The organism is Streptomyces sp. NPDC048258, assembly GCF_043201995.1.
In the GTDB taxonomy this organism is placed as follows: domain Bacteria; phylum Actinomycetota; class Actinomycetes; order Streptomycetales; family Streptomycetaceae; genus Streptomyces.
Genome location: NZ_JBICZH010000007.1, coordinates 224,574 through 282,244, shown reverse-complemented (window position 1 = coordinate 282,244; position 57,671 = coordinate 224,574). Strand labels below are relative to the sequence as shown.

Annotated in this window: 43 protein-coding genes, 1 tRNA gene and 2 pseudogenes (1 of these 46 only partly in view); 14 read left to right on the top strand and 32 right to left on the bottom strand. The window is 71.6% G+C overall.

The window, feature by feature from the left end:
- The 5 genes from ftsH to dacB form a co-directional block, all read right to left on the bottom strand.
- Positions 1–822, bottom strand: the 5' end (the start) of a protein-coding gene (gene ftsH / locus ACGFYQ_RS18940; RefSeq protein WP_393745193.1) for an ATP-dependent zinc metalloprotease FtsH. 1,215 nt of this gene lie to the left of the window's left edge; only the first 822 of its 2,037 coding nucleotides appear in the window; the start codon lies at positions 820–822; the stop codon falls past the left edge of the window.
- 209 nt (positions 823–1,031) lie between these two features.
- On the bottom strand, positions 1,032–1,592 hold the full coding sequence (gene hpt / locus ACGFYQ_RS18935; protein ID WP_362394741.1) for a hypoxanthine phosphoribosyltransferase: 561 nt from the start codon (positions 1,590–1,592) through the stop codon (positions 1,032–1,034).
- Between the two features lie 64 nt (positions 1,593–1,656).
- Positions 1,657–2,715: a tRNA lysidine(34) synthetase TilS gene (gene tilS, locus ACGFYQ_RS18930; protein ID WP_393745191.1), complete on the bottom strand. Its 1,059-nt coding sequence runs from the start codon at positions 2,713–2,715 to the stop codon at positions 1,657–1,659.
- Between the two features lie 211 nt (positions 2,716–2,926).
- Positions 2,927–4,066 (bottom strand): zinc-dependent metalloprotease, encoded by a 1,140-nt coding sequence (locus tag ACGFYQ_RS18925; protein WP_393745189.1) that lies wholly within the window; start codon positions 4,064–4,066, stop codon positions 2,927–2,929.
- A gap of 38 nt (positions 4,067–4,104) precedes the next feature.
- Positions 4,105–5,529 (bottom strand): D-alanyl-D-alanine carboxypeptidase/D-alanyl-D-alanine-endopeptidase, encoded by a 1,425-nt coding sequence (gene dacB / locus ACGFYQ_RS18920; protein ID WP_393745187.1) that lies wholly within the window; start codon positions 5,527–5,529, stop codon positions 4,105–4,107.
- Positions 5,530–5,693: 164 nt separating this feature from the next.
- Between dacB and ACGFYQ_RS18915 the strand changes: the two genes are divergently transcribed.
- Together ACGFYQ_RS18915 and ACGFYQ_RS18910 are read left to right on the top strand one after the other, a co-directional pair.
- Positions 5,694–6,188 (top strand): inorganic diphosphatase, encoded by a 495-nt coding sequence (locus ACGFYQ_RS18915; RefSeq protein ID WP_008742522.1) that lies wholly within the window; start codon positions 5,694–5,696, stop codon positions 6,186–6,188.
- A gap of 354 nt (positions 6,189–6,542) precedes the next feature.
- Positions 6,543–8,183 (top strand): threonine/serine exporter ThrE family protein, encoded by a 1,641-nt coding sequence (locus tag ACGFYQ_RS18910; protein ID WP_393745185.1) that lies wholly within the window; start codon positions 6,543–6,545, stop codon positions 8,181–8,183.
- Positions 8,184–8,289: 106 nt separating this feature from the next.
- On the opposite strand, the pseudogene ACGFYQ_RS18905 reads toward ACGFYQ_RS18910, so the two are convergent.
- The 6 genes and pseudogenes from ACGFYQ_RS18905 to ACGFYQ_RS18880 all read right to left on the bottom strand — a co-directional run.
- Positions 8,290–8,955, bottom strand: a pseudogene (locus ACGFYQ_RS18905) (DedA family protein); the annotation flags it as partial.
- 119 nt (positions 8,956–9,074) lie between these two features.
- Entirely contained in the window at positions 9,075–9,833 is a 759-nt protein-coding gene (locus ACGFYQ_RS18900; RefSeq protein WP_393745183.1) for a MerR family transcriptional regulator, read from the bottom strand.
- A 74-nt stretch (positions 9,834–9,907) separates the two neighbouring features.
- Positions 9,908–10,420, bottom strand: coding sequence for a DinB family protein (locus ACGFYQ_RS18895; protein ID WP_393745181.1), 513 nt, complete (start codon positions 10,418–10,420; stop codon positions 9,908–9,910).
- Positions 10,421–10,508: 88 nt separating this feature from the next.
- Entirely contained in the window at positions 10,509–12,596 is a 2,088-nt protein-coding gene (gene mrdA / locus ACGFYQ_RS18890) for a penicillin-binding protein 2 (RefSeq protein WP_393745179.1), read from the bottom strand.
- Positions 12,597–12,653: 57 nt separating this feature from the next.
- Entirely contained in the window at positions 12,654–14,111 is a 1,458-nt protein-coding gene (locus tag ACGFYQ_RS18885) for an aldehyde dehydrogenase family protein (RefSeq protein WP_393745177.1), read from the bottom strand.
- Positions 14,112–14,200: 89 nt separating this feature from the next.
- Positions 14,201–15,079 (bottom strand): helix-turn-helix transcriptional regulator, encoded by an 879-nt coding sequence (locus tag ACGFYQ_RS18880; protein ID WP_362394718.1) that lies wholly within the window; start codon positions 15,077–15,079, stop codon positions 14,201–14,203.
- 340 nt (positions 15,080–15,419) lie between these two features.
- Here ACGFYQ_RS18880 and ACGFYQ_RS18875 point away from each other — a divergent pair, with 340 nt between their 5' ends.
- Entirely contained in the window at positions 15,420–15,929 is a 510-nt protein-coding gene (locus ACGFYQ_RS18875) for an ATP-binding protein (RefSeq protein WP_393745174.1), read from the top strand.
- Positions 15,930–16,043: 114 nt separating this feature from the next.
- Here the strand turns inward: ACGFYQ_RS18875 and ACGFYQ_RS18870 are convergent, their stop codons facing one another.
- The 4 genes from ACGFYQ_RS18870 to ACGFYQ_RS18855 all read right to left on the bottom strand — a co-directional run bounded on the left by ACGFYQ_RS18870 (position 16,044) and on the right by ACGFYQ_RS18855 (position 20,452).
- Positions 16,044–16,289 carry a DUF397 domain-containing protein gene (locus tag ACGFYQ_RS18870; RefSeq protein ID WP_030656519.1) on the bottom strand — a complete coding sequence of 82 codons (246 nt, stop codon included), beginning with the start codon at positions 16,287–16,289 and terminating at the stop codon, positions 16,044–16,046.
- 120 nt (positions 16,290–16,409) lie between these two features.
- Positions 16,410–18,455, bottom strand: coding sequence for an FUSC family protein (locus tag ACGFYQ_RS18865; protein ID WP_393745172.1), 2,046 nt, complete (start codon positions 18,453–18,455; stop codon positions 16,410–16,412).
- Positions 18,456–18,836: 381 nt separating this feature from the next.
- Complete coding sequence (locus ACGFYQ_RS18860) at positions 18,837–20,051, bottom strand: DUF2786 domain-containing protein (protein ID WP_393745170.1); 1,215 nt, start codon at positions 20,049–20,051, stop codon at positions 18,837–18,839.
- Positions 20,021–20,452, bottom strand: coding sequence for a winged helix-turn-helix transcriptional regulator (locus tag ACGFYQ_RS18855; protein WP_393745168.1), 432 nt, complete (start codon positions 20,450–20,452; stop codon positions 20,021–20,023). Before ACGFYQ_RS18855 ends, ACGFYQ_RS18860 begins: the two co-directional genes overlap by 31 nt.
- A gap of 82 nt (positions 20,453–20,534) precedes the next feature.
- On the opposite strand from ACGFYQ_RS18855, the gene ACGFYQ_RS18850 reads away from it, so the two are divergent.
- Complete coding sequence (locus ACGFYQ_RS18850; protein WP_393745166.1) at positions 20,535–21,347, top strand: NAD(P)H-binding protein; 813 nt, start codon at positions 20,535–20,537, stop codon at positions 21,345–21,347.
- A 320-nt stretch (positions 21,348–21,667) separates the two neighbouring features.
- On the top strand, positions 21,668–23,365 hold the full coding sequence (locus ACGFYQ_RS18845) for a bifunctional 3'-5' exonuclease/DNA polymerase (protein ID WP_393745164.1): 1,698 nt from the start codon (positions 21,668–21,670) through the stop codon (positions 23,363–23,365).
- A 24-nt stretch (positions 23,366–23,389) separates the two neighbouring features.
- Here ACGFYQ_RS18845 and ACGFYQ_RS18840 read toward each other — a convergent pair whose 3' ends face one another.
- The 4 genes from ACGFYQ_RS18840 to ACGFYQ_RS18825 all read right to left on the bottom strand — a co-directional run bounded on the left by ACGFYQ_RS18840 (position 23,390) and on the right by ACGFYQ_RS18825 (position 27,066).
- Positions 23,390–24,655 carry a hypothetical protein gene (locus ACGFYQ_RS18840; protein ID WP_393745162.1) on the bottom strand — a complete coding sequence of 422 codons (1,266 nt, stop codon included), beginning with the start codon at positions 24,653–24,655 and terminating at the stop codon, positions 23,390–23,392.
- 57 nt (positions 24,656–24,712) lie between these two features.
- Entirely contained in the window at positions 24,713–25,225 is a 513-nt protein-coding gene (locus ACGFYQ_RS18835) for a SigE family RNA polymerase sigma factor (protein WP_393745160.1), read from the bottom strand.
- A gap of 56 nt (positions 25,226–25,281) precedes the next feature.
- Positions 25,282–25,785: a GNAT family N-acetyltransferase gene (locus tag ACGFYQ_RS18830; RefSeq protein ID WP_393745158.1), complete on the bottom strand. Its 504-nt coding sequence runs from the start codon at positions 25,783–25,785 to the stop codon at positions 25,282–25,284.
- A 69-nt stretch (positions 25,786–25,854) separates the two neighbouring features.
- A complete protein-coding gene (locus tag ACGFYQ_RS18825; RefSeq protein ID WP_393745156.1) occupies positions 25,855–27,066 on the bottom strand; it encodes a serine hydrolase domain-containing protein in 1,212 nt (403 codons plus the stop codon).
- 763 nt (positions 27,067–27,829) lie between these two features.
- Here ACGFYQ_RS18825 and ACGFYQ_RS18820 point away from each other — a divergent pair.
- The 8 genes from ACGFYQ_RS18820 to ACGFYQ_RS18785 all read left to right on the top strand — a co-directional run bounded on the left by ACGFYQ_RS18820 (position 27,830) and on the right by ACGFYQ_RS18785 (position 34,796).
- Positions 27,830–29,176: a phenylacetate--CoA ligase family protein gene (locus ACGFYQ_RS18820; RefSeq protein WP_393745154.1), complete on the top strand. Its 1,347-nt coding sequence runs from the start codon at positions 27,830–27,832 to the stop codon at positions 29,174–29,176.
- A 7-nt stretch (positions 29,177–29,183) separates the two neighbouring features.
- Complete coding sequence (locus ACGFYQ_RS18815) at positions 29,184–30,263, top strand: Gfo/Idh/MocA family oxidoreductase (protein WP_393745152.1); 1,080 nt, start codon at positions 29,184–29,186, stop codon at positions 30,261–30,263.
- Positions 30,260–31,492, top strand: coding sequence for a hypothetical protein (locus tag ACGFYQ_RS18810; protein ID WP_393745150.1), 1,233 nt, complete (start codon positions 30,260–30,262; stop codon positions 31,490–31,492). Before ACGFYQ_RS18815 ends, ACGFYQ_RS18810 begins: the two co-directional genes overlap by 4 nt.
- A 15-nt stretch (positions 31,493–31,507) precedes the next feature.
- Positions 31,508–32,377 (top strand): phytanoyl-CoA dioxygenase family protein, encoded by an 870-nt coding sequence (locus ACGFYQ_RS18805; RefSeq protein ID WP_393745148.1) that lies wholly within the window; start codon positions 31,508–31,510, stop codon positions 32,375–32,377.
- Complete coding sequence (locus ACGFYQ_RS18800) at positions 32,374–33,024, top strand: ATP-binding cassette domain-containing protein (protein WP_393745146.1); 651 nt, start codon at positions 32,374–32,376, stop codon at positions 33,022–33,024. Before ACGFYQ_RS18805 ends, ACGFYQ_RS18800 begins: the two co-directional genes overlap by 4 nt.
- Positions 33,021–33,749 carry a hypothetical protein gene (locus ACGFYQ_RS18795; RefSeq protein WP_393745144.1) on the top strand — a complete coding sequence of 243 codons (729 nt, stop codon included), beginning with the start codon at positions 33,021–33,023 and terminating at the stop codon, positions 33,747–33,749. Before ACGFYQ_RS18800 ends, ACGFYQ_RS18795 begins: the two co-directional genes overlap by 4 nt.
- On the top strand, positions 33,746–34,438 hold the full coding sequence (locus tag ACGFYQ_RS18790; protein WP_393745142.1) for a hypothetical protein: 693 nt from the start codon (positions 33,746–33,748) through the stop codon (positions 34,436–34,438). The genes ACGFYQ_RS18795 and ACGFYQ_RS18790 overlap by 4 nt, the downstream gene beginning before the upstream one ends.
- A 97-nt stretch (positions 34,439–34,535) precedes the next feature.
- Entirely contained in the window at positions 34,536–34,796 is a 261-nt protein-coding gene (locus ACGFYQ_RS18785; protein WP_393745140.1) for a hypothetical protein, read from the top strand.
- Positions 34,797–34,856: 60 nt separating this feature from the next.
- On the opposite strand, the gene ACGFYQ_RS18780 is transcribed toward ACGFYQ_RS18785, so the two are convergent.
- The 13 genes and pseudogenes from ACGFYQ_RS18780 to bldG all read right to left on the bottom strand — a co-directional run bounded on the left by ACGFYQ_RS18780 (position 34,857) and on the right by bldG (position 54,952).
- On the bottom strand, positions 34,857–37,853 hold the full coding sequence (locus ACGFYQ_RS18780; RefSeq protein WP_393745138.1) for a BTAD domain-containing putative transcriptional regulator: 2,997 nt from the start codon (positions 37,851–37,853) through the stop codon (positions 34,857–34,859).
- 174 nt (positions 37,854–38,027) lie between these two features.
- Positions 38,028–38,284: pseudogene (locus tag ACGFYQ_RS18775) on the bottom strand (copper homeostasis protein CutC); the annotation flags it as partial.
- A gap of 368 nt (positions 38,285–38,652) precedes the next feature.
- A tRNA-Thr gene (locus ACGFYQ_RS18770) sits at positions 38,653–38,726 on the bottom strand.
- Between the two features lie 212 nt (positions 38,727–38,938).
- Positions 38,939–40,507, bottom strand: coding sequence for an alpha/beta hydrolase (locus ACGFYQ_RS18765; RefSeq protein ID WP_393745137.1), 1,569 nt, complete (start codon positions 40,505–40,507; stop codon positions 38,939–38,941).
- Positions 40,508–40,794: 287 nt separating this feature from the next.
- A complete protein-coding gene (locus tag ACGFYQ_RS18760; RefSeq protein WP_393745135.1) occupies positions 40,795–42,006 on the bottom strand; it encodes a DNA polymerase III subunit delta' in 1,212 nt (403 codons plus the stop codon).
- A gap of 96 nt (positions 42,007–42,102) precedes the next feature.
- Complete coding sequence (tmk, locus tag ACGFYQ_RS18755; RefSeq protein ID WP_393745133.1) at positions 42,103–45,282, bottom strand: dTMP kinase; 3,180 nt, start codon at positions 45,280–45,282, stop codon at positions 42,103–42,105.
- Positions 45,283–45,471: 189 nt separating this feature from the next.
- Entirely contained in the window at positions 45,472–48,315 is a 2,844-nt protein-coding gene (gene topA, locus ACGFYQ_RS18750; RefSeq protein WP_393745131.1) for a type I DNA topoisomerase, read from the bottom strand.
- A 301-nt stretch (positions 48,316–48,616) separates the two neighbouring features.
- Positions 48,617–48,814, bottom strand: a complete 198-nt coding sequence (locus ACGFYQ_RS18745) for a hypothetical protein (protein WP_393745129.1) — start codon at positions 48,812–48,814, stop codon at positions 48,617–48,619.
- 113 nt (positions 48,815–48,927) lie between these two features.
- Positions 48,928–50,469 carry a methyltransferase gene (locus ACGFYQ_RS18740; protein WP_393745127.1) on the bottom strand — a complete coding sequence of 514 codons (1,542 nt, stop codon included), beginning with the start codon at positions 50,467–50,469 and terminating at the stop codon, positions 48,928–48,930.
- A gap of 209 nt (positions 50,470–50,678) precedes the next feature.
- Positions 50,679–51,245 carry a small secreted protein gene (locus ACGFYQ_RS18735; RefSeq protein ID WP_393745125.1) on the bottom strand — a complete coding sequence of 189 codons (567 nt, stop codon included), beginning with the start codon at positions 51,243–51,245 and terminating at the stop codon, positions 50,679–50,681.
- A gap of 162 nt (positions 51,246–51,407) precedes the next feature.
- A complete protein-coding gene (locus ACGFYQ_RS18730; RefSeq protein WP_393745123.1) occupies positions 51,408–53,810 on the bottom strand; it encodes a sodium-translocating pyrophosphatase in 2,403 nt (800 codons plus the stop codon).
- A gap of 257 nt (positions 53,811–54,067) precedes the next feature.
- Positions 54,068–54,508 carry an ATP-binding protein gene (locus ACGFYQ_RS18725; RefSeq protein WP_393745121.1) on the bottom strand — a complete coding sequence of 147 codons (441 nt, stop codon included), beginning with the start codon at positions 54,506–54,508 and terminating at the stop codon, positions 54,068–54,070.
- A 102-nt stretch (positions 54,509–54,610) separates the two neighbouring features.
- On the bottom strand, positions 54,611–54,952 hold the full coding sequence (gene bldG / locus ACGFYQ_RS18720; RefSeq protein WP_008743037.1) for an anti-sigma factor antagonist BldG: 342 nt from the start codon (positions 54,950–54,952) through the stop codon (positions 54,611–54,613).
- A gap of 80 nt (positions 54,953–55,032) precedes the next feature.
- Here bldG and ACGFYQ_RS18715 point away from each other — a divergent pair, with 80 nt between their 5' ends.
- Positions 55,033–57,516: a DEAD/DEAH box helicase gene (locus ACGFYQ_RS18715; protein WP_393745119.1), complete on the top strand. Its 2,484-nt coding sequence runs from the start codon at positions 55,033–55,035 to the stop codon at positions 57,514–57,516.
- Positions 57,517–57,671: the final 155 nt, after the last annotated feature.

Sequence of the window (57,671 nt, the reverse complement as noted above, 5' to 3'; positions counted from 1 at the left end):
GATCTCGTCGACGAAGACGATCGCCGGGGCGTTGGCCTTGGCCTGTTCGAACAGGTCGCGGACACGCGAGGCACCGACACCGACGAACATCTCGACGAAGTCGGAACCGGAGATCGAGTAGAAGGGGACACCGGCCTCGCCCGCGACGGCGCGCGCGAGCAGGGTCTTACCGGTGCCGGGCGGGCCGTACAGCAGCACGCCCTTGGGGATCTTGGCGCCGACGGCCTGGAACTTCGCCGGCTCCTGGAGGAACTCCTTGATCTCGTGGAGTTCCTCGACGGCCTCGTCCGCGCCCGCGACATCGGCGAACGTGGTCTTCGGGGTGTCCTTGGTGATGAGCTTGGCCTTGGACTTCCCGAAGTTCATGACCCGGGAGCCGCCGCCCTGCATCTGGTTCATCAGGAACAGGAAGACCACGACGATGAGGACGAAGGGCAGGAGCGAGAGCAGCACGCTCAGGAACGGGCTGGTCTTGTCCGGAGTGACGGAGTAGCCGTCCGGGATCTGACCGGCTTCGTACTTGGTCTGGAGGTTCTGGGCGAGCTGGACGCCCTGATCCCCGATGTAGTTGGCCTGGAACTTGGTGCCGTCGTGCTTGCCGAGCTTCTGGTCCTTCTGAAGCTCGATCTTGATCATCTGGCTGTCGCCGGTGGTCAGCTTGGCTGTCTCCACCTGGCCACTGTTGATCGCCTTGATGACCTCGCTGGTGTCCACCGACTTGTAGCCGCCGCCGGAGCCGACGACATTCATCAACACGACCACGGCGAGGACGGCCAGCACGATCCACATGACCGGCCCACGGAAGTATCGCTTCACGTCCATCCATACGGGGCGCCAGGCACCCCGTCCCTCCTGCCCGTAGGTAAATGCTGCTGTGAGTAAAGACTGTTCTTCGGAATGTACCCCTGTATTGTCACCCGCGGCCTCGTGGGACGGCTGACAGGCCCGCTTCCCCTGCTCCAACGGCGGGAATCGCTCCGAGGTTCCCCGGAGCCCGCCGAGGCGCCCCGGGGCCGGGAGCGGGGGCGGGATCAGCCGCCGTAGACGTGCGGGGCGAGCGTGCCGACGAACGGCAGGTTGCGGTACTTCTCCGCGTAGTCGAGGCCGTAGCCCACGACGAACTCGTTCGGGATGTCGAAGCCGACCCACTTCACGTCGATCGCGACCTTCGCGGCGTCGGGCTTGCGCAGCAGCGTGACGACCTCCAGGGAGGCCGGCTGGCGCGAGCCGAGGTTCGACAGCAGCCAGGACAGCGTCAGACCGGAGTCGATGATGTCCTCGACGATCAGGACGTGCTTGTCCTTGATGTCGGTGTCCAGGTCCTTGAGGATCCGCACCACGCCGGAGGACTGGGTCCCGGCGCCGTACGAGGACACCGCCATCCAGTCCATGGTGAGCGGGGTGGACAAGGCGCGCGCCAGGTCCGCCATCACCATCACCGCGCCCTTGAGGACGCCGACGATGAGCAGGTCCTTGCCCGCGTACTCCGCGTCGATCTTCGCGGCCAGCTCGGCCAGCTTCGCGTCGATCTCTTCCTTGGTGATGAGCACCGACTGGAGGTCGCCGCCCATGTCCTTCTCGTCCACCCGCATCACTTTCGTTGTCGACCGTGGCTCCGGGGGTGCCCCCGGAGGACTCAGCCGTGTTTCAGCACCATCAGCCCTGCCGGATGACCAGTCTGCCACCCTGCCGCTGGGCCTCGACCCGGCCGGGCAGGTTGATGGCGCCCTGACCGCGCCATCCGGTGATGAGGCGGTCCACTTCCTCGATGTGGCGGGCGAAGAGCGAGCCCGAGGGGGAACCCGCGGCGACCACGGCCCTGCGCAGTACCCGGCGGCGGACGGCCGGGGGCAGGGCGTACAGCTTGGCGCACTCCAGCCGGCCGTCCTCGTCCCGTACGCCGGTCTCCGCCTCGGCGGCCCAGGCGTCCAGGGCGTCGGCGTCGTCGCGGGAGAGCTGGGCGGTGCGGGCGAGCGCCTCGACGACCCCCTTGCCCAGCGCCTTCTCCAGGGCGGGCAGTCCCTCATGGCGCAGGCGGGAGCGGGTGTAGGCGGGGTCGATGTTGTGCGGGTCGTCCCAGACGGGGAGGGACTGGACCATGCAGGCCTTGCGGGCGGTCTGCCGGTCGACCTGGAGGAAGGGGCGGCGGTAGCGGTGGCTGCGGCCGGGACCCCCGGACACTTCCGCCATGCCGGAGAGCGAGCGGATGCCGGAGCCGCGGGCGAGGCCCAGCAGGACGGTTTCGGCTTGATCGTCCCGGGTGTGGCCGAGCAGCACGGCGGCGGCGCCCAGCCGGTCGGCGGCCTCGTCCAGGGCTCCGTAGCGGGCGTCGCGGGCGGCGGCCTCGGGTCCGCCGTCGCGGCCGACGCGCACGGCGACGGACTCCACCGGGTCGAGACCGAGGGCGGTCATGCGGGTGACGACCTCGGCGGCGCGCAGGTCGGAGCCGGCCTGGAGCCCGTGGTCGACGGTGATGCCGCCGGCCCGGATTCCGAGCTTGGGTGCTTCGAAGGCGAGAGCAGAGGCGAGCGCCATGGAGTCGGCGCCGCCGGAGCAGGCGACGAGGACGAGTGGCAGGGGCGCTCCCCCGCGGGGGTCGGCGATGGGGGCACCCCCCGCCGGAGTCCGGGGGAGGTCGGTGAGGTCGGTGAGGACGTCGTGGAGTACGCGGCGGACCGCCAGGCGTATCGCCGCGACCGCAGGATGGGGACCCATGTCCGGTGCCCTTCGATGGTGTTCGGATGCCTCGGAGGCTTGGGGGTGCTGCCCGGTGCCCTACAAGACAGGGAATGTCACTCAGAGTGCGTCGATGGTGACAGAACCGAGCCGTTCCCCGAGCATCGCACGCCCTTCCACGGCCCACGGTCCCTCGGACGGGTGATGCTGCTTCCCCCAGTGAGACATGTTTACGCCCCCTGCGTCACGCCTATTCGCTCTCTTCGCTCCCCTTGCGGTGGACTCGGGCCACCCAGTCCGCGGGCCTGGCGATCTCCGCCTTGGTCGGCAGTGTGTTCGGAGAGGTCCAGACCCGGTTGAAGCCGTCCATGCCGACCTGGTCGACGACGGCGCGCACGAAGCGCTCGCCGTCGCGGTACTGGCGCAGCTTGGCGTCGAGGCCGAGCAGCTTGCGCAGGGCGGCGTCGAGGCGGCCCGCCCCGCTGGCCCGGCGCTGCTGGAACTTCTCCCGGATCTCGGCGACCGAGGGCACGACCTGGGGGCCGACGCCGTCCATGACGAAGTCGGCGTGGCCCTCCAGCAGGGACATGACGGCGGTGAGCCGGCCCAGCACCTCCCGCTGCTCCGGGGTCTGCACGAGTTCGACGAGGGAGCGGCCCTCCTCGCCCCGCTCGGCGTCGGGGCGGGCGCCCGCGAAGGACTGGGCGGCCTCGCGGACGCGCTCCAGGACGGTCATCGGGTCCAGTTCGGTGGCGCCGAGAAACGTCTGGATTTCGCCTTCGAGGTGGTCGCGGAGCCACGGGACGGCCGTGAACTGGGTACGGTGCGTCTCCTCGTGCAGGCAGACCCACAGCCGGAAGTCGTGCGGGTCGACCTCCAGCTCGCGCTCGACGTGCACGATGTTGGGCGCGACGAGCAGCAGCCGGCCGCCGCCGGCGGTGGAGCCGGGCAGGTCGCGGGAGGCCGGCGCGAAGGTCTCGTACTGGCCGAGGACGCGGGAGGCCAGGAAGCTCAGCAGCATGCCCAGCTCGACGCCGGTGACCTTGCCGCCGACGGTGCCGAGCACGGCCGCGCCGGGGGTGCCGTCGCGGCGGTCCTGCATCTTGCCGAGGAGCGGCTGGAGCAGCTCGCGGAAGCCGGCCACGTTGGCCTTGACCCAGCCGGCCCGGTCGACGACCAGGACGGGGGTGTCGTGGACGGGCGTCCCGTCCTGGATCATCCGGGTGAACTCGCGTACGTGCCGCTCGGAGGTCCTGGCGTGCCCGCGCAGCTCCGCGACGACGGCCCTGGCCTCGTCCCGGCTGACCTCCGGGCCGGGCCGCACCAGCCGGGTCGCGGTCGCCACCGCGAGGTTCCAGTCGACCATCTCGGCACCACTGATGCTCGTCATGCGTCAACCGTACGTGGACCGGCCCTTCCGCGGACCCCCTACGGAGTGCTCGCCACCGCCGCGGCCAGCTTGTCGAGGCCCTTCTCGGCGGTCGGGCCGTCCGCGCTGTTCGCGGTCAGGAAGGCGAAGGCGAGGAGCCGGCCGGAGGGGTCGACGACGGTCCCGGCGAGGGAGTTCACGCCGGTCAGGGTGCCGGTCTTGGCGCGGAGCAGGCCGGCGGCCGGGGAGGTGCCGGCGTTGCGGGTGCGCAGGGTCCCGGTGAATCCGGCGACGGGCAGTCCGGTGAGGACCGGCCGCAGCTCCGGGCGCTGGGGGTCTGCGGCCTTGGTGAGCAGCCCCGTCAGCAGGGCGCCGCTGACCTTGTCGGCACGGTTCAGGCCGCTGCCGTCGGCGAAGCGGGAGCCGGACACGTCGACGCCGAGGGAGGCGAGGCGGGTGGTGACGGCCTTCTCGCCCCCCTCGAAGCTCGCGGGCTGGCCGGAGGCGAGGGCGGTCTGCCGGGCGAGGGCCTCGGCGATGTCGTTGTCGCTGTTGGTCAGCATCCGCTCGACGAGGCCGCCGACCGGGGTGGAGAGGGTCACGGCGAGCGGCTGGGCGCCGCCGGCGGCCTTGGCCCGGGCGGGCTGGCCGGTGACCTTGATGCCGCGCTCGGTCAGCAGGGCGGCGAAGGAGCGGGCGGCGTCCTTCGCGGGGTCGGCGCTCCTGTCCACGGGCCCGGAGGTGGAGTCGTCGGGCCTGCCCTCGTCGGCCGCCAGGGCGGTGACGGGCGCGATGTTGGGGTTCTCGCCGATCGGGTGGCGGGCGGGGCCGGTGTAGAGGCTGTCGTCGTAGCCCACGCTCACGGTGTCGGTGCCCGCGGCCTTGAGGGCCTGCGCGGTGTCGGCGGCGAGGGCGACGAGGCTGCCGCCGGATCCGGCGGGGCTCTTCTTCTTGGCGGTGAGGGAGGGGTCGCCGCCGCCGACGAGGAGGATCTGCCCGGGGCTCGCGCCGGGCACGACCGTGGTCTTGATCCGGTGCTCGGGCCCGAGGGCGGCGAGCGCCGCCGCGGCCGTGGCGATCTTGACGGTGGAGGCGGGGGTCATCGCGTCCCGCGCCCCGGACTCGTACAGCACCTGCCCGGTGGCCGTGTCGACGACGGAGGCGGTACGGACGGTGCCGAGGGCGGGGTCGGCGAGCAGCGGCCGCAGCACGGCGGCGAGGCCCTCGGAGGCGGCCGCCGCCTCCTTGCGCGGGGCGTCGGGGCCGATCGCGCCGAGCACTCCGGGGGCGCTGGGAGCGGCCTGCGGCTCGGGTACGGCTCCGTGATCTGCGCCACCCGTACGGCCCCAGGAGGCGGCCTTGTCCCGCTCGGCCTTACGCTGGCCGGAGTCCCATGGACCGGCGGCGGTCACCACTGCCACCGACAGGGCGAGGCCGGCGACGGCCGAGCCCGCGATGAGCTGCCACGTCTTGACCAATGGCACCTCGGACCAGCCCCTTTCGCGATCACACATATGCGTGAGGGACACTTAACCACTGCGTCTTGCCGCGAGCATGGCACCCCACCCGGCTGGGCTGGGCCGGACGCGCACGCAGGTGAATCAAACGCAGTCTCGAAGCAATGAAGCTGATCATGGAGGAGCAGGACGTGGAGTTCGACGTCACCATCGAGATCCCCAAGGGTTCGCGGAACAAGTACGAGGTGGACCACGAGACCGGCCGGATCCGTCTGGACCGTCGCCTCTTCACCTCGACCAGCTACCCGGCCGACTACGGCTTCGTCGAGAACACCCTCGGCGAGGACGGCGACCCGCTGGACGCGCTGGTCATCCTTGACGAGCCGACGTTCCCGGGCTGTCTGATCAAGTGCCGCGCCATCGGCATGTTCCGCATGACGGACGAGGCGGGCGGCGACGACAAGCTGCTGTGCGTGCCGGCCTCCGACCCGCGTGTCGAGCACCTGCGCGACATCCACCACGTGTCCGAGTTCGACCGCCTGGAGATCCAGCACTTCTTCGAGGTCTACAAGGACCTGGAGCCGGGCAAGTCGGTCGAGGGCGCGAACTGGGTCGGCCGTACCGAGGCCGAGGCCGAGATCGAGGCCTCGTACAAGCGCCTTGAGGCCCAGGGCGGCCACCACTAGGCTCCGCCGGTGAGCGGGTCGGGGGGATCTCCCCGACCCCTGGCTTCGACAGCGGGCGGCACCCTCCTTGCGGGGGCGCCGCCCGCTGTCGTTCCCGGACCTTGCCTGTGCGGCCCTGCGGGGCGTTCCCGGGCTCTGCCCGGACCCGCGCCTCAAACGCCGGCGAGGCTGAAGAACCAGCCTCTCCGGCGTTTGAGGCGTGGGGGTCCCCCCGGACGGAGTCTGGGGGAGGGTCCGGGGCGGAGCCCCAGCAGCGGCGCCGCACCATAGGGCCCGGTTCCGCCAGCTCGGTTTCGACGGGGAGGAAACGGTTCCGCATACTGATACTCGGGGTGATCACGGACTGGAGGGCGCGTGGCGGAAGCCGATGGGGTGGAGGACCGGAAGCCCCAGTCCGACGAGGCGCACAGCGCCTTCACAGCGCCGCCCGGGATGGAGCCTGAGGTTCCCGAGGAGGATCAGCCCACCTCGGAATTCGCCCTTCCGGCGGGCACCGGGACGGTGCACCCCGAGCCCGAGGGCTCGGCCTTCGCGACTCCGGCGACCTACAGCGCCGCGCACTCCCCGTCCGCCTACACTCCCGGCCAGGGCTTCCCCGTTGTCCGCATGAAGGACTCCCCCTGGCAGGACCGGATGCGCACGATGCTGCGCATGCCGGTCGACGTACGGCCCGTACCGGACCTCGTGCAGCGGCAGACCGAGACCGGGCCCGCCGTGGGCCGCGTACTCGACCTGACCCTGCGCATCGGCGAGCTGCTGCTCGCGGGCGGCGAGGGCGCCGAGGACGTGGAGGCCGCCATGTTCGCGGTGACCCGCTCCTACGGGCTGGACCGCTGCGAGCCCACCGTCACCTTCACCCTGCTGTCGATCACCCACCAGCCCTCGCTGGTGGACCACCCGGTCTCGGCGAACCGAACCGTGCGCCGCCGCGGCACGGACTACAACCGGCTCTCGGCCGTCTACCGGCTGGTGGACGACATCAGCGCCCACGAGATCGACGTCTCGCTGGAGGAGGCCTACCGGCGCCTCGCCGAGATCCGCCGCAACCGCCACCCGTACCCCGGATGGATGCTCACCGGCGCCGCCGGGCTGCTCGCCGGGGCCGCCTCCACGCTGGTCGGCGGCGGGGTGCTGGTGTTCTTCGCGGCGGCGCTCGGGGCGGTGCTCGGCGACCGGCTGGCCTGGCTGTGCGCCGGGCGCGGGCTGCCGGAGTTCTACCAGTTCGTGGTCGCGGCGATGCCGCCCGCCGCGATCGGGGTGGCGCTGAACATGACGGGGATCGACGTCAAGGCCTCCGCCGTGATCACCGGCGGGCTCTTCGCGCTGCTGCCCGGGCGGGCCCTGGTCGCGGCCGTGCAGGACGGCCTGACCGGCTTCTACATCACCGCCTCCGCCCGGCTGCTGGAGGTCATGTACCTCTTCATCGGCATCATCATGGGCGTGCTGGTCGTGCTGTACGTCGGCCTGCAGTTCGACGCCTCCCCGCGGCCGGAGGAGGTCCTGCAGATCCAGCAGCGGCCGCCGCTCCAGATCGCGGCCTCGATGGTGCTGGTCTTCACCTTCGCGATCCTGCTCCAGCAGGAACGTTCCACCGTGTGGATCGTGACCCTGAACGGCGGGGTCGCCTGGGTGACCTTCGGAGCCCTGCACTACGCGGGCGGCATCCCGCCCGTGCCGTCGACGGCCATCGCCGCCGGCCTGGTGGGCCTGTTCGGGCAGCTCTTCTCCCGCTACCGCTTCGCTTCCGCCCTGCCGTACACGACCGCGGCCATCGGGCCGCTGCTGCCGGGTTCGGCAACGTACTACGGGCTGCTGCTGATCGCCGAGAACCGGCTGAACGAGGGCCTCGGCTCACTGGTGAACGCCGCGGCCATCGCCCTCGCCATCGCGATCGGGGTCAACCTGGGGTCGGAGACCTCACGGCTGTTCATGCGCATCCCGGGGGCGGCCAGCGCCGCCAAGCGCCGCGCGGCGAAGCGGACCCGGGGCTTCTGAGGGCACGAGGACGCCCCGGCGGCCCTGTCGGGCCTTCCGGGGCGTCCATGGGTCGTACGAGCCCTACAGGCGGGCCTCAGCGCTTCGCGTGGCGGCGGCGCTGGCCCTGGGGCTGGGAGCCGTCGGCCTCGGCGGGCTCCTCGGCGGCATTCGCCCTGTTCTCCTTGCGGGCCTTGAGGACCTCGAAGAGCACCGGGACGAGCGAGATGAGGACGATCAGGATCAGGATCGCCTCGATGTTGGTCTTGATGAACTCGATCTGGCCGAGCCAGTAGCCCGCGATCGTGATGCCCGCGCCCCAGCCGATGCCGCCGATGACGTTGTACGTCAGGAAGGTGCGGTACTTCATCGAGCCGGCGCCCGCGACCATCGGGGCGAAGGTGCGGATGATCGGCACGAAGCGGGCCAGCACGATGGCCTTCGGGCCGTGCTTGTCCATGAACTCGTGCGCCTTGTCGAGGTTCTCCCGTTTGAAGACCTTGGACTTCGGCCGGTTGAAGAGCTTCGGCCCGAAGAACTTGCCGATCATGTAGCCGACCTGGTCACCGATGATCGCGGCGGCCACGATCAGCGTGCAGACCAGCCACAGCGGCTGCTTGATGTACTCGCCGTTGGCGACCAGCAGACCCGCCGTGAACAGCAGCGAGTCGCCGGGCAGGAACGCGAAGAGTCCCGATTCCGCGAAGACGATGACCAGGATCCCGATCAGTCCGAAATGCGAGATCAGATAGTCCGGGGACAGCCACTCAGGGCCGAGCGCAAGCGTGTACACGGTTTCCGGACTCTCCTGGATCGGGGGGCGTGCTGCGGGGCGGGCGGTCTCAATTATCAACGCACACGACCCCCACCCGGTTCCAGGGACCGGAGGGGGTCGTCTGCGTGACGTTACGGCTACGCCTTGCGCACCGCGTTGGCCAGGATCGCGTCCCGCACGAACACCGCCAGGCCCGGCCGGACGACGTCGTAGTAGGCCGTGAACCGCTCGTCCGCGACGTACATCTCACCGAGACAGGTGTGGATCTCGTACGTGCAGAAGTAGTAGCTCCCGTTGATCCAGCCGCGGTGCTCCTCGGCCAGGTCCATGGCCTCCTCGGAATCCGCGGGCGTGCCGGAGTCCAGCAGGGCGGCGAACCGCCGGCTGATGTCCTCGGCCTGGGCCTGGATCCGCTGCCAGTCCTCCTTGGTGTACGAGGCGGTCCGGCGGGTGGACTCCTTGTACGCGTCCGTGTCGCCCCAGCGGCGCTCCGCCTCCTCGGCGTGCTCGTCGGGGTCGAAGTCCCCGAAGACCTCGAACTTCTCCTCGGGCGTGAGGTTGATGCCCATCTTCTTCGCCTCCATGGCGTGCTCAACGGCCTTGGCCATCTGCTGGAGCCGGGCGATCCGGTCGGTCAGCAGGGCATGCTGCCGGCGCAGATGCTCCCGCGGATCCGATTCCGGGTCGTCCAGCAGGACCGCGACCTCGTCGAGGGGGAAGCCGAGCTCCCGGTAGAACAGGATCCGCTGCAGCCGGTCCAGGTCGGCGTCGTCGTACCGCCGGTGACCCGCGTGGCTGCGGCCGCTCGGGGAGAGCAGACCGATCTCGTCGTAGTGGTGCAGGGTGCGCACCGTGACTCCGGCGAATCCGGCGACCTGGCCCACGGAGTAGCCCATCGCTTCCGCTCCTCTGGTTGGGTACGCCCTTCACTGTGGGTCCTCACGCCACGTGAGGTGCAAGCCCGGACGTGCTAACCCATGGCCTTGGTGCCGTCGAGGGACTCGCGGACCACGTCGGCGTGGCCCGCGTGCCGGGCGAACTCCTCCACCAGGTGCAGGAGCATCCAGCGCATGGAGACCTTGCCGTCCTTGGGGAACCAGGGCGCCTGGGGCAGCGGGAAGGTGTCGTCGAGGCTGGGGACGGCCGCGACGAAGGCCTCCGTCTCCTTCACGACCCCGTCCCAGAAGGCCAGGACGTCGGGGATGCTCTCGCCCTCGACCAGGCGGAATCCCTCGCTCCACTTCTCCATGCCGCGATGCCGCTCGTTCGGCCGCTGCTGGGCCATCCGAAGCCAGACGAGCTCCACCTCGGCCACGTGCTTCAGCAGCCCCGACAGGGACAGCTCGCTGGCGCTGGGGCGGCTCGCGGCCTGCTCCTCGGTGAGCCCGAGCACGGACTCGCGCAGCGCCGCGCGCTGGGCCTCGACGAAGGCGAGGAGCGTGCCGCGCTCGTCGCCGGGGACCTCGGGGGAAATCTGAGCCATGACCTGCCGCCTTCGGTGTCGGTGTCTCTCCTGCTGACAAGAACCACGCTACGGAGCCTTGCGGTCAGTTCCCGTCCTAATTGGGGCCTCAGTTGGGCGCGTTCTCGCCGTCCGGGCGAAGGGCGGGCAGCGCGGTCGCGGGCTGCGGCAGCAGGGCCTTGGAGAGGTCCTGCCTGCCCGTCGGGTCGAGCCCGTACATCGCCTCGTAGATCTTGCGGACGGCCGGTCCCGACGCGCCGGACCCGGTGCCGCCCTGGGAGATCGTCATGACGATCGCGTAGTCCCCGGTGTACGAGGCGAACCACGAGGTGGTCTGCTTGCCCTGGACCTCGGCCGTGCCGGTCTTGGCGTGCATCGGGATCTGCTTCTGCGGCCAGCCGCCGAAGCGCCAGGCGGCGCTGCCGTTGGTGGCCACACCGGCGAGGGCCTCGTCGATGTCGTCGCGGGTCTTCTCGTCCATCGGCAGCTTGCCCTGCACCTTCGGCGCGATCTCCCGGACCGAGGTGCCGTCGGCGCTGACGACGGCCTTGCCGACGCTGGGATGGTGGAGGGTGCCGCCGTTGGCGATGGCCGCGTAGACGGAGGCCATCTGGATCGGTGTGACGAGGGTGTCGCCCTGGCCGATCGAGTAGTTGATGGCGTCGCCCTCGCGCATCTGGTTGCCCTGGCGGCAGTTCTCGTAGGCGATCTTCTCGGCGAAGGTGCCGTTCTTCTTGCCGTCCCGGCACCAGGCGGCCTTGTTCGCCTCGAAGAAGTCCTGCTTCCACTTGCGGTCGGGAATCCGGCCGGGCACCTCGTTCGGCAGGTCGATGCCGGTGGGCTTGCCCAGCCCGAACTCGTGGGCGGTCTTGAAGAACCAGTCGTTCGGGGTCTTCTTCGGGTTGATGCCGCCGTCCTTCTTCCACTCCTGGTCCGCGATGGAGTAGTAGACGGTGTCGCAGGAGACTTCCAGGGCCCGGCCGATGGTGATGTCCCCGTGGCCCTGCGACTCGAAGTTCGTGAAGGTCTGGCTGCCCACCGAATACGAGCTGGGGCAGGGGTAGCGGTTGTCGAAGGGGTACCCGGCGTTCACCGCGGCGGTCGAGGAGACCACCTTGAAGATCGAGCCCGGCGCCGCCTGGGCCTGGATCGCCCGGTTCAGCAGCGGGTAGTTCGACTCCTTGTCGGTGAGCTCGGCGTAGTCCTTGGCGGAGATGCCGCCGACCCAGGCGTTCGGGTCGTAGGTCGGGTTCGAGGCCATCGCCACGACGCGGCCGGTCTTGGCCTCCATGACGACGACGGCACCCGAGTCGGCCTCGTAGTTCCGGCGGGTGTTCTTGTCGTACGTCTTGCGGGCCTCGATCATCGCGTTGTTCAGCTCGCGCTCGGCGACGGCCTGCACGCGGGAGTCGATCGAGGTCACGACGTTCGAACCGGGCAGCGCCTTGTCGGTCTGGCCCTGGCCCGTGACGCGGCCAAGGTTGTCCACCTCGTAGCGGGTGATGCCCGCCTTGCCGCGCAGTTCCTTGTCGTACGTGCGCTCCAGGCCGGAGCGGCCGACCTGGTCGGAGCGCAGGTAGGGGGAGTCGGAGTCCTTCGCCTTGGCGATCTCCTCGTCGGTGACCGGCGAGAGGTAGCCGAGCACCTGGGAGGTGTTGGCCCCGTCCGGCCCGGCGTAGCGGCGCATGGCGGTGGGCTCGGCGGTGATGCCGGGGAAGTCCTCGGCGTGCTCGTGGATCTGGAGCGCCTGCTCGGTGGTGGCCTCGCTGCTGACCGGGATCGGCTGGTAGGGCGAGCCGTTCCAGCAGGGCTGCTTGGTCTTGGAGTCGCAGAGCCGGACCTTGTCGACGACTTCCTGCGGGTCCATGCCGAGGACGCCGGCGAGGCGGGTCAGGACGGCCTTGCCCTTGTCCTTCATCGCGAGCAGCTCGGTGCGGCTGGCGGAGACCACGAGGTGGGTCTGGTTGTCGGCGAGCGGGACCCCGCGCGAGTCGAGGATCGAGCCGCGGACGGCGGGCTGGACCACGCGCTGGACGTGGTTGTTCTTGGCCTCGTCCGTGTACTCCTGGCCATTGCGTATCTGGAGGTACCAGAGACGTCCGCCCAGGGTGAGCAGGAGCGAGAAGACCACGATCTGGATGACGACGAGCCGGTTCTGGACCCGAGGGGTCCGGCCGGTCTCGGGTATGTTGCTCAACTTGCTCTCCCCCGGGCGGCGCCGCGTACGCCGTCCCGAGTCTAGAACGATGAACGCCTAGAAAGGGAAGCGCGTCCGGCCGTGCTGTACGGAGATCCACTTCTGCGTGGTGAAGGCCTCGACGGTGGCCTCGCCGTTGAGGCGGCCCAGGCCTGAGGCCTTCTCGCCGCCGAAGGCGGCCAGCGGCTCGTCCCCGATGGTGGAGTCGTTGACGTGGATCATCCCCGTCTCGATCCGCTGCGCGAAGCGGACGCCGCGCTCCACGTCCCGGGTGTGCACGGCGCCGCTCAGCCCGTACGGGGTGGCGTTGGTCAGCCGTACGGCCTCGTCCTCGCCGTCGAAGACGACCAGCAGGGCCACCGGGCCGAAGATCTCCTGGCCCAGCAGCGGGGAGTCCTCGGGGAGGCCGGTCAGGACGGTCGGCTCGACGAGGTTGCCGCGCGTAGACCCCCGGACGAGGGCCTGCGCGCCGGATTCCACGGCCTGGTCCACGAGTGCGGTCAGCGCGTCGGCCTGGAAGGAGTTGATCAGCGGGCCGATGTGGGTGTCGGTCTCGTGCGGGTCGCCCGTGTTCAGCGCCCGCACGCGGGCGATGAACTTCTCGGTGAACTCCTCGGCGACGGAGGCGTCGACCAGGATCCGGTTGGCGGCCATACAGACCTGGCCCTGGTAGACGAAGCGGCTGAAGACCGCCGCGTCCACCGCGTAGTCGAGGTCGGCGTCGTCGAGGACGACGAGCGCGCTGTTGCCGCTGAGCTCAAGGACCGTCCGCTTGAAGTGCTTGGCGGCGACCGCCCCGACGTGCCGGCCGACCCGGTCCGAGCCGGCGAAGGAGATGACCTTGGGGACGGGGTGGGTCAGGAGCGCGTCGCCTATCTCCGCTATGTCGGTGACCAGGACGTTCAGCAGGCCGGCCGGCAGCCCGGCGTCCTCGAAGATCTTGGCGATGACCCCGCCGCCGACCACGGGTGCGTTCTGGTTGGGCTTGATCACCACCGCGTTGCCCAGCGCCAGCGCCGGGGCGACCGACTTCAGGGTGACCAGGAAGGGGAAGTTGAAGGGGCTGATCACGGTGATCACGCCGACCGGGAGGCGCTGGACCCGGTTCTCCTTGCCCTCGACCGGCGAGGCCAGGATGCGGCCCTCGGGCCGGACGGCGAGCTGGATCGCCTCGCGGATGAACTCCTTGGCGAGGTAGACCTCGTACTCGGCCTTGGGACGGGTCCCGCCGAGCTCGTCGATCATCGCCTCGATGATCTCCTTCTCGCGCTCCTCGGTGATCCGCAGGGCGCGCTCCAGGACCGCGCGTCTGCTGTACGGGCTGGTGGCGGCCCACTCCCGCTGCGCGCGCTCGGCGCCGCGGTAGGCCTGGTCCACCTGCTCGACGGTGGCCACGGTGATGGCGGCGAGCTTCTCCCCGTTGTACGGGTTGACGTCGATGATGTCCCAGGAACCGGTGCCGGCCAGCCATTCGCCGTCGATGTACTGGTGAGCGAGTTCGCTGAATATGGACATGCCATCCCTTACTGCGAGCGCGCACCCGTGCGCTGCACCGGAGACCGATCGGTCGTCATGCACTGATCAGACGTCATACTACGTGCGAATCAAGACAGTTGGAGCAGACCGCGGAGAAGATCCCGGGTCCGGTCGGCGTCCGGGCAGTCGGCCTGGAGCCGCTCCATCGCCCGGCCGTACTGCCCCACTTCCTCGTCCTTGTCCAGGTAGAGGGCACTGGTGAGCTGTTCCAGATAGACGATGTCCTGGAGGTCCGACTCGGGGAAGCGCAGCAGGGTGAAGGCTCCGCTTTCGCCCGCGTGGCCGCCGAAGGAGAAGGGCATCACCTGGAGCTGGACGTTGGGCCGCTGGGAGACCTCGATGAGGTGCTCCAGCTGGCCGCGCATGACGTCGCGGTCGCCGTACGGACGGCGCAGCGCGGCCTCGTCGAGGACGGCGTGGAAGACCGGCGCGTTCTCGGAGACGAGGACCTTCTGGCGCTCCAGGCGCAGCGCGACGCGGCGGTCGATCTCGGCGGCGGTGGCTCCGGGCATGCCGCGCCTGACGACGGCGTGGGCGTAGGCCTCGGTCTGCAACAGGCCGTGGACGAACTGGACTTCGTAGATCCGGATGAGCGATGCGGCGCCCTCCAGACCGATGTACGTCTGGAACCACCCGGGCAGCACGTCGCCGTAACTGTGCCACCAGCCCGTCGCGTTGGCCTCCCGGACGAGCCCCAGCAGGGACTCGCGCTCGGCGGTGTCCGTGACTCCGTAGAGCGTGAGGAGGTCCTCCACGTCTCTGGCCTTGAAGCTCACCCTTCCCAACTCCAAGCGGCTGATCTTCGATTCGGATGCGCGGATCGAGTAGCCGGCCGCCTCACGGGTGATGCCGCGGGATTCTCGGAGTCGCCTGAGCTGGGAGCCCAGGAGGATGCGGCGCACCACAGAACCGCTCGCTTCTGCGGTCACTAGTACTGCCCTCCCCATCGCAATGGCGTGCGCGTGGTGTGTGCGCGTCGAGGGGCCCCCGTACCCCAGGGCCGCAGTCTGCCACCAAAACGCATCGGTCCGTACTCGTTCTGTAACGGAATCCGGGCTCCCGGAAAAGAAGTCCGTAAGTATGCGTAGGAAGAAATGAGCAAGAACCATCACGGGAGTGGACAGGTCCGGCGCGTGCACGTGCATCTGCCCTTGCATCCGGCTCGACCATTCGGAACGATGGTCCCCGCGCACCTGCGTGCACTTCGCGCCGGCGCCGCGGACCCACCCCGCAGTTCTTTCTGGACGGAGATGACCGCTCCGCCCGCGAATCCCGGGAGTGCCTCGCATGGGGACGAATGGATCGACCATGCTCGAGCCGTTACGGCAGGGGCTTCCCCCGGTCGACCCCACGGCTGTCTCCGGGTCCGCCTCCTGCGGTCTGCCCGCCCGGCTGGAAGCGGTGCGGGGCGCCCGGTCCTTCTGTCGGTCGACACTGTCCCAGTGGGGTCTCGAAGAACGCTTCGACGACGTGTCGCTGGTCGTCTCCGAACTCGTCACCAACGCGCTGCGCCATGCCCTGCCCGAGGATTCACGGGGTGCGGGCGGCCAGTCGGAGCCGCCGGTACGGCTGCACCTGATGCGGTGGAGCACCCGGCTGGTGTGCGCGGTGCGCGATCCCAGCGAGGACCGGCCCGGGGGTTCCTTCTCCCCCGAGCGGACGGCGGAGAACTGCGACCTGGAGTCCGGGCGCGGGCTGTTCCTGGTGGACTCGTACAGCGACAGCTGGGGATGGCACCCGCTCGCGGGACGGCTGACCGGCAAGGTGGTCTGGGCGCTGTTCCTGCTCCAGGACTGAACAGCGGCTCCACCAAGGGATTCACGCCGGATAACACGACAACTGGCCGGGACTGATCGCAATGATCATTCCCGGCCAGTGCACGTGCACGGCTTGATCCGGTGCGCTGTTCCGTCAGCCGATCAGGTGATCGAACTCGCCGTCCTTGACGCCCAGGAGCAGGGCCTCTATCTCGGCCGGCGTGTACACGAGCGCCGGACCGTCGGGAAAGCGCGAGTTGCGCATGGCGACGTCGCCGCCGGGCAGTTTCGCGAACTCCACACAGGACCCCTGAGAGTTGCTGTGTCTGCTCTTCTGCCAGGTCAGCTCAAACAAGGAAGCGAGTTCTGCAGCTGCCATCCCGTTGTACGCGTGGTCCACAGGAAGCCCCCGATAGTGCAGATGTCAACTGCACCGGATCATAGCTGTGTTCATAGGCGCATGCATGGGCAGATGCACGTGCACGCGGGGTGGTTCCCTGATCACAGATATGGATCACCCTTACGGACGAAGGGCTTTCGACACCTCGTCCAGCGAGTCGAGGAGCTGCGCGGCGGCCCCCCGGAGGACCCCCGCTTCGGGTACGTCACCGTCCGCCAGCACCGCCCTGACCTCGTCCCACCGGGGGACCCGGCGTTCGCGCACCGCCTTCGCGCCCGCCTCCGTGGCGGTGTGCAGCGCGCGTGCCAGCTCGGCGGCGCCCGGCACCGGTGGGTGCGCGCGGTCCGGGAGATGCGCCTCCAGGAGCATGACGCCCCGGCCCAGCGCGGCCACGGCCTCGCCCGCGTCGTCGGCGGCCGCCCGCGACAGCCCCCGGTGGCGCACCGGCTCCCCGGCGGCCCGGGCGAGCGCGTCCTGCCAGGCGACCCGGGCGTCGCGGGCGGCCAGCAGGGCCTCGCGGACGTCGGCGCGCCGGGCCCCGGCCGGGTCGGCGTACTGGCCGAGCACGGCGGCCGCGTACCGCCCGGCAGCGGCGAGCCAGTCGGCGAGGCGGGTCCGCAGCCGCGGGGTCTCCCAGGCCGGGTACAGGGCGTAGCCGATCATCGCGAGCAGTCCGCCGAGCAGGGTGAGGGCCACCCGGTCGGGCACCGTCTGGTCCCAGCGCGCGCCGCCCATGCCGAGCAGGAAGACGACGTAGGCGGAGACGAAGGCCTGCGCGACGGCGTACCCGGTGTGCATCAGGACGTACATGAAGCCCGCGCTGACCACGGCGAGGAAGCCCGACAGGTACATCCCCGGCTGCGCCAGCTGCAGGATCCCGGTGGCGACGGCGACCCCGACGAGGGTGCCGGCGAAGCGGGCGACGGCGCGCGCGTAGGTCTGGGTGAAGTCCGGCCGCATGACCATCACGGAGGCCATCGGGGCCCAGTAGGCGTGCCCGAACGGCAGCGCCTGGCCGATGACCGAGCCCGCGCAGACCACGGCCGTCAGACGCAGGGCGTGCCGCAGGACCGGGGAACCGGGGCGCAGTTCGGCGCGCACGGCCTTCCACCCCACCGGCACCAGCCCCGGCAGGGTGGGCCGCAGCATCGACTCCCCGGGATCGGCGGTGCGCCCGGATTTCGGCTCGGCCGTCTCCAGTACGTCGTCCAGCAGGGCGGCGAGCCGGCGCGCGGCCCGGAGCGGCGCGCCGGTGAGGAGGTCCGCCGTGTCGGGGGACTTCAGGACCGCCAGGTCCGGCGCGGGGAGGCGGACGGGATCCCCGTGCCGGATCGCGTGCCCGGCGGCGTCCAGGACCGCTCCGGCGGCGGCGAGCAGTTCGCGCACCCGGGCCCGCGCCGGGCCCTCGGCGGGCGCCCCGACGGCCGGATCGGCGAGAAGGGCCAGCACCGGCCGGATCCTCTCCGCGAGCCCCCGTGCCCCGTGCAGCTCGGCGGGTCGCCGCCGGGCCTGACGCACGGTCACGGTGGCGGCGTCCCGGGCCTTCATCAGCGGCTGCGGGTCGAAGGGCGCGACGGGGTCCTGCCGCAGCCGGCGGGCGTAGTCGGCCTCGGCCGCGAGGGCGTCGGCGAGGGCGTCGCGGTGGGCACCCCAGCGGCGGACGGGGAAGAGCACGATCAGCAGGGCCTGCACCACCCCGCCGGCGGCGATCATCGCGGCGTGCCCGGCGGCCTGCGGCACGGAGGTCGGCAGGGTGACGGTCACCAGCATGATCGCGACGTTCGCGGAGGCGATGAGCCCGGCGGTGGGCCCGGCCGCCCACATCATCCCGGCCGCGAAGGCCCAGGCGGCGAGCAGCGCCAGGAAGAGGCCGGTGTGGGAGGCCCCGACGACGTAGCCGAGGAAGGTGGATACGGCCAGGGTCAGCCCGGAGGCGAGGGCGAGGTCGGGTCGCGGACGCCAGCTCTTCTGGAGGGTCGCGACCGCGGCCATGAAGGCGCCGAAGGCGGAGCTGGCCGCCGAGCCGGGCCCGAACAGGGCGAGCCCGGCCCCGATGACGAGGGCGAGCCCCAGGGCCGCGCGCAGGGCGACGAGGGGCTCCAGCGGGGTCCGCTCGACCGTCATGCCCGACCGGGCGGTGTCCTTCAGCGCCCGGAGCCAGCTCATGTGGCCGAGCGTATCCGTTTCGCCCGGGTACTCCCTGTTCGTCCAGGGGGAGGGTGCGGCGCCGTTGTCGGGGCGGAGCCCCGGTCTTCCAGCCCCCGCCGGCGTTGAGGCGCGGGGTGCGGGGCGGAGCCCCGATCTTCAGCCTCGCCGGCGTTTGAGGCGCGGGGTGCGGGGCGGAGCCCCGGTCTTTCAGCCCCGCCCGCGTTGGCGCGGGGTGCAGGGCGGAGCCCCGATCTTCAGCCTCGCCGGCGTTTGAGGCGCGGGGTGCGGGGCGGAGCCCCGGTCTTTCAGCCCCGCCCGCGTTGGCGCGGGGTGCGGGGCGGAGCCCCGATCTTCAGCCTCGCCGGCGTTTGAGGCGCGGGGTGCGGGGCGGAGCCCCGGTTACCGCGGCAGCGGTTTGCTTCGGCCCGACACGTGCGCGGCATCCGCCGCCGCCGTGCCGTCCTCCCAGCCCGCGAGATCGGTCGCGCCACGCAGCCGCGTCGTCGTGGTCTGCGGGAACATCTCCTCGGCCCGCGAGGTGACGGCCACGTCGCGGGCCACCAGCGCCGGCAGGTTGTCGGGGGCCTCGCTCACCGCGTGTTCGGCGGTCTCGGCGAGCCGCCGCCCGAGCCGGCTGGCGTACGCGAGCAGGAAGGACTGCCGGAAGGTCTTGGTCCGCTTGCGGCCCCCCGCCCGCTGCGCGGCCTCCGCCCGCGTCATCGCCGCCGTGCCCTGTACGAGCAGCGAGGTGTACAGCAGCTCCACCGCCTCCAGGTCGCTCTCGAAGCCGACCACCGTGGAGAACTCGAAGCCGCTGTTCCACACCGCCCGGCACCGGTTGGCGGTGGCCACCGCGTCGAGCAGCACCGCCTTGGCCTCCTCGTACGGCGGCTCCACGCCGATCCGGCAGGCCCCCGGGACCTGCGCCGGAGCCCCGCCGCGCGCCGCCAGCAGCGCCTCGTCCACGGTGTGCCGGGCCATCAGCTCCTGGGCCTTGGCGCTGAGCGCCTCCGCCTCCTCCGGGAAGGTGGTGGCCTCGGCCTTCGCCAGCAGCGCCCGGATGCGGCCGAGCATCCGCGGCTCGATGTGGGCGTGTTCGGCGAGGACGTCGGCCGGGTCACCGGGCAGCGGGCCCACGGGCTCGATCGAGGGCAGCCGGACCAGCAGCCGGAACACCTCCAGGCAGGCGGTGGCCAGCGTGAACCGGTCCGCCTTCTCACGGCGGGCGAGCTGGTCGGCGTACTCCTCGTCGTTCGTCCACCACACCTCGGCCTCGGTCCACCGCTCCGGGAGCCGGGCGTACCGGCGCGCCTCGGCGGCGATCAGGTCCCCGGTGATCCGCAGGTGCCGCTCGTCGAGGTCCCGGCGGACCAGCCGGAGTACGTCGGCCGGCTGCCAGCCGCGCTCCCAGCCCTGCCGTACGTACGCCTCCCCGCGCGCCAGCAGCTCCCGCCCGACCGCGCCCCACCGCGCGGGCTCGGCGACGAGCAGCGAGGCCCCGGTGTCCAGCCCGGTGTCGTCCTGGGCGTAGAGGGCGGCGGCGAAGGCTCGGTCGACGGTCTCGGCAAGGTCTCTCACACCCCTCAGCTTGGCATGTCCGCCTTCGCGTCCCATTCCCGGCGGGCGGCCTCGATCCGCGGGCGGTGGGCGAGCGACCAGTCGGCGAGGCCCTTGACCAGGAGGGTCAGGCTGTGGCCGAGGTCGGTCAGCTCGTACTCGACCTGCGGGGGCACGGTCGGGTACACGGTCCGGGTGACCAGGCCGTCGCGCTCCAGGCGGCGGACGGTGAGGGTGAGCATCCGCTGCGAGACGCCGTCGACCGCGCGCTGGAGCTCCTTGAACCGGTGGACCCCGGCCGCGAGCTGGACGACGACGAGGACGGACCACTTGTCGCCGAGCCGGTCGAGGACGTCGCGGATGCCGCAGTCGTCGTCGCAGCTGACCACGGGGTCCACGGGCTCGACGGGCTCGACGGGCTCGACGGGGGTGGTTATCGCGGTGTGCCCTGGTGACATGGAAGTGCCTCCTTACGCTCCGTGCGCCGGTCCGCACACGATGTCCGTGTACCCAACCACGAACGCGGACAGAGGACTTCCCATGCTCTTGATCACCGGCGCCTCGGGCGGACTCGGCTCCCTGGTGGCGCGACGACTGGCCGACCGGCCGGACGTCCGCTTCGGCACGCGTGCGCCGGGCGGGCCCGGGCAGGTGCGGGTGGACTTCGACGACCCGGAGTCGCTCGACTCCGCCTTCGCCGGGGTGGACACCCTGCTGCTCATCTCCGCCGGGTACGGGGAGGACGACCGGGTCATCGCCCGGCACGGGGCGGCGGTCGCGGCGGCCGAGCGGGCCGGGGTGCGCCACCTCGTCTACACCAGCCTCACCGGGACCGGCGACCACCTGCCGTACGCGCTCCCGCACCGCTGGACCGAACGCCGCCTGCGCGAGTCCTCACTGACCTGGACCGTCCTGCGCAACGGCCTGTACGCGGAGCTGCTGGCCGCCCTGGCCGCGCCGGGCCCGGACGGGCTGATCACCGCGCCGCTGGGGGCCGGGCGGCTCGCGGCGGTCGCCCGGGAGGACCTGGCGGAGGTCGCGGTACGGGTGGCCCTCGCGCCGGAGGCGCACGCCGGGCAGGTGTACGAGCTGGTCGGCGACCGCGCGCTGGGCGGGGCGGAGCTGGCCGGGGCGGTCGGGGCCCGCTACGCGCCGGGCTCGCTGTCGCAGGCCCGGGCCGCGCTGGCGGCCACGGCCGCGCAGCCGTTCGAGATCCCGATGCTGGTGGCGACGTACTCGGCCATCGCCGCGGACTTCCTGGCCACCCCGGACGCCGGACTCCTCCCGAAGCTCCTGGGCCGCGCCCCTCGGCCCGCCCTGGCGGTATACGCGGAGTCGGCGTCCCGCCCATAGCCGCCCGCGGGACGACCCCGGCGGCGTAAGCGGAGTCGGCGTCGGCAACCTAGGCGTCTGCGGCGCCGCTCCTGGGGCTCCGCCCCAGACCCTCCCCCAGACTCCGTCCGGGGGGACCCCCACGCCTCAAACGCCGGCGGGGCTGGATTTTGGACCGTTTGAGGCGCGCGGCACGGGGCGGAGCCCCGATCTTCAGCCCCGCCCGGGCATACCCAGCCCCGCCGGTGTTTGAGGCGCGGGGTGCGGGGCGGAGCCCCGGTCTTTGAGCCGCGCCGGCGATCGAGGCGCACCCACCCGGCCCCCGGCGGCGGCGCCGCGGAATGTCAGACCGCGGTGGGACACTCGCACCCGTGAGCGAACACGCCGGGCGGTGGGCCCTCGTCGAGGACGGCGACGGGTGGTGGCACGCCGCGCCCGTGGACCCGGGCGCAGGCGCGCGGGTCAGCGTGCGCGAGCCCGCCGCGGCGGTACGGGCCGCGCCGGCCGGGACGCGCTGGGTCTGGCGGTCCACCACCGCCGTCTACCCCCGGCTACTCGCCGCCGGGGTACGGATCGAGCGGTGCTACGACGTCGAGGACGCCGAGCTGCTGCTGCTCGGCCACGAGGGCCGGTTCGGGGAGCCCCGCTCGGCGGCGGCCGCCTGGGCCCGGCTCAACAACGCCCCCGTACCGCCCGATCCCCCGCAGCGCGCCGCCGAGCCCGGCACGCAGGACTCCCTCTTCGACCCGCAGCCCGCCCCCGTCCCCCTCGACGCCCTGCTCGCCGTCCACGCCGACCAGGCGAAACGGCTCGACGCCACCACCCACCCCGACCGGATGCGGCTGCTCACGGCCGCCGAGTCCGCGGCCTTCCTCGTGGCCGCCGAGATGAACCGCGCGGGCCTGCCCTGGCGGGCCGACGTCCACCGCGCCCTCCTCACCGAGCTGCTCGGCGAGCGGTACGCGGGCGGCGGCGAGCCCCGCCGTCTCGCCGAGCTGGCCGACCGGATCTCCGCCGCCTTCGGCCGGCGCGTGCGCCCCGAGCTGCCCGCCGACGTCATCAAGGCCTTCGCCGAGGCCGGGATCAAGCTCAAGTCGACCCGCCGCTGGGAGATCCAGGAGCTGGACCATCCGGCCGTCGCACCGCTGATCGAGTACAAGAAGCTGTACCGGATCTACACCGCCCACGGCTGGAGCTGGCTCGCGGACTGGGTCCACGAGGGCCGCTTCCGCCCCGAGTTCATCCCCGGCGGGACCCTCACCGGCCGCTGGGTCACCAACGGCGGCGGGGCCCTGCAGATCCCCAAGGTGATCCGCCGGGCCGTCGTCGCCGATCCGGGCTGGCGGCTGGTCGTCGCCGACGCCGACCAGATGGAGCCGCGCGTGCTCGCCGCGATCTCCCGCGACCCCGCCTTCATGGAGGTGGCCGGCCGGCCCGAGGACCTGTACACCGCCGTCTCCCGCCAGGGCTTCTCCGGCGACCGGGACAAGGCCAAGCTCGCCGTCCTGGGCGCCGTCTACGGGCAGACCTCCGGGGACGGCCTCAAGAACCTGGCCGCGCTGCGCCGCCGCTTCCCCCGGGCCGTGGCGTACGTGGACGACGCGGCCAGGGCCGGGGAGGAAGGGCGGCTCGTACGGACCTGGCTGGGCCGCACCTGCCCGCCGCCCGCCGACTCCCCGGACGAGGGCGAGGCCGGGATCCCGCAGGACCGGGAGGACGCCTGGACCCCCAGCTACGCCTCGACCAACACCCGGGCCCGCGGCCGGTTCACCCGTAACTTCGTCGTTCAGGGCAGCGCCGCCGACTGGACCCTGCTGCTGCTCGCGGCCCTGCGGCAGACCCTCGCCGGGATGCGGGCCGAGCTGGTGTTCTTCCAGCACGACGAGGTGATCGTGCACTGCCCGGCCGAGGAGGCCGAGGCCGTCGCGGAGGCGATCCGCGCCGCCGGCGACCGGGCCGGCCGGATCGCCTTCGGCGACACCCCGGTCCGGTTCCCGTTCACCACGGCGGTCGTGGAGTGCTACGCCGACGCGAAGTGACCGCGCACGGCCTGGCTACCGGGTCTAGGAGTTCTCTGCCCGGTTCCAGCCCGGGGCGAGCGCCATCTCCTTCAGCTGTTCCAGCGTCAGCGCGGGCGTCTCGCGGGTGGCCGCGCCGCTCTGGTTGGCGGTGTTGTAGGCGGACACCACCACGCGCAGCCCGTTCGTGCGCAAGGTGTCGACGGTCCACTCGACCACGCCCTTGCCCTTCTCGGTGGGCCGCTGCGTGACCTTCACCTTGGTTCCGTCGGGCTGTGTCGTGACATCGGCGCCCTTGAAGCCGGAAGCGGTCTCGTTCTTGGTCACGTTGAGCTGGACCAGGGACATGCCCTTTCCGTCGTCGAGTACGACGTAGCCGTACCCGCCCTCGCCGCCCTTGGAGCCGACCGGGAGCCCGTAGCGGGCCACCTGGCGCTCCAGGGCCGCCTCGGCATCCATGTACGCCAGCGCGCCCGACGACTCCGGCTGGGCCTGTTCCCGCTCGGCGGGCGGCAGGTCGTTGAGCGCCGGGAGCCAGGCGGCCGACGTGACCAGGGCCTTCAACTGGGCGGTGGTCAGTGGCGGGTTCGGCCGGGAGTCCGGGGCGCCCTTCTCGGCGGGGGCGTTCGACTCCGACGCGTGGACCATGAAGCCCTGCGGGGTCAGGAGCACGGCCCGCCAGACCTTGGTGTCCACGCGGCGGTCCGGGTACTCGTAGCCCTGGTGGAGCAGCAGCTTGGAACCGTCCGCCAGCTGCTCGGTCCGGCAGTCGTCGTACCCCTGGAGGTTCTTGTCCCCGCACTCGGTCAGCTGGCGGGCGTTGCTGCCGTTCGGATCCACCCGGGAGAGGTAGACGCTGATGGCCGCCTTGCCGCCGCCGTCGTCGTACACGCCGGACACCATCGGCGGCTGGTCGGTGCCGTGCGCCTGGGTGTCGGTCAGCTTCCCGCCGGGCAGCAGCGCCTTGAACGCGGCGAGCAGCTTTTCGGCGGTGACCGCGCCGGTGCCGGCTCCCGCCCGCTTCGGGTCCGGGCTGCCGTTCTTGCCGGACCCGCCGTTCGGCAGGGCGGGCGGCGCCGCCACGTCGGCCTGGCGGCCGGAGCCGGAACCGTCGAGCAGGCCGCCGGTGTAGGCGCCGGCCGTCCCGATCAGGGCCAAAGCCAGCACCGATCCGCCGATCACCGAGGCCCGGCGGCGGGCCACGAGCCGCCGGCCGCGCTGCTCGCCGGCGTCCACGAGGGCGAGCCGGTCGGCCGTGAAACCGTCCCCCGCACGCCGGAGCGCTTCACCGAGCTCATCTTCAAAGGGCATGGGGAACCAAACCTTCCGTTTCAAGGTGGGTGAGGAAAGGGGCGCGGACCGGCGGTCTCAGATCTCCGCGAACTCGGCGAGGCTGCCGCCCAGTTGCTCCCGCAGCCGGCTCAGCGCCCGCGAGGTCCGGGTACGCACCGCCGCCGAGCTGACGTTCATCGCGTCGGCGGTCTCCTCGACACTGCGGTCCTCCCAGTAGCGCAGCACCAGCACCGCCCGGTCCTTCGGCGCCAGCCGCCCCAGCGCCTCCAGCAGCGTCAGCCGCAGCGCCGGATCGCCGGCGCCCGCCGCCCCGCCCGGATCGGGGAGCTCCCCGACCGGGCGCTCCCCCGCCGACCGGCGGCGCTGGTGGGTCAGGAAGGCCCGTACCAGCACCGTTTGCGCGTACGCCGCCGGATTGTCGATGCGCGAGATCCGCCCCCAGAGCAGGTACATCCGCCCCAGGGTCTCCTGCACCAGGTCTTCCGCGAGGTGGGTGTCCCCGCTCGCCAGCAGGCAGGCCGATCGGTACAGATGCCCCGACCGGCCTGCCGCGAACTCACGGAACCCGTCTCTGCGACCCTGCCGCATGTACTCCCCCTCGCGTCCGTCTCACCCCATTGACGCGACGGCGGTGCGGAAATGTTTCACCCCTTCTCGACCGGCGGTCGTCCCAGGTCGTGGAAGTAGACGTGGAACTCCTCACGGACGAAGCCCTCCGCCTCGTACAGACCCTGCGCGATCGTGTTGTCGTACGCGGTCTCCAGCTGTACGCCGGCCACCCCGGCCTCGCGGGCCAGGCGCAGCACCTCGCGCAGCAGCGCGCGCCCCGCGCCGGTGCGGCGGCCGGAGGGGGCCACGTACAGGTCGTTGAGGACCCAGGCGGACCTCAACGTGAGGGACGAGAACGTGCGGTAGACCTGCGCGAAGCCCACGGCCCCGGCCCGCGGGGCCTCGGCGAGCAGGACGAGGGACTCGCCCTTGGCGATCCGCTCCGCCAGGAAGGCGCGCGGGAGGTCCGGATCCTCCACGTCCACCTCGTAGAAGTCCAGGTAGCCGCGGAACAGCGCGGCGGCCGCCTCGACGTCTTCCTCCCCGGCCGCGCGGACCGTGACGGCCCCGTCGTGTGTCGCCCCAGCCCGACCGTTCATGTGCGTCTCCCTAGTCACTCCCGCGCCGCCGGGAACCATTGTGCGCGGCGGGCGCGACCCAGGGGTGTCTCAGTGCCCGACCGGCTGGGCGGGCAGGCTGAAGACGTGGTCGGGGGTGACGATCTTCGTGATCGCCTCGCCGAACAGCGTGCTGGGCTCGGATCCCTGGAAGTCGATGTCCGTGTTGAGCATCACCACCAGCGTGGCCTGCGGCTGCGGCAGGTAGACGGTCAGCGCCTCGTAGCCCGGCAGCGACCCGTTGTGCCCGATCCAGCCGTGGACGTTGAAGATGCCCAGGCCGTAGCCGGCGCCCGGCAGCGCCGGGATCACCTTCAGCCGCTGGGCCTGGGTGGCGGGGGTCAGCAGGGTCCCGGTCGCCAAGGTCTTCGCCCAGCTCCGCAGGTCGGCCAGGTCGGAGATCATCGCTCCGGCAGCCCAGCCCCAGGAGGGGTTCCAGTTCGTGGCGTCCTCGGTCTTCCCGGAGGCCGTCTGGTCCGTGTAGCCGTGGGCGTGCGGACTCGGGAACTCCGCGCCGGCGGGGAACAGCGTGTGCTTCAGTCCGGCTTCGGCGACGACCTCGCGGTTGATGTAGTCGGCGAGTTCGGCGCCGCTCGCCTTCTCCACGACCAGCCCGAGCAGGATCAGGTTGGTGTTGCAGTACAGGAACTTGGTGCCCGGCTCGAACAGCACCGGGTGCTCGAAGGCGTACGCGAGCAGCTCCTGCGGGGTGAAGCTCCGCTCGGGGTCGCTCGTCAGGGCCTTGTAGAAGTCTTCGTCCGCGGAGTAGTTGAACAGTCCGCTGCGCATCTCGGCGAGTTGTCGCAGGGTGATCCGGTCGCCGTTGGGGACCCCGTCCACGTACTTCCCGATGGGGTCGTCGAGTCCCACCTTGCCGTCGTCCACCAGCTGAAGCAGGGCGGTCACGGTGAAGGTCTTGGTCACGCTGCCGATCCGCATGTTCATGTCGGTCGCCATCGGCGCGCCGGTCGCCTTGTCCGCGACGCCGAAGGTCCGTACGTACTCGCCCTTCCCGGGCGCCGACAGGGCCACCATCACCCCGGGCACCCGGGCCTCGGCCATGACCTTCTTGACGGCCTCGTCCAGCTGGGCCGCCACGGCGGGGGTGAGCAGCGGGAACTCGTCGGAGGCGGAAACGGAGACCGAGGGCGAAGGATCGGGCGGCGCCACGTCCGAGGCGTGCACCGCCCCGGAACCCAGTGGTACGGCGATCAGAGCCGCCGCGGCCACGCCGACCGCTGTCCTGCGCAACCGTGCCGTCATGACCGGCCTCCTACGCGTGACGCCGATGCCCCGATCCCCACGTCCTCCCAACGTAGACCCGGCTCTCCGCCCGGGCGACCGGGCGGAGGGGTGACCCCCGGACGGGCACCGGCGGGGCGCAACCGGTATCGGGCCTGACGGCCCTCCACAGCGCCCCTCCCGGCATGCCTTGGCGTAGGGGCTGCCCTTTCCGTACCCGGCTTGACCGGGCGTCACGGCGAAGGCTCACACCGGCAATTGCCGCCGATGTGAGCCTTCGTCCGTTTCGGCTGCCAGAAGAGGCCGCCCTTCTCCGCGGCGGCGGCACGGCGATATCCCGCACGTAGAACGGCTGTAGATCGGCTGCGGATCCGCTGCGGATCGGCAGGGTCCAGGCTCAGGTGTGTCGAAGGGGGCCAGCCCCTCACGACAGACAGCAGAGAAAAGGGAGGTGGGCCAGATGAAGATCACTCTTTTCGAGGGCGTCTCCTGATCCCGGCCTTGGGATCGAGAGGGCCAACCCCTCTCGGCCGACTCCAGAAGAAGGGAGGTGGAACACCATGAAGATCACTCTCTTCGAGGGCGTCTCCTAATTCCGACCGTGCGAACGGTCCACGGCGCACCGACAGAGAAAAGGAGGGGAACACGATGAAGATCACTCTCTTCGAGGGCGTCAGCTGAATCTGACCGCGGGATAGGCGGGTGCAGATGCCCACGCGGCATCTGCACCCGCCCGCTCCCCCTCCGCACCACCCCAATCGACATCCGCAACGACGGAGGCACAATGACCGGCCACGACTGGTGGCACAACGCCAGCTTGCGTACCTCGGCGGCAGTCGGCGAGGGATGGCGGCTCTTCCAGGAGATCTACCTGCCCACTCAGTACGACGGCGGCGCACTGGAACGGATCCGGCGCACCAGGCTCGTGGAGTCCCTCGAACGCGCCGCGCACACTGAGCACTTCGGACCGCACCTGAAGGACCGGGCTGTGACGCACGAGAACGCGGAGGACGTTCTCGCCTCACTCCCCGTGCTGGACAAGAGCATCCTTCGCCACACGCCCGAGGCCATCACCACCGGGCTGGTCAAGGACTGGGACGAACTCATCGTCCACACGTCCGGCACGACCGGAGAACCCGTGTGGATCACCCACGACGAGACCAAGCTCACCGAAGCGACGGCCTCCAATCTGCGGATGCTGGAAGCGTACGGGCTCCAGCCCGGCCTGCGGGTCATCCGTGCCACCGCCGATCTGCGGCACGCCCCGATCGAGTTCGAGACGCTGCCCTACTTCGGCGGGGCGAAGGTCTTGCAGATCAACGTGTCGACCCTCACCGCCCGGGACGCCGACTACGTCGAGCGGCTGTGCGCCGACTTCAAGCCCGACATTCTCTGGGGCCAGCCGCTGGAAGTGCTGCTCGCGGCCCTGCGCGGGCGTGAGGGCATCCTGCGCATACCTCAGCTGAAGGCCGTCCTCACACACGGCGACAGTCTCGACGCGAATGCACGGGAAACCATCTTCCATGCCTTCGGCTGCCCGCACTACGACCTGTACGGACTCCAGGAGTTCGGCCGGGTGGGCTGGGAGTGTCCGCAGAGTCCCGGGACGTACCACATCGACGAGGAACGCGTGGCGGTCTCGGTCGGCGAGGACGGGCAGATCCTGCTGAGCTCCCTGACGAACACGGCGATGTCGCTGCTGAACTACCGGCCCGGGGACGGCGGAGAGCTGCTGCGCGAGCCCTGCCCCTGCGGCCGGCCGCACGTGCGGCTGACACGCATCGACGGACGCAAGCGCGCCCTGATCGCCGACGCCGAGGGACAGCTGGTCAACATCAAGCCGCTGCGCCTGATCCTGGAGAACGAGCCGCTGCACCGCTGGCAGGTACGCCAGGAGGAAGCGGGGAGGCTGGAGGTCCTCATCGTGCCGCTGGCGCCCGAGCACGCCCTCCGGATGACCGAGCGGCTGCACGCGCAGCTGGCCGGCGCGATGAGCCTCAAGGAGCTCACCGTGCGCCCGGTGGAGTTGGGCGAGCTGGCCACCGCGAGCGGCAAGGCCCCGCATTTCCGGCTGCTCGCAACCCAGCACGCGCTCAGCGACGCCGTCGCCTCCGGAGCCTCCAACTGGTGAGGTACACATGAGAATTGCAGTCATTGGCGTCGGCAGCATCGGATCCCACTACGCGGACTACCTGCGCAGGGCGGGCCACACGACGGTGACGGTGGACCCGCGCGGAACCTCGGACTTCGGGGACGTGGTGGAGATCCCCCGGAGTCTGGCGTCGGACATCGATGCCTGGATCGTGTCCACGCCGACCGAAACGCATCTCCACGTACTGCGCCGGATCGTCCGGGCCTCGCCGAACGCCCGCGTCCTGCTGGAGAAACCGGCTGCCCTCCCTGCGGCGATCCCTGATCTCGCCAGGGAAATCCGGGAAAACCCCGGGACGCGCATCCTGGTCAACAACGTGTACGGCCACAGCTCCGCCGTCCGGCTCTTCGCGGCGAAAGTACGGGCCATGAGCGCGACCGACCCGATCCGCGAAGTCACGATCGAATTCACCAAGAACCGGCAGGCGGACGTGGATGCCGGCCGTTTCGTGGACCGGCACTACGGAGAAGTCGGCTACGAGTGGTTCCACATGCTGGCAGTCCTGCGCGAAACCCTCGACCCCGCCGCGTACCGGTCCTTTCTGCAGAGTGCACCCTCGCAGGTCACCCAGGAAATTCGGGTCCGCACCACCGGACGGGGTTTCCCCCAGGTCAACCTGTACGCATCCATGAACGGGCTGGTCGGATTCCCGGAACTCGCCGGACACGCCCTCACCAACGCCCGGTCCCGGCGCCACATCGCGCGAGGCCACATTCCCTACGGAGCCGACCTCAGATATCGGTTCGCCCATGTGGAGCTTGCGTCGGGGGCCCAGGCAAGCCTGGTGTTCGAGCCGTACCACGCGGCAGTGGCCGACTACAAGAACGTCCATGTCGTCCGCACGGTCAGCAGGACGGGCGAGAAGCGCACCACGGACGTGCTGGGGAACCAGCTCAAGCACGCGCTGCTGGCGCAGTTGGAGGCTCTGACCGGCGCCAAGGGGGGAACGGCTCGCATCTACCTCCCGGAACACCGGTACATGGCCGCGCTGGCCAGGCGCGTCGCGCCCCGCGCCTCGCAACTCCCCACACAGACCCTCCGAAACCTGGATGAGGTGACGGCGTGATCGACGCCATCCTGGACGACACGACCCTGGACGATCTGTCCACCCTGCTCCGGCTGACCCCGGACATCTTCGCCGAGGTCGCCGCGAGCGAGGAGAGCCGGGACGCGGTCCGCAGACGAGTGGTGGACGAACTGCGGAGCGATCCCGCCGCGGATGAGGTCTTCACCCGCGCATGCTGCTTCGAGGCCCCTTTCGGGGAGAGCTGGATCCACGCACCGGGCACCACCGAGGCGTACCTCTCCCTGGAGGTGGCGTCCGAGGCCCTCGACACCGGCCGGCACCGGGCTCTGCTCGCCCGTGTCGCGTTGTCCACCTCCACCGCGCTGCCGTACGACTATCGCGCCATGGCCGCCGAACGCCTGCTCCCCCTGGGGCTCGGCGACTTCCGCCGCGACTTCGAGGAAGCGGCCGCCGCGCACGCGCCGCTGCCGATGCGGTCGCTGCGGGCCAAGGCCACCACCCGTACCGACGGCATCGACCACCTCTTCCCGATCCCCGAGACGGCCGAGCAGCGGCTCGCGCTGCTGGACCAGGCCTGCCACCTCAAGGTCAGGGAGAGCCGGCACCTCATCGCCACCAGGGTGCTGCAACTCCCCGAGCAGCACGGCATCGTCCCCGCGTACCTCTGCGCCGAAGCCGAGCAGTTGATCGCGAGGGACGCGGCCGCGGCCACCATCCGGCCTTCGGACTACCTGGTGTCCTGGGACCAGGAACTGGCCTCGGTGGACGGTCAGGCCCTTACGCTGGCCGAACTGCTGCGCATCACCCTGCTCTGCCCCGAATTCAAGCTGCCCGACGCCCGGGTGCGCCCAGCCCTCGTCTCGTTCTACCGGTCCGTGCTGCGCATCTCCGGGCGCTCGATCATCGGCTTGAGCGCTGGTGTCTTCCACGTCGAGCACGGCACGGCCGCCCACCCCTCGTACTTCTACATGGGGCGCGACGCCGTTCTGGGCAAGGGCTGCGTCGTCGACTGCGTCGGTGGGGCCGTGCTGCAGCAGGGCTCATTCCTGGGCGGCGGGTTCATGCCGATCCTCGTCCACACGCACAAACACATCCGCGCCAGCGGCGAACCGGGGGTGGCGGAGCGCAAGAAGGTACTCCCCTGCGTGTTCGCGGCGGAGGCGGGAGCACGCCTGCCGATGACGGCGATCGGACTCTTCGAGACAGCGGACTACCTGGAATCGGGGACGACGCCGTTCCCCGGCATCCGGCCCATCGCACTGGACTGAGACCCAAGGATGACCATGGAACGGAACACGAACGGGCTCGCCGTCGCCCCCGCCGGATTCACCTCGGAGAGCTGGCAGGCTTTCGCGCGCGACGGCATTCTCGTCATCGACGACGCACTGCCGAGCGCCGCCGTCGAGGCTCTTCGCGCCGCCATCGACGACCAGGCCAAGAGCCACGAGGGCAATATCGTCGCCGGCGACCCCCGATTCGCCGGTCTCATCGATCACCCGGCTCACATCGGTTACATGCACGATGTCTACGGCGACATGCTGAAACTGCTCAGGAGCGAGTACTTCAAGCGCGAGACGGGACAAGTGACCCGTAACGACTGGCACTTCGACGGTCCGCGCATGCTGCCGTTCCAGGTCTTCGGGGACCGGGTCCCGCTGCGCGTCAAGATCGGCTACTGGCTCACTCCGCTGCCGGAGGCCGGCATGGGCAACCTCGTCTACATCCCGGGCAGCCACCGCCGGGACCACCTGCCCCAGTACCACACCCATAACCCGCACCCCGAGGAGAAGCGCCTGATCGTACGGCCCGGCGCGATGACCCTGATGTGGGGAGGACTGTGGCACCGGGTCGACGTCAACAGCAGCACGACCACCCGGCAGAACCTGTTCCTGGAGTACGGCCCGTCCTGGGTGACCGCAAGCGACCGCGTCGTCTCGGACCCCGCCTGGGCGGAGCAGCTCCCCCGCGAACGGAGGATCATCATGCGTGCCTACCGGGAACAGAACCAGTGTGTGAAGCCGCCGGAGCGCGACGTCCCGCTCTACCTGCCCCGGGCCGGGGAGCCCGACGCGGAGGCCGGCCTGTACGCCGACCACGTGCCGCTCTCGCTGCGCAAGCGCAGCACGTGGCTGGAAATGCAGGGACTGGCATGACCCCCCTGCTGGAGATGTCGGACCTCTGGTACGCCTATCCGCACGCCGGACGCCACCGCGACCCGGTCCTGCGCGGCGTACAAGGCTGCCTCTACGAGGGGGAAACGCTGGCCGTAGTCGGGCGCAACGGCTCGGGCAAGAGCACCCTGCTCAAAATCCTCGCAACGGTGCTCCGTCCGACCTCCGGCCACCTGCTGCACCGGGGCCGCCGCCTCGGGCCGGCGCCCGCCCGCTACCGGGCCGGCGTCGGCTATTCGGCGGGCGCCCCTCAGGGGTTCTACCCGCGGCTGACCGCGGTGGAGAACATCCGCTTCTTCTCGGGCATGAAGGGCCGGATGCACTCGGCCCAGGAGGCGCGGCACCTGCTGGCCCGCGTCGGCCTGTCCGACAGCGCCGACACGACCTACGCGACGTTCTCGCTCGGCATGCGCCAACGGCTGCACCTGGCCCGGCTCCTGCTGGAGCCGTCACAGCTGTGGATCATCGACGAGCCGACCAACGGGCTGGACGGCGACGGCCTGCGGCTGCTGGAGGCGCTCCTGGCCGAGACGCCGGGGAAGACGAAGGTGGTCGTCAGCCACGACGAGGACTTCCTGGCCCGGGTCGCCACGCGCACCCTCGTACTCGACAGGGGGCGGGTGACGTGATCGGGTTCTCGCTCTTCCTCGTCCGAGTGCAGTGGATCGACCGCAAGGCGACCTCGTCGTTCCTGATCGGCATCACCCTGCAGACCCTGATGCTCACCGTTGCCCTGCACGGCCAGGCGACGGACGCCGGCCACGCGCTGGTCCTGGCCACCCGCGCGGCCTTGCTGACCTGCGTGACCATCGTGCTCCTCTCGGCCATGTCGAGCGTGCAGAACGAGTTCCGCTACGGAACGATGGAGAGCGTTCTCCTCGGGCGGCTCTCCCTGTTCCGGCTCCTCGCCGTCAGGGCGGCCGCCTGTGCGGTCGTGACCTCCCCGGCGATCGTGGTGCCGTACATCGGTGCGGCGGTGAAGTTCCCCTCGCTGATCGCCCCGCGTACCGCCGTGCTCATCGCGATGGTCTACGTCTGCCTCGCAGCCATCTGCTACCAGTCCACCCTGACGCTCTGCCAGTTCACCCGGCCCGCGGCCGCGGTTCCCTGGTTCCGCATGGTCCTTCTGGTCATCGGGCTGTCGGTGGCGCCCTTCCCCGGTGCGGACACGGCGGCGCTGATCCTGCCGTGCGGCTGGGTTCTGCGGTTCGCTGGGGAGACACGGGGGTTGACCACTGTGCTGACGTTCCTGATGGTCGCGATCGCGTGGACGGTCGCCCTGTGGCTGATCTTCCGCAACTCCGTGGGCCGCCGCATCGAACGCGCCCTCACCGATGGCCGGGCCGCTCTGTGAAAACCTGGACCCTCACCCGGCTCATCCTGCTCAACCGGGCCCGGCAGGAGGGTGGCTGGCAGTTCGCCGCGCGCCTGGTCCCACTGAGCCTGGGGAACATCCTGCTTCTGTTCGCGATCTTCACCGGCGCGAGCGGCCGCGGTCCGGACCTTGACGCCCTTGCTCTGCAGTACGGCTACTTCATCCCCCTGACCGCGCTGTCCGCGGCCGTGGGCACCTGGGAAGTGGAGCTGTTCGCGGGCGTGGCCGACGAGTACATCCTGCGCCCCGCACGCGTCATGGCCGCCCGGGTCCTGGTCGGGCTGGCGGAGTCCCTGGCCCCGTTCGCCCTGTTCCTGACCGTCCTCCTGGTGGTACCGGTGCCGGACCGCCGACGCCATCTGATCACGGCGACCCTGATGCTCTCCGTCTTCCTGCTCCTGGGGACAGCCCTCGGATACTGTTTCGGCTTCCGCCACGAGAAGGCCGTCAACAACTTCCTGGCCTCGGTGACCTGGGTCCTCGGCTTCGGCCCCGGCCCGTTCTTCGGCAACGAGGCCACCGGGGCGCTGCTGCTCTTCCCCGGAGGCTTCTCGTTGCGTGGCGACTTCCTCCTGGAATGGCTGAAGCTGGGGGTGGTCCTGGTCGCCGCCGCCGCTCTCCTGCGCTGGGGAAGTCGGCCGCGCCGGCATCGCTCCTTCGCCCGCTGACCGCCACGCAGACGTTCCGTAGATGGGATGTAGATGACCGCGGAGCAGGATGAAGGCATCAGCCGGCCCGTCCCGGGCACGTAGAGAGGAACCCCTCATGAGCCGCATCTCACTCCCGCGTCTTTGCCGCGCCGCCGTCACCGCCGCTCTCGTGGTCGCGATCGCGTCCGCCGTCCCATCGGTCTCAGCGCACGAGGGACCGGGCCGGCACGGGGCGACGGCGTACGACCGGGCGGGGGTGGAGGACGACCAGCTGCCGACCGACTGGAGCACCCAGGCCGACCGCCGTCCCGTCTTGGCATCCGACCCGCTGGACTGGAGCACCCAGGCGGGGAGCGGGCCGAAGCCGCTGGCGTAGGGCGAGGGCTCCGAAGCGGTCGGCCGGACCACGCCCCGCCGACTGCCCCGGGGCTATCCGCTATCCGCCCATGGCGTCCCGACCCGGGCCGTCTTCGGGCACCGGGAATCCCGAACCGGGTGCGCCCGTGCCCGTCATGAGCCGCTGGGCCTGGCTCGTCTCGGGCAGGCCGGCCTGGGCGAAGATCTCGAACGCCAGGTGGGCGTGGGTGTGGGACTGCGCCCGCAGGTCGAGATCGGACTCGGTCCGGGCGAGGGCCAGCAGGGCGTAGCCGTGGTCGCGACTGCGCTCGGCGGTCTGCTCCAGCAGTTCCACCGACCGCTGTGCCTCAGCGAGTGCCTCCGTCGGCCGCCCGGTGGCCAACAGCGTCTCCGCACTGCGAAACCGTGCCCGCGCCTCGTGCCCGGGAAGCCGCGCCCTCGCGCACACGCTCAGACACTGCCGGTAGGAGGCCAGCGCGTCCTCATACCGTCCCAGCGCGTGCAGGGCCTGTCCGCGCACGCACAACGCGTGCGCGGTGTCGCGTTCACCGGCCAGTTCGCGCAACGACACCAGCGCCTCGTCACAGGCGCGTACCGCCTCCTCGGCGTACCCGCCCCGGACCCGCACCAGAGCTGCGTTCAGCATGCTCGTCAGTGCCCCGGACCGGTGACCTGCCGCGCGTGCCAGTTCAACGGCCCGGTCGAAGTGACCGACCGCGTCCTCGTAGCGGTGCTCGAACTTGGCGATGACACCGAGATCGTTGAAGTGCTGGTACAGGATGACCGTGTCCCCGGCGCGGTGTGAGGCCTCGACGGCCCGCCCGGCCAGGGCACCCGCCTGCGCCAGCCGTGTCGCCTGGAGCGCCTCGTTGCCGCACACGAACAAGGCGCGTCCCGCGGCCCGGTCGTCCCCTGCGGCCTCGGCCGCGTCGGCCACCGCCCGCGCGGTCGCGGCCAGCCGTGCGTACGGGACGTCCCGGCCGAACGCGCTGTAGGCGATCAGGAGATCGGCCGCCGTGTTCAACACGTCGGATCCCGAGCCGGTCCGGTCGGCCGCGGCGAGCCGGAGCGTGTGGACCACCCCGTCGAACTCGGCCGCCATCCAGGCGCGGGCCTCCGCCACGTCCGTGAAGCGCGGACCCTCCGGGGCGCCTGGCATCAAGGTGGTGTGCACCGGATCGCCCGGGGCCATCTGCTGGAAGGCCGAGGAGGCCGCCCCCAGCAGATGGCCGAGCAGACGCCGCACCATGACAGCCGTCTCCTCCGCGTCAGCCGGGCGTACCTGCAGGGCGAAAACCCGCACCAGGTCGTGGTAGCGGTAGCGGCCCGGCAGCGGGGACTCCACCAGCGCGGCGTCCACCAGCGACTCCAGCACGCGCTCCGTCTCCTCCTCGGCCATCCCCAGGGCAGCCGCCGCTCCCTCCAGGGAGATGCTCGACCGGGCGAAGGACGCGAGTGACCGGAATACCGAGGCCTGCAGCTCGGTGAGCTGGCCATAGCCGAACTCGAAGGCGGCCGTGACGGTCATGTCGCCGGCCCGCAGCTCGCTCAGCCGACGCCGCTCATCGGCCAGCCTGGCCAACAGGTCCGCCACCGACCAGCCGGGCCGGGCCGCCAGCCGAGCGGCCACGATGCGCACCGCCAGCGGAAGATGACCGCACGCGGCCACCAGCTCCCTGGCCGCCTCGGCCTCCCGACGGACCTGCTCCTCACCGGTGATCCGCCGGAGCAGGGCCAGCGCCTCGTCCGGACTGAAGACCTCCAGCGGGACATGCGCGAACGCGGAGAGCCCGGCGAGGTGGGGGCGGCTCGTGACGATCACCGCGCAGCCGGCCGAGCCCGGAAGCAGCTGCATGACCTGCGCCACGTCCCGCGCGTCATCGAGCAGCAACAGCACCTTGCGGTCGTCCAGCACGGTCCGGAACAGGCGACCCCGGTCCTCCGGATCGCGCGGGATCTCCTGCCCCGGAACCCCCAGCGCCGCCAGGAAGCTCCCCAGCACCGCGCCCGGCTCGGCCGCGTCCACTCCCGTGCCCCGTAGATCGGCATGGAGCTGCCCCTCGGGAAAGTGCTCCTTGACCAGGTGCGCGACGTGCAGAGCCAATGTGGTCTTGCCTATCCCGCCCATACCGCTGACGGCCGCCACCGCCAGTGCGTCGCGGCCGGGTCGCGTCAAGCCCGCGCACAGTTCGGCCACCAGCCCGGTCCGGCCGCTGAAATCGCCCGCATCCGGAGGAAGCTGGGCTGGCCGTTGCAGTACGCGCACGGGGGGAGGCGTGATCTGCCGCGGCGACGGCTCGGCCACATCGTGCGCACAGGGCGGGGCATCCAGGTCCGGATCATTGGCCAGGATCCGCTCGTGCAGATCGCGCAGCTCGGGGCCGGGGTCCAGCCCCAGCTCCTCACTCAGCACCTGCTGGGCCCTGGTGAACACCGCGAGCGCGTCGGCCTGCCGCCCGGACGCGTACAGCGCGCGCATCAGATATCCGTGAGGCCGCTCCCGGAGCGGATGCTCCCAGGTGAAGGCGGTCAGATTCGGAATCACACTCTCATGGCGGCCCATCAGCAGATGCAGCCCGAACCGTCTTTCCTGGAGCATCAAATGGAGTTCCCTGAGCCGAAAGCGCTCACTGTCGGCGAACGGCCCCGGAATCCCCGCCAAAGGCTCCCCCCGCCACAACTCCACTGCTTCGTCCAGCAGCCCCGCACGCTCTTCCAGCCGCTCGGCACCGTCAGCCTGGGCGGCGGCCGCCAGCTGTTCGGCGCGGTGCGCGTCCACCGCGGACGCCGGCACCGCCAGCCGGTATCCGTCACCGGCGGAGACCACCAGGTCGGAGCCGAGGCGCTGGCGCAGCCGCCACGCGTAGGTACGCAGGATCGTCACCGCGGACTCCGGGGGCCGCTCCCCCCACACGGCTCCGACCAACTCGTGCAGGGGCACCGCGAATCCCGCCCGCAACGCCAGCACAGCGAGCATGGCCTGCTGCTGGCGTGGCCCGGCCGGCACGTCCGCCCCGTTCACGCGAATCGACACGGCTCCGAGCACACTGAATTCCACGCCCTCCCCCACGGTCACGCTTCCCCCTCCTCACGGCGGTCGTCCGAAGGAACGACCTGAACAACGCACCGCGATCATGTCCCGCGATTCCGCGCCAGAGCAAGAAATGCCCGTCGACCGGAGAGGCGTGCAAGACCGTTTCGGGCCGACATCCCCGGCCGGGGTGTCAGGACAGGGCATCCCCTGCCGGGGTCAGGACAGGGCCGCACGCCATTCCGCGACAGCTGCCGGCGAAACCGGGCGGTCCCACCCGGAGGGCCTGGCCGCGCCGCCGATGTGGAAGCCGTCGATCCCCGCACCCCGCAGCGCCGGCAGGTGCTCCAGCGCGAGCCCGCCGCCGACCAGGATCTGCCCGGTGTACGCCGGCTCCTCCCGCCGCGCCGCCTCGGCCAGCAGCACCGGCAGGCCCACCTCGACCCCTGCGCCGACCCCGCCGTCAGGTACGTGTCTTCCTAGTGGTCTTGACCGGAGTCCCGAGCTCTGCCGCCGGCACGAGCGCCACCTCCACGGTCGATTCCTCAGCCGCCGCGCACGGTCCACCACTTGCACGTCAGCCTCCGGCTTATGGGAACCCCCAAAAAAGCCTTCCGGAGGACCGGCGGTGTCTTCACCGCGGATGAGACCCTGGCAGCATCCTGGCGTCGGACGCCTTCAGCCATCCGCTTGTCCACCGCTCTGCACGCTCACTGTCCGCCTGTCCACCGGTTGTCCACCGGTGGCGATCATGGCGCTTCAAAAGAGGTGCCCCGTCGCTGCGAATTAATCTTGAAAAGCACAAAACCCCAGGTCACGGCGAGTGAGTCCTGGGGTTTCGTAGAGCCGCCTTCGGGATTCGAACCCGAGACCTACGCATTACGAGTGCGTTGCTCTGGCCAACTGAGCTAAGGCGGCACCGCTGGTCAGACAAGTATTCCCCCGGAGAGGCGTGCTCATCAGCAGCGGCGCCAAGTCTACAGGGTGTGGACGGGTGCCCCGAACCGGGTTGCCCGGGGTCGGAAATGGGTCACATACCGGGGCGGATACGGCAGGTCAGGCGCATCCGACTCCGTGCACGCCGCTTCGCCCCCGAAGGGCCCGCGCCGTGATCGTTCGAGACCGCCGGGTCAGCACTTCTTGCCGTCCGCCGGGACCTTGCCCTCCAGCAGGTACTGGTTGATCGAGGTGTCGATGCAGTCGCTGCCGCGCCCGTACGCCGTGTGGCCGTCGCCGTCGTACGTGAGCAGCGTGCCCGAGTCGAGCTGGCCCGCCAGGGCCTGGGCCCACTTGTACGGGGTCGCCGGGTCTCGCGTGGTGCCCACCACCAGGATCGGCGCGGCGCCCTTCGCGGTCAGCGGCTTCGCCGTGCCCGTGGCCTTCACCGGCCAGTACGCGCAGTTCAGCGAGGCCCAGGCCAGGCCGGCGCCGAAGACCGGGGAGGCCTTCTCGAAGGACGGCAGGGCGGCCTGGACCGCGTCCGGGCCGGTGAAGGCCGGGGGCTGGTCCAGGCAGTTGACGGCGGCGTTCGCGAACATCAGGTTCGCGTACTTGCCGTCCGGCTCGCGCTCGTAGTAGCTGTCGGCCAGGCTCAGCAGGCCGGCCCCGTCGCCGTTCATCGCCTCCGTGAGCGCCTCGCGCAGCTGCGGCCAGGCGCTCTCGTCGTACAGCGCCGCGATCACCCCGGTGGTCGCGAGGGTCTCGCCCAGCGGACGGTCCGCCTCCCCGGTCGGCACGGGCTGGGCGTCGACCTTGCGGAAGAACTCCTTCAGGCGCGCCGCCACCGCGTCCGGGCCGCCCTTGCCGAGCGGGCAGCCGGGCTGCTTCGCGCAGTCCTTGGCGAAGGCGGTGAAGGCCGTCTCGAAGCCCTCGGTCTGGTCCCGGTTCAGGTCCACCGCCGGGCGGCTGGGGTCCATGGCCCCGTCCAGGACCAGCCGGCCGACCCGGGACGGGAAGAGCTCCGCGTACGTCGCCCCGAGGAAGGTGCCGTACGAAGCCCCGACGTAGGCCAGCTTCTCGTCGCCGAGCACCGCGCGGAGCAGGTCCATGTCCCGGGCGGCGTCGACCGTCGAGACGTGCGGCAGGACCTTCTGCGAACGCGCCTGGCAGCCGGCGGCGAACTCCTTGAAGGAGGCCACCAGCAGGGCCCGCTCGGCCGCGTCGTCCGGCGTCTGGTCCACCTGCGTGTACTTGTCCATCTCCGGGCCGGTCAGGCACTCGACGGGGCTGCTGCGGTCCACCCCGCGCGGGTCGAAGGAGACCATGTCGTACCGGGCGCGGACGGGCGCGGGGTAGCCGATGCCCGCGTACGACTGCAGGTACCCGATGCCGGAGCCGCCCGGGCCGCCCGGGTTGACCACCAGGGATCCGAGCCGCTTGCCCGGGCCGGTGGCGGGCCGACGGGCCACCGCGATGTCGACGTCCTGGCCGGAGCCGGCGTTCGCGTAGTCGAGCGGGGCCTTCATGGTGGAGCACTGGAACCCGGGTACACCGCAGTCGCGCCAGGTCAGCTTCTGCTCGTAGTACGGGCGCAGCGCCGCCGGATCGGGGGACGGCTGGGCGGACGGCGCGGCGGATCCCCCTTCGGAGGACGCGGCGGCCCGGGGTCCCCCCGACCCGCCCGACGTGCATCCGGAGAGCAGCAGCCCGGCGGCTGCGATCACGGTCCCGGTGGTACGCAGCAGGCGACTGGTGTCCATCCTCGGAGCCTACGTCCTGCCGGCCGGGACCAGGAGGGGCTCCTGCACCGGACGGCGGCGCGCCTTCCGTGGCCCGTGCCGGGCAGGGCACGGGCCGGACGCGTCCCGCCCCCGGCGCCCGGTCCGCCCGTACGGGTGAGCCGGTCAACCGGGCGGGGACCGGGCACGGCGGTCCGGTGCCCAGCCCGCTGGTCGGAGCAGGGCCAGGCCGGCGGTCGGAGCAGGTGGCCGGATCAGGCGGTCGGATCAGGCGGTCGGATCAGGCAGTCGGACCGGCAGACCAGCGGTCAGCCCGCGCGCAGCGACATCGTCATCGCCTCGACCGCGAGGAGGGGGGCCACGTTGCGGTCCAGGGCGTCCCGGCAGGCGATGATCGCCTCGATCCGGCGCAGGGTCCGCTCGGGACCCGAGGCGCGGGCGATCCGGTCGAGGTCCGGCCGTATCTCCTCATTGGCGATGGCCACGGACGAGCCGAGCTGCAGGGCCAGCACGTCCCGGTAGAAGCCGGTGAGGTCGGTCAGGGCCAGGTCGAGGCTGTCGCGCTGGGTGCGGGTACGGCGGCGCTTCTGCCGGTCCTCCAGCTCCTTCATCACGCCCGCCGTGCCACGCGGCATCCGGCTGCCCGCGCCCGCTCCGGCGCCGAGCGCGGCCCTCAGCTCCTCGGTCTCCTTCGTGTCGACCTCCTCCGCGACCTGCTTGGCATCCTCGGCGGCGGCGTCGACCAGCTCCTGCGCGGCCTTGAGGCAGCCGCCCACATCGTCGACGCGGAGCGGGAGCCTGAGCACGGCGGACCGGCGGGAACGGGCGGCCTCGTCGGTGGCGAGCCTGCGGGCCCGGCCGATGTGCCCCTGGGTCGCGCGGGCGGCGGCCGCCGCGGCGGCGGGCTCGATGCCATCGCGCCGGACCAGCACCTCGGCGACGGCGTCGACGGGCGGGGTGCGCAGCGTCAGGTGCCGGCAGCGGGAGCGGATCGTGGGCAGCACGTCCTCCAGCGAGGGCGCGCACAGCAGCCACACCGTCCGCGGGGCGGGCTCCTCCACGGCCTTGAGGAGCACATTGCCCGCGCCCTCGGTGAGCCGGTCGGCGTCCTCCAGGACGATGACCTGCCAGCGGCCGACGGCCGGGGAGAGCTGCGCCCGGCGGACCAGGTCGCGGGTCTCCTTCACACCGATGGACAGGAGATCGGTGCGGACGATCTCCACATCGGCGTGCGTACCGATCACGGTGGTGTGGCAGCCTTCGCAGAACCCGCAGCCCGGCTGGCCGCCGAGGGCCCGGTCGGGGCTGGTGCACTGCAGGGCGGCCGCGAAGGCACGGGCGGCGGTGGACCGCCCGGAGCCTGGCGGCCCGGTGAACAGCCAGGCGTGCGTCATCTTGTTCGCGGCGGGCGGCGCCGTACCGTCCGAGATGGCGGTGACCAGGGCGTCGGCATCACGGGCGGCGGCGGCCAGCTGCGTCTGGACCCGCTCCTGTCCCACCAGGTCGTCCCATACGGGCATCCCGCCCACCACCTTTCACTCTCCGTGCGCCCATTGTGGCGCGCGCCACTGACAATCCGGTCCGTGCCGGTCCGGTCCCGCCCGGTCACGCGGCGGTCAGCCGCGGCGGCGGGGGCCCCGCTCGTCCTCGTCGCCGTCGCCGTACTCGTCGTCCCGGCGGCGGCCCAGCAGCTCGTCCGCCAGCGTCGGCAGGTCGTCCAGCGGCGTCTCCTCGGCCCAGTCCGGGCGCGGGCGGCGCGGGCGGCCCTCGTCACCGAGGACCGGGAGCTCCCGCGTCCGGTCGTTGCCGCCGTCCCGGAAGATGCCCGGCGGAACCCGGTCGGCGGGGCTCTCCTCGGGGCGCCGGGCCGTGGGCCGCGAGGCGGACCGGGCCTGGCCGGCCGAGCCGGTGGCAGCCTGCGGGGCGGCCGGGCCGGCATCGGGGCGTACGGGGGGCAGTACGGCCGTCTCGTCGGTCGGGCGGACCGGCGGCTTCGACAGATCGGCCTTGGGCACCGGAACGGTCTGGGTGATGTCGTCCGGCTGGACGACCCGGCTGAGCGCCGGGGTCTCCATCGTCACGGCGTCGTCCGGATGCGGACCGTCCGAGACCGGCGCCGCAGGAGCGGAAGGGGCCGGCGCCGACGGAGCCGTGGGAGCCGCCGGCGCCGACGCGGCTTCCGCCGCCGCCGCGGCAGCCGCCACCTTCGCCGCGGCCTCGGCCGCCTCGGCCGCAGCCACCCGGCGCGCCTCCTCGGCCTTCAGCAGGGCCTCCTCGGCCCGCCGCTGCTTCTCCAGCCGCCGCTCCTCGGCCTCGGCCCGCAGCCGGGCCTCCTCCTCGGCCTGCCTGCGCAGCCGCTCCTCCTCCGCCGCGCGCGCCTTCTCCTCGGCCTCGGCGCGCAGCCGCTCGGCCTCGGCCCGTGCCCGAGCCTCCTCCTCGGCCTTCAGGCGGGCTTCCTCCGCCTGGCGGGCGGCCTCCGCCTCGGCCTTGATCCGGGCCGCCTCGGCCTCGCGGGCCAGCCGGGCCTCTTCCTCGGCCTTCAGGCGGGCTTCCTCCGCCTTGCGCGCCGCCTCTTCCTCGGCCTTGCGCCGGGCCTCCTCCTCGGCGAGGCGCCGGGCCTCGGCCTGGGCGGCCACCTCGGCCTCGGAGAGCGGGAGCATCCGGTCCAGGCGGTGCCGTACGACGGTGGTCACCGAGTCCGGGTCCTGGCCCGCGTCGACCACCAGGTAGCGCCCCGGGTCGGATGCCGCCAGCGTCAGGAATCCGGACCGCACCCGCTGGTGGAACTCCGCCGGCTCCGACTCCAGCCGGTCCGGGGCCTCCGTGAACCGCTCCCGCGCCGCCTCCGGAGACACGTCGAGCAGCACCGTCAGGTTCGGGACGAGCCCGTCGGTGGCCCAGCGCGAGATCCGGGCGATCTCCGTCGGGGAGAGGTCGCGGCCGGCGCCCTGGTAGGCGACCGAGGAGTCGATGTAGCGGTCCGAGATGACGATCGCGCCGCGCTCCAGGGCCGGGCGCACCACCGTGTCCACGTGCTCGGCGCGGTCGGCGGCGTACAGCAGTGCCTCGGCGCGGTTCGACAGCCCCGCGGAGGAGATGTCGAGCAGGATCGAGCGCAGCCGCTTGCCGACCGGGGTGGCCCCCGGCTCACGCGTCACGACGACCTCGTGGCCCTTGCCCCGTATCCAGTCGGCCAGCGCCTCCACCTGGGTGGACTTGCCGGCTCCGTCGCCGCCCTCCAGGGCGATGAAGAATCCGGTGGCGGACGGGGCCTGCACCGGCTCCCCGCCGCGCAGCGCCTCGCGCAGGTCGCGCCGCAGCGGTACGCCGCTGCGGTCGTCGAGCTTGGCGAGGACCACGGCGGCGACCGGCAGCAGCAGGGCGCCGACCAGCATCAGGGTGAACGCGGCGCCGCCGTGCGCGAAGACGATCTCGGCGCCGGTCAGCCGGTGCGGGCCGATCACCGCGGCCAGGACCGGGGCGAGGACGGCCCCGAGGGCCACGGCCACCCGTACGACCGCCTGGAGGTGCTCGGTGACCCGCGCCCTGCGGAACTCCTCGGTCTCCTGGTCCAGCAGTGTGTGGCCGGTGTTGGCCGCGACGCCCGCGGCGGTGCCGGCGAGCAGCGACAGGAACAGCACGGTCGCCGTGTCCGGGACCAGCCCGGCCAGCAGCAGCGCGAGCCCGGCCACCGCTATGGCGAGGGCCAGCAGGCGGCGCCGCGACAGGGCGGGCAGCACCTTGCCGGCCTGGGTGGCGCGGATACCGGCGGCGGTGCCGCCGACCAGCGCGAGGACGAACAGTGCGAAGGCGGCCGGGCCGCCGCCCAGGTCGAGGGCGTGCAGTACGGCCACGGCGACGGCGCTGGACACCGCTCCGGCGACCGCGGCGCAGGCCAGGACGAGGAGCGGGATGGCGCCGGTACGGCCCTTGTCGGGCCGGTCGCCCGCCTTGGGGGCGCGCAGGCCCTCCAGCGGGGAGCGGGGACGCGGGGTCTTCGCCCCGGGCAGCACCAGCGGCAGCAGCAGCGATACGGACGCCGCGAACAGGCCGGAGGCCACGTACGAGCCGAGGGCGGCCTGGTTCTCGGCGAACCAGTCCACGCCGAGGCCGAGGGCCTTGCCGACCAGGGTGGCGGCGAGCAGCGCGGCCGCGGCGATCGGGAGCGCCGCGAAGGACGTACGCAAGGTCAGCCGCCGCAGCGCGTCCAGGTGGTCCGGGAGCGGCCGTACGGTCGCCCCTTCCGGCGGCGGCGCGGGCAGCAGGGCGGGAGCGGCGCTGTCCTTGGCCAGGGTCCACAGCCGCTCGGCGGCGCCGGCGACGAAGACGGTGGCCAGCAGCGCGGTGAGCGCGTGGGCCGGGATCCAGTCGAGCCACAGCGGGGCGACGACGAAGAGCCCGAGGCGGATCCCGTCGGCGCCGATCATCGTCCAGCGGCGGTCCAGCTTGCCGCCGGGGGCGACGAGCCCGGCCAGCGGGCCCAGCAGGACCGCGCCGAAGAGCAGGGTGGCGAGGATCCGGACCCCGAAGACGACGGCGACGGCGAGGGCCGCACCGCGGTAGCCGCCGCCGAAGGCTCCTTCGGAGACGGCCGCCTGCAAGGCCAGCAGCACCAGCACCAGCAGGGCGAGGGCATCGCCGATGCCGCTCACCAGCTGGGCGCTCCACAGCCGGCGCAGCCTGGGGGTGCGCAGCAGTGCGCGCACCGCACGCTCGCGGGAATCCGCGGCTAGGGCTTCGTCGTAGGTGGGGTTCGCGGGGGCGGTCACGACCGTTGGCTGCTCGGCTCGCGTCATCCGCCCAGCCTATCCGCTGCGCTTGGCGGTTGCGGAAGCCTGTGGACAAGCTCCGGTGTGACCCCGCCCCCACTCCCGGAGGCTCCGCCTCCGGCCCCGCGACGCCCGGACGCGGTGAACGCCCCGGGCCCCCGTGCAGTCGCACGGGGGCCCGGGGCAGGCGGGGCGGGAGACCCGCGGCCGCGGCGGCTACTCGTCCGCCGGGGCGGCGGCGATCTTCTTCGTCACCGTCTTCTTCGCCGTCGTCTTCTTCGCGGCGGAGGCCGAGGCGGTGGTCTTCTTGGCCGCCGTCTTCTTCGCCGCCGTCGTCTTCTTCGCGGCAGCGGTCTTCGTCGCCGTCGCCTTCTTCGCCGGGGCCTTCTTGGCGGGGGCCTTCTTCGCCACCTTCTTGGCCGGGCCCTTCGCCCGCTTCTCGGCGAGCAGCTCGTAGCCCCGCTCCGGCGTGATCGTCTCGACGTCGTCGTCCCGCCGCAGCGTCGCGTTCGTCTCGCCGTCCGTCACGTACGGCCCGAAGCGGCCGTCCTTGACCACCACCGGCTTCTCGCTGACCGGGTCGGTGCCCAGCTCCTTCAGCGGCGGCTTGGCCGCCGCCCGGCCCCGCTGCTTCGGCTGCGCGTAGATGGCCAGCGCCTCGTCCAGCGTGATCGAGAAGAGCTGGTCCTCGGTCTCCAGCGACCGCGAGTCCGTGCCCTTCTTCAGGTACGGGCCGTAGCGGCCGTTCTGGGCCGTGATCTCCACGCCCTCCGCGTCGGCGCCGACCACGCGCGGCAGCGACATCAGCTTCAGCGCGTCGTCCAGCGTGACCGTGTCCAGGCTCATCGACTTGAAGAGCGAGGCCGTCCGCGCCTTGACCGCGTTCTTGCCCGTCTTCGGCGTGCCCTCGGGCAGGATCTCCGTCACGTACGGCCCGTAGCGGCCGTCCTTCGCGACGATCTCGTTCCCGCTGACCGGGTCCTTGCCGAGCTCGAACTCGCCGCTCGGCTTGGCGAACAGTTCCTCCGCGTACTCGACCGTCAGCTCGTCCGGAGCCATGTCGTCCGGTACGTCGGCCCGCTGGTGGCCCTCCGCGTCCTTCTCGCCCCGCTCCACGTACGGCCCGTAGCGGCCGACCCGCAGCACGATGCCTTCGCCGACCGGGAAGGAGGAGATCTCCCGGGCGTCGATCGCGCCCAGGTCCGTGACCAGCTCCTTCAGACCGCCGAGGGCGTCACCGTCGGCCGGTACGACCTCCGAGGCGTCCTCCGCGCCGAAGTAGAACCGCTTCAGCCACGGCACGGACTGGGCCTCGCCCCGCGCGATGCGGTCGAGGTCGTCCTCCATCTTCGCGGTGAAGTCGTAGTCGACGAGCCGGCCGAAGTGCGTCTCCAGCAGGTTGACCACGGCGAACGACAGGAAGGACGGCACGAGCGCCGTGCCCTTCTTGAAGACGTAGCCGCGGTCCAGGATCGTGCCGATGATCGACGCGTACGTCGACGGACGGCCGATCTCGCGCTCTTCCAGCTCCTTGACCAGCGAGGCCTCGGTGTAGCGGGCCGGCGGCTTGGTCGAGTGGCCGTCCGCCGTGATCTCCTCGGCGGCGAGCGCGTCGCCCTCCGCGACCTGCGGAAGGCGCTTCTCGCGGTCGTCGAGCTCGGCGTTCGGGTCGTCCGCGCCCTCGACGTACGCCTTCATGAAGCCGTGGAAGGTGATCGTCTTGCCGGAGGCGGTGAACTCGGCGTCACGCCCGTCCGAAGCCCGGCCGCCGATCTTCACGGTCACCGAGTTGCCGACCGCGTCCTTCATCTGGGAGGCGACGGTCCGCTTCCAGATCAGCTCGTAGAGGCGGAACTGGTCACCCGACAGGCCGGTCTCGGCCGGAGTGCGGAAACGATCACCCGAGGGGCGGATCGCCTCGTGCGCCTCCTGCGCGTTCTTGACCTTGCCCGCGTAAACGCGCGGCTTCTCCGGCAGGTAGTCGGCCCCGTAGAGCTGCGTGACCTGCGCCCGCGCCGCCGACACCGCGGTGTCGGAGAGCGTGGTGGAGTCCGTACGCATGTAGGTGATGAAGCCGTTCTCGTACAGCTTCTGCGCCACCTGCATGGTCGCCTTCGCACCGAAGCCCAGCTTGCGCGAGGCCTCCTGCTGGAGCGTCGTCGTACGGAACGGGGCGTACGGGGAGCGGCGGTACGGCTTGGACTCGACCGAGCGGACGGCGAACGAGGCACCGTCCAGCGCGGCGGCCAGCGCCCGGGCGTTCGCCTCGTCGAGGTGCAGGACCTCGCTCTTGAGCTGCCCGTTCGAGCCGAAGTCGCGGCCCTGCGCCACGCGCTTGCCGTCCACCGTGTTCAGGCGGGCGACCAGCGTGGACGGGTCGGAGGCGTCACCGGCGCGGCCGGTGGAGAAGGTCCCGGTCAGGTCCCAGTACTCGGCGGAGCGGAAGGCGATGCGCTCGCGCTCCCGCTCGACGACGAGGCGGGTGGCCACCGACTGGACGCGCCCGGCCGACAGCCGCGGCATGACCTTCTTCCACAGGACCGGCGAGACCTCGTAGCCGTAGAGGCGGTCGAGGATGCGGCGGGTCTCCTGGGCGTCGACCATGCGCTGGTTGAGCTCGCGGGGGTTGGCGACGGCGTCGCGGATCGCGTCCTTGGTGATCTCGTGGAAGACCATCCGGTGGACGGGGACCTTGGGCTTGAGGACTTCCTGCAGGTGCCACGCGATGGCTTCGCCCTCGCGGTCCTCATCGGTGGCGAGGAAGAGTTCGTCGGACTCGGCCAGCAGCTCCTTGAGCTTCCTGACCTGGGCCTTCTTGTCGGCGTTGACGACGTAGATCGGCTGGAAGTCGTGCTCGACGTCCACGCCGAGGCGACGGACCTCGCCCGTGTACTTGTCGGGAACCTCCGCGGCACCGTTCGGGAGGTCGCGAATGTGCCCGACGCTCGCCTCGACGACGTATCCCGGGCCGAGGTAGCCCTTGATCGTCTTCGCCTTGGCAGGGGACTCGACGATGACGAGTCGGCGGCCGCCCTTTGCGGTCTCGCTAGTCGGGGACAACTTGGCTCTTCTCTCCGGTCGGCACTCGGTCGCAGTACGGCGACGCTGCGGAGTGTGACGGTACAACCCGCCCCCGTGTCAAACGGCACAAGCCCGCAACGGCCACTCGAACGGTAACCCGACAAGTGCCGTTTCTGCCGCCCGGATGCCGCGCCGGACCCTTCCCGATCACCGGGCAGGGTGGCCGGGGGGCCGTCTGGCCCCGCTCCCGCACCCTCTCGCGCACCCTGTCCCACGTCGGCTTTCGTGGCCGGATCCAGACCGGCCGGGCCCCCGCGTCAGAACCGGCCGGGCTCCCGCGTCAGAGCTGTGCGAGGCACCACACCCCGAGGGCCAGCGACGTCCCGCCGGCGAGCAGGGCCAGCGGTACGGCCACGACGGGGCGCACGCCCTCAGCCACCGGCGCGCGGTGCAGAGCGCGCGCCCCCGTCCAGGCCAGCAGAGCGGCCCCGAACAGCAGGAACACGGTCGCCGCGAAGATCGCCGGACCGTTCTCCATGCCGCTCCCCTCACCCCTGGGCCACTCCCGGGATCCCCCCGGATCCCGCTGGACAGGACCCTTCCAGCCATTCGGGTACGGCGGGCGAACCCCGGGTTACATCCCGGTGCCGGCTACCGCGCGGGGCCCGTCACGGGCTCCAGGAATCCCTGCTCCACCAGCACCCTGATGGCCTCCGGCGTCCGGTCCCGCAGGACAACCGGATCTTCCTGCACCAGTTGCGCGATGGCGTCCAGGATCCGGCCCGCGCTCAGTGAGCCGTCACACACTCCGGCGAAGCCCGCCCCGACCGTGTCGACCTTGGTGGCGCGCCGCATCCCGCGGTTCTGCCGGAGCACCACGTGCTCGGGGTCCTCCGCTCCGGGCGCGCCGACCTGCTCCTGCACGACCTCGCCGGCCAGGACGAAGTAGCCCTCCAGCAGGGACGCGTCATCGTGCTGGGCCAGGTAGTCCTGGCGGGCGAAGTGGGCCAGGACGGTCTCGCCGAGCGGCTGCTCCACCGAGTGCGGCCACTCCTCGACCACGATCGAGGGCTCGGCCGCGTCCGACCGGCGCAAGGTGATCCACCCGAAGCCGACGGACTTCGTCTTGCGGGCCTCGAACTCGTCCAGCCAGTCCTCGTACCGCCGTGCGTACTCGGCGGGGTCGGTGCGGTGGTCGCCCGCGTCGCGCAGCCACAGCTCCGCGTACTGCGTCACGTCCTGCACGTCACGCTGCACGATCCACGCGTCGCAGCCGCGCGGCACCCAGGAGCGGACCCGGTCGTGCCAGTCCTCGCCCTCCACGTGCTGCCAGTTGCCGAGGAACTGCGCGTACCCGCCGGGGTTGAGGTGCGCGCCGGCCTCCTGGACCAGCGTCCGGCACAGGTCGTCGCCGCCCATGCCGCCGTCCCGGTACGTGAGGCGGGCGCCGGGGGAGATGACGAACGGCGGGTTCGACACGATCAGGTCGTACGTGGCGTCCCCGACCGGCTCGAAGAGCGACCCGGCGAGCAGCTCGGCCTCCGGGGCGCCGGACAGCGCCAGCGTCAAACGGGTGAACTCCAGGGCCCGGGGGTTGACGTCGGTGGCCGTGACCCGGGTGGCGTGCTGGGCCGCGTGCAGCGCCTGGATACCCGATCCGGTACCGAGGTCCAGGGCGGAGCCCACCGGGGTCCGCACGGTGATCCCGGCCAGGGTGGTGGAGGCGCCGCCGACCCCGAGGACCACGGCTGTATCCGCCGGACGGCCCCGGCTGCCGATCCCGCCCGCCCCGCCGACGGCGCAGCCGAGGTCGGAGACGATGAACCAGTCCTCGCCGTCCGGGCCTCCGTACGGGCGCACGTCGACGGTGGCGCGCACTGTGTCCTCGCCGTCGGCGACCTCCTCCCGCCACAGCCAGCCGTCGGCCAGGGCCACCTCGGCGGGCAGCGCGGCCGCGGCGTGCTCGTACGCAACGGGCTGCTGGAGCAGGAACAGCCGGACGAGGCTCGCGAGCGGGCCCTCACCACCGCCCCGGGTGGCGCGCAGGGCGGGCACCGTCTCGCTGCGGGCCAGCGCGGCGTAGGCGGGGGCACCGAGCAGGTCGAGCAGCCCGTCGGCGGTGAAACCGGCGGCGAGCAGGGCGGTGCGGATGTCGGCGGCGTGGTCGGACGAGGGAAGGCTGGTGGTACTCACCCCACCATTGTGGCGGTTGGGACCGACAATCCGTGCGGCACGCGGACGTCGGCGTGGGCCGCCTGCCGGGGCCGGGGCGGGACGCGCGACAAGGCCTGCGCGTGTGAAAGGGCCGGGCAGGCCGGACGTGCGACAGGGCGGCCACAGCCCCTCACGGGACCCGGCCGCCCTGGTCGGCGGGTGTCAGCTCATCGCGTCGCCCGGCCGGGCTACTTGGGCGTCGGCGACGGCGCCGCCACCTGGCAGCCCTTCTGGCTGTTGATGGCCTTGTCCAGACCGCCCGCGTTGAGCTGGGCGAGGGCGTCCTTGCCGCCCTTCGTCGCCTCCTGGAGTCCGCCGGCCACTTCCTTCAGACCGTCGGCGAACTTCGTCTGGTCCTGGGGGTCCAGGGCGTCCATCTTGGTCTTCAGGGCGGCGTAGCCCGTGGAGGTCTCGTTGAAGCCCTTGACCGCCGCGTCGAGGGTCGTCTGGCCCTCCTTGACCGGCGGAACTCCCGCCCCCTGCAGCGCGGCCCCCATGGTCTTGTACGACTCGGACATGGTCCCGAACGCCGCCGAGTCGGTCTTCTGGACCTCATCGGGCTTGCTGCTCTCCGTCGCCACGCGCTTGATGTCGGCGTTGGCCGCCTCGATCTTCTTGAGTTCGGGCTGCCACTGGTCGCAGACCTTCTTGGCCCAGGCGTTGGCCTTCTCGTCGCTGTCGTCCCCGCCGCAGCCGGACAGGACGAGCATCAGTACCGCACCGCCCGACAATGCGGCCGCAAGCTTCTTGTTCACCGGATTGGTCCCTTCGAAGGCTCTCGGCCCGGAAGATACACGGCCGCCATCCGGGGACGCACAAAGGCGGACAGACGGCGCGTCAGTCCGCGCTGCCTGTCCGCCGTTCGGGCGCAAGGCCGGCCCTGCCCGGCTCTGCCCGTACCTCCGTGTGACCTGCGGTCAGGAAACCGTCGCGGGGTCGGCCGACTTGGCCACCCGCTCGGCGGCTCCGCCCTCGCTCTCGTCGCCGACGGCGATGCCGCGGCGCTTGGAGACGTACACCGCGACGATGATGACGCCGATCGCGAGGACCGCGACGACCGCGCGTACCACCGGGCTGGTGTCCGCGCCGTAGCTGAACTGCACGACGGCCGGGGCGATCAGCAGCGCCACCAGGTTCATCACCTTCAGCAGCGGGTTGATCGCGGGACCGGCGGTGTCCTTGAACGGGTCGCCGACCGTGTCCCCGATGACGACCGCGGCGTGGGCCTCACTGCCCTTGCCGCCGTGGTGGCCGTCCTCGACGAGCTTCTTCGCGTTGTCCCACGCGCCGCCGGAGTTGGCGAGGAAGACCGCCATCAGCGTGCCCGTGCCGATGGCGCCCGCGAGGAAGGAGCCGAGCGCGCCGACGCCGAGGCTGAAGCCCACGGCGATCGGGGTGAGGACGGCGAGCAGACCGGGCGTGGCGAGCTCGCGCAGCGCGTCCTTGGTGCAGATGTCCACGACGCGCCCGTACTCCGGCTTCTCGGAGTAGTCCATGATCCCGGGGTGCTCGCGGAACTGGCGGCGCACCTCGTAGACCACGGCGCCCGCGGAGCGGGAGACCGCGTTGATGGCGAGGCCGGAGAACAGGAACACCACGGCCGCGCCGAGGATCAGCCCGACCAGGTTGTTGGGCTGCGCGATGTCCAGGCTGAGGTTCATCTCCCCGGCCTTGGCCCCGACCTCCTTGACCGCGGTGGCGATCGCGTCGTTGTACGAGCCGAAGAGCGCGGCCGCGGCGAGCACGGCCGTGGCGATGGCGATGCCCTTGGTGATGGCCTTGGTGGTGTTGCCCACCGCGTCCAGGTCGGTCAGGACCTGCGCCCCGGCGCCCTCGACGTCGCCCGACATCTCGGCGATGCCCTGGGCGTTGTCGGAGACGGGCCCGAAGGTGTCCATGGCGACGATGACGCCGACGGTGGTGAGCAGGCCGGTGCCGGCCAGGGCCACCGCGAAGAGCGCGAGCATGATCGACGTACCGCCGAGCAGGAACGCCCCGTAGACCCCGAGGCCGATGAGCAGCGCCGTGTAGACGGCGGACTCCAGGCCGACGGAGATGCCGGCGAGGACGACGGTGGCCGCACCCGTGAGGGAGGACTTGCCGATGTCCCGGACGGGGCGGCGGTTGGTCTCGGTGAAGTAGCCGGTCAGCTGCTGGATCAGCGCCGCGAGCACGATGCCGATCGCGACGGCGACGACCGCCAGGACGCGCGGGTCTCCGGGGTGGCTGGTGATCGCGGCGTTCTCGACGCCGACGAGCTCCTTGTAGGTGCCCGGCAGGTAGGCGTAGACGGCGATCCCGACCAGTACGAGGGAGATCACGGCGGAGATGAAGAAGCCGCGGTTGATCGCCGTCATGCCGCTGCGGTCGCTGCGGCGCGGGGAAACCGCGAAGATGCCGATCATGGCGGTGATGACGCCGATGGCGGGCACGATCAGCGGGAAGGCCAGGCCCAGGTCGCCGAAGGCGGCCTTGCCGAGGATGAGCGCGGCCACCAGGGTGACGGCGTACGACTCGAAGAGGTCGGCGGCCATCCCGGCGCAGTCTCCGACGTTGTCGCCCACGTTGTCGGCGATGGTCGCGGCATTGCGCGGGTCGTCCTCCGGAATGCCCTGCTCGACCTTGCCGACCAGGTCGGCGCCGACGTCGGCGGCCTTGGTGAAGATGCCGCCGCCGACACGCATGAACATCGCGATCAGCGCGGCACCGAGGCCGAAGCCCTCCAGGACCTTCGGCGCGTCGGCCGCGTAGACCAGCACGACGCAGGAGGCGCCGAGGAGGCCGAGGCCGACGGTGAACATGCCGACCACGCCGCCCGTACGGAAAGCGATCTTCATCGCCTTGTGGGAGACCTCGGTCAGATCCTTGGCGGGCTCGCCCTCGGCGGGGGTGGCCTCTCTCGCGGCGGCGGCGACGCGGACGTTGGCGCGGACCGCGAGGCGCATGCCGATGTAGCCGGTGGCCGCCGAGAAGAGGGCGCCCACGAGGAAGAAGGCGGAACGTCCCGCCCGCTGGGACCAGGTGTCGGCGGGCAGCAGGAAGAGCAGGAAGAAGACCACGACGGCGAAGACGCCGAGGGTGCGCAGTTGGCGGCCCAGGTAGGCGTTGGCGCCTTCCTGAACGGCTGCGGCGATCTTCTTCATGCTGTCGGTTCCCTCGTCGGCGGCGAGGACCTGGCGGACCAGGATCTGCGCGACGACGAGTGCGGCCAGTGCCACGGCCACGATGACGATCACGATGAGCCGGTTGTCATCGGTGAGTACTGCGGCTGCCAGATCAGAGGTGCGATCCGGCGCGATAGGGGTGAAGAGCCCCGTCATTCGTCCTCCTTGACGTGATGAGCTCAAGATGTGGACGGATTGTAGGGAGCGCGCCCTGATCAAAACAGTGCGCAGGAAACGGAATTGGCGTGCTCTTGCTCCTCAGCAATAGATCGCGTCACTCCATTACCCTCGAAAGTAGTAATGGGGCAAAAGCATTGACGGTCGGTCATTGATCAAGGGAAATGAAAAAGGCCCTGCTCAGCAGGGCCTTGATTAAGATCGGAAGATACGAAGGAATGCTCGGCGCAGTGGATCTACGGCAGCTCGGCGGCTCCCGAGACGGGCCAGCTCATCCGGATGGTCCCGCCCGATTCCCCACTGGTCACCTCGACGTCGTCGACGAGCCCGCTGATCACGGCGAGGCCCATCTCGTCCTCGCCCTCGATGTCGGGGTCCAGGACGGCGTCGATGCCGGACACGGCATCGGCCGGGCCGCCGCCCGGTCCGGGAACCTCGTCGCCGACCTCGATGGAGAACACCTTCTCCTCCTCGGTCAGGACGACCCGGACGGGCGCGGTCAGTCCGTTGCTGCGATGCAGTCCGACGGCGCGCGAGCAGGCCTCGCCCACGGCGAGGCGGACCTCGTCGAGGACGGCTTCCTCCACACCGGCCCGGCGCGCCACGGCGGCCGCGACCAGGCGGGCCGTCCGGACGTGTTCGGGCTGGGCGCTGAAGCGCAGTTCAACGGTGGCCATGCGCGTCCCCCTCGGACTACGGGCGTGCCTTGACAGGGGGCCGGGCCAACCGTGGCCCGGTACCCCCCGCTCTCGTCTTCGGCTCCTCGCCGTACGGAGCCGTCAGTCGGTGGCGTTGACGGCGTCTTCCACCGTGGTGTGGATCGGGAACACCTTGGTCAGACCGGTGATGCGGAAGATCTTCAGGATGCGCTCCTGGTTGCAGACCAGACGCAGCGAACCCTCGTGCGCGCGGACGCGCTTGAGGCCTCCCACGAGCACACCAAGCCCGGTGGAGTCGAGGAAGTCCACTCGCTCCATGTCGACAACCAGGTGGTAGCTGCCGTCGTTCACCAACTCGACCAACTGCTCGCGCAGCTTGGGCGCGGTATACACATCAATCTCGCCACCGACCTCTACGACCGTACGGTCGCCGACAGTGCGAGTCGACAGGGACAGGTCCACGGATCCTCCAGCACCTTGCTATCGAGCGGCGCCCCCCAGGGGCCTCCCCACCCGAAGGTAGTGAGGGATTGGCTGCCGCGATGGCATTCAATCACTTACCGGCAGGCGCGCACGACGCCTTGGGACCATTGTCCCGCACGCCAGTGACACACTCGGTTCCAATGGCCAATACTCACCGCCCTGGTCGGCCCACGCCACCCGCGGACTCTCGACCCACCCCCGGCACGGTCCTGGACCGGCTGTCACGGGGGCCTTCCCGGGCTGCGCGCATCACCCATACGGAGCACTTGCCCCCTCGGGAGGGCCGTCATGCAGTCTGGCCCGACCGCATCCGAACGGATGTCGTAGCCGCGATCCAGACAGCCGGGATCGGCCATCCGTGGGAACACCAGGCCGCGGTCGCCGAGCACGCCCTGGACGGCGTGTCCGTGGTCGTCGCCACCGGCACCGCCTCGGGCAAGTCGCTGGCGTACCTGGCGCCCGTGCTCTCGGCCCTGGCGGACGGCGCCGAGGCCCCGAACGGCAGGGGCGCGACCGCCCTGTACCTGGCCCCCACCAAGGCCCTGGCGGCCGATCAGCGCCGCGCCGTACGGGAACTGGCCGCCCCGCTCGGCAACGCGGTCCGGCCCGCCGTGTACGACGGCGACACGCCCGTAGAAGAACGCGAATGGGTGCGTCAGTACGCCAATTACGTCCTCACCAACCCCGACATGCTGCACCGCGGGATCCTCCCGGCCCACCCTCGCTGGTCCTCCTTCCTCCGGACCCTGCGCTACGTCGTGATCGACGAGTGCCACACCTACCGCGGGGTCTTCGGCTCCCACGTGGCCCAGGTACTGCGCCGCCTGCGGCGGCTCTGCGCCCGCTACGGCTCCGACCCGGTCTTCCTGCTGGCCTCCGCCACCGCCAGTGACCCGGCGACGGCGGCGTCCCGGCTCACCGGGGTCCGCGTGGTCGAGGTCACCGACGACGCCTCCCCGCGCGGCGAGGTGGTCTTCGCCCTCTGGGAGCCGCCGCTCCTCACCGAGCTGCGGGGCGAGAAGGGCGCACCCGTCCGCCGCACGGCCACGGCCGAGACCGCCGACCTGCTGACGGACCTGGTCGTCCAGGGGGTCCGTACGGTGGCCTTCGTCCGCTCCCGGCGCGGCGCCGAGCTGATCTCCGTGATCGCCCAGGAGCGGCTCGCGGAGGTGGACCGCTCGCTGGTGCGGCGGGTAGCCGCCTACCGTGGCGGATACCTGCCCGAGGAGCGCCGGGCCCTGGAGCGGGCCCTGCACTCCGGCGAGCTGCTGGGCCTGGCCGCCACGACGGCCCTGGAGCTGGGCGTGGACGTCTCGGGCCTGGACGCCGTCCTGATCACCGGCTACCCGGGCACCCGGGCCTCCCTGTGGCAGCAGGCGGGCCGGGCCGGGCGCTCGGGCCAGGGCGCCCTGGCCGTGCTGATCGCCCGCGACGACCCGCTGGACACCTACCTCGTGCACCACCCCGAGGCGCTGTTCCGGCAGCCGGTGGAGGCCACCGTCCTGGACCCGGACAACCCGTACGTCCTGGCCCCCCACCTGTGCGCGGCGGCTGCGGAGCTGCCGCTGACCGACGCCGACCTGGAGCTCTTCGGCCCGGCCACCCGCGAGCTGATCCCCCAGCTGGAGGCGGCGAAGCTGCTCCGCCGACGAGCCACGGCCTGGCACTGGACCCGCCGGGAGCGGGCCTCGGACCTGACCGACATCCGGGGCGGCGGCGGCCGCCCGGTGCAGATCGTCGAGGCCTCGACCGGCCGCCTGCTGGGCACGGTCGACGAGTCGGCCGCCCACACCGCCGTCCACGACGGGGCCGTCCACCTCCACCAGGGCCGCACGTATCTCGTGAAGCACCTGGACCTGGAGGATGCGGTGGCCCTCGTCGAGGAGGCGGATCCGCCCTTCTCCACCACCGCCCGCGACACCACCTCCATCTCCGTCCTGGAGACCGACTCCGAGATCCCGTGGGGCGCGGCCCGGCTCTGCTACGGCTCGGTCGAGGTCACCAACCAGGTGGTCTCCTATCTGCGGCGCAAACTGATCACCGGCGAGGTGCTGGGCGAGGCCAAGCTGGACCTGCCGCCCCGCACCCTGCGCACCCGGGCCGTGTGGTGGACGGTCACGGAGGACCAGCTCGACGAGGCCCGGATCAACCCGGAGATCCTCGGCGGCGCTCTGCACGCCGCCGAGCACGCCTCCATCGGCCTGCTTCCGCTGTTCGCCACCTGCGACCGCTGGGACATCGGCGGCGTCTCCGTGCCGCTGCATCCCGACACCCTCCTTCCGACGGTCTTCGTCTACGACGGCCACCCGGGCGGCGCCGGATTCGCGGAGCGGGCCTTCCACACGGCCCGCGCCTGGCTGACGGCGACCCGTGACGCGATCGCGGCCTGCGAGTGCGAGGCCGGCTGCCCCTCCTGCATCCAGTCGCCCAAGTGCGGCAACGGCAACGACCCCCTCCACAAGCGCGGTGCCATCCGCCTCCTCACCCGCCTCCTCTCCGAGGCCCCACAGGCCGCACAGACCCCGCAGACCCCACCGCAGTAGCCGAGCCCACACTGCCCGCCCGGGGGCCGGAGCCGGGGCCGGGGCCAGGGCCGGGGCCAGGGCCAGGGCCGGGGCCAGGGCCAGGGCCGGGGCCAGGGCCAGGGCCGGGGCCAGGGCCAGGGCCGGGGCCAGGGCCAGGGCCGGGGCCAGGGCCA

Excerpts from the sequence above, each read along its gene's own strand:
- hpt (WP_362394741.1), bottom strand. The coding sequence starts at position 1,592 with ATGCGGGTGGACGAGAAGGACATGGGCGGCGACCTCCAGTCGGTGCTC.
- tilS (WP_393745191.1), bottom strand. The coding sequence starts at position 2,715 with ATGGGTCCCCATCCTGCGGTCGCGGCGATACGCCTGGCGGTCCGCCGC.
- ACGFYQ_RS18925 (WP_393745189.1), bottom strand. The coding sequence starts at position 4,066 with ATGACGAGCATCAGTGGTGCCGAGATGGTCGACTGGAACCTCGCGGTG.
- ACGFYQ_RS18900 (WP_393745183.1), bottom strand. The coding sequence starts at position 9,833 with ATGGGCTACTCCGTGGGCCAGGTCGCCGGATTCGCCGGAGTCACGGTG.
- ACGFYQ_RS18895 (WP_393745181.1), bottom strand. The coding sequence starts at position 10,420 with ATGGCTCAGATTTCCCCCGAGGTCCCCGGCGACGAGCGCGGCACGCTC.
- ACGFYQ_RS18885 (WP_393745177.1), bottom strand. The coding sequence starts at position 14,111 with ATGTCCATATTCAGCGAACTCGCTCACCAGTACATCGACGGCGAATGG.
- ACGFYQ_RS18880 (WP_362394718.1), bottom strand. The coding sequence starts at position 15,079 with ATGGGGAGGGCAGTACTAGTGACCGCAGAAGCGAGCGGTTCTGTGGTG.
- ACGFYQ_RS18875 (WP_393745174.1), top strand. The coding sequence starts at position 15,420 with ATGGGGACGAATGGATCGACCATGCTCGAGCCGTTACGGCAGGGGCTT.
- ACGFYQ_RS18865 (WP_393745172.1), bottom strand. The coding sequence starts at position 18,455 with ATGAGCTGGCTCCGGGCGCTGAAGGACACCGCCCGGTCGGGCATGACG.
- ACGFYQ_RS18860 (WP_393745170.1), bottom strand. The coding sequence starts at position 20,051 with ATGGGACGCGAAGGCGGACATGCCAAGCTGAGGGGTGTGAGAGACCTT.
- ACGFYQ_RS18855 (WP_393745168.1), bottom strand. The coding sequence starts at position 20,452 with ATGTCACCAGGGCACACCGCGATAACCACCCCCGTCGAGCCCGTCGAG.
- ACGFYQ_RS18850 (WP_393745166.1), top strand. The coding sequence starts at position 20,535 with ATGCTCTTGATCACCGGCGCCTCGGGCGGACTCGGCTCCCTGGTGGCG.
- ACGFYQ_RS18845 (WP_393745164.1), top strand. The coding sequence starts at position 21,668 with ATGTCAGACCGCGGTGGGACACTCGCACCCGTGAGCGAACACGCCGGG.
- ACGFYQ_RS18840 (WP_393745162.1), bottom strand. The coding sequence starts at position 24,655 with ATGCCCTTTGAAGATGAGCTCGGTGAAGCGCTCCGGCGTGCGGGGGAC.
- ACGFYQ_RS18835 (WP_393745160.1), bottom strand. The coding sequence starts at position 25,225 with ATGCGGCAGGGTCGCAGAGACGGGTTCCGTGAGTTCGCGGCAGGCCGG.
- ACGFYQ_RS18830 (WP_393745158.1), bottom strand. The coding sequence starts at position 25,785 with ATGAACGGTCGGGCTGGGGCGACACACGACGGGGCCGTCACGGTCCGC.
- ACGFYQ_RS18825 (WP_393745156.1), bottom strand. The coding sequence starts at position 27,066 with ATGACGGCACGGTTGCGCAGGACAGCGGTCGGCGTGGCCGCGGCGGCT.
- ACGFYQ_RS18820 (WP_393745154.1), top strand. The coding sequence starts at position 27,830 with ATGACCGGCCACGACTGGTGGCACAACGCCAGCTTGCGTACCTCGGCG.
- ACGFYQ_RS18815 (WP_393745152.1), top strand. The coding sequence starts at position 29,184 with ATGAGAATTGCAGTCATTGGCGTCGGCAGCATCGGATCCCACTACGCG.
- ACGFYQ_RS18805 (WP_393745148.1), top strand. The coding sequence starts at position 31,508 with ATGGAACGGAACACGAACGGGCTCGCCGTCGCCCCCGCCGGATTCACC.
- ACGFYQ_RS18800 (WP_393745146.1), top strand. The coding sequence starts at position 32,374 with ATGACCCCCCTGCTGGAGATGTCGGACCTCTGGTACGCCTATCCGCAC.
- ACGFYQ_RS18785 (WP_393745140.1), top strand. The coding sequence starts at position 34,536 with ATGAGCCGCATCTCACTCCCGCGTCTTTGCCGCGCCGCCGTCACCGCC.
- ACGFYQ_RS18765 (WP_393745137.1), bottom strand. The coding sequence starts at position 40,507 with ATGGACACCAGTCGCCTGCTGCGTACCACCGGGACCGTGATCGCAGCC.
- ACGFYQ_RS18760 (WP_393745135.1), bottom strand. The coding sequence starts at position 42,006 with ATGCCCGTATGGGACGACCTGGTGGGACAGGAGCGGGTCCAGACGCAG.
- tmk (WP_393745133.1), bottom strand. The coding sequence starts at position 45,282 with ATGACGCGAGCCGAGCAGCCAACGGTCGTGACCGCCCCCGCGAACCCC.
- ACGFYQ_RS18745 (WP_393745129.1), bottom strand. The coding sequence starts at position 48,814 with ATGGAGAACGGTCCGGCGATCTTCGCGGCGACCGTGTTCCTGCTGTTC.
- ACGFYQ_RS18730 (WP_393745123.1), bottom strand. The coding sequence starts at position 53,810 with ATGACGGGGCTCTTCACCCCTATCGCGCCGGATCGCACCTCTGATCTG.
- ACGFYQ_RS18725 (WP_393745121.1), bottom strand. The coding sequence starts at position 54,508 with ATGGCCACCGTTGAACTGCGCTTCAGCGCCCAGCCCGAACACGTCCGG.
- ACGFYQ_RS18715 (WP_393745119.1), top strand. The coding sequence starts at position 55,033 with ATGGCATTCAATCACTTACCGGCAGGCGCGCACGACGCCTTGGGACCA.